The organism is Ottowia sp. VDI28, assembly GCF_049532675.1.
In the GTDB taxonomy this organism is placed as follows: Bacteria; Pseudomonadota; Gammaproteobacteria; order Burkholderiales; family Burkholderiaceae_C; genus Ottowia.
In genome coordinates, this window is sequence record NZ_CP149820.1 from 6,494,358 (window position 1) to 6,551,381 (window position 57,024).

Sequence of the window (57,024 nt, forward strand, 5' to 3'; positions counted from 1 at the left end):
GCCACACTCGCTCCTGGCGTGGCTTGCTGCAGTGAATGGCCGATTTGGCGCCCTGCACCAGCAGCATCCGCAAATACGTATCTCCCTGCTTGGTAATGCCGCCAAGGCGGCTCTTGCCACCGCTGGAGTGCTGCGAGGGTGTCAACCCCAGCCAGGCAGCAAACTGCGCAGCCGTTTTGAACTGACTGAAGTCGGCCACGCTGGCCACGAGCGCCGAAGCGCCTATAGGCCCAATACCCAGTAGCTGCTGAGCCTGCTGAGCTCGACTGTCTTGCTTGATGTGTTGTGCAATGCGCTGCTCGCACCAGCCAATGTCCTGATCAAGCTGGCGCCACTGCATTTGCAGTCGCTCAATGCTTAATCTCACCAGCGCGGGCATCTCGTTGCTGGCATCCTCGTTGAGCTGGGTCAGCTGCTCCTTGAGCTTGCCCACCCCTTCAGGACACACCAGACCAAACTCGGCCAGCAGTGCACGAATACGGTTGATGCACGCAGTTCTGTCTTTCTCCCAGCCTTGACGCAGGGTGTGTACACCCAGGATCGCTTGCTGCTCGGTCGTCTTGATCGGCACAAAGTGCATTTGCGGGCGGCTGGCAGCCTCGCACACCGCCGCAGCATCATTGGCGTCATTCTTGCCTTTCTTGCCCTGCAAACGGTATGGCGCCACTAGATGAGGCGCGATCAGGCGCACCTGCAAACCAAGCTGGCTGAGCCGGCGTGCCCAGTGATGCGCTCCAGTACACGCCTCCATCACCACCAAACAACCGGCAGGCAACTTCGCGCACCAGGGCAGGAAACCTCGCCGCGCTAGCGCTCGGCGCACCAACACACCTGCCTGAGCATCCACCGCATGCACTTGAATCAAGTTCTTGGCCAGATCCACTCCAACTCGTGTAATCTCACTCATGGGACTTCTCCTTACTCTTTAGATTGACGTTCGCACCTCAATCTTGGCGCTTCGACGCCGTTCCTGGTAAGTGGGAAGTCCCCTCGTATTCGCCTGCGCGGGAATGACGAAACCTTCGTGCATACAGTCCTCTTGATTTAACGTATCTTCGAGAAAAACCATGAACATCGCACGCGACACCGCTGTCACCCTGAACTACCGCATCACCGACCTGAAGGGCAAGCCCCTCGATGCCGGCACCACCTCCTATCTGCATGGGGGCTATGAAAACCTGTTTCCCAAGGCCGAAGAAGCGCTGGAAGGCAAAGGCGCCGGGGCGAGCATCACGGTGGATCTGCAACCCGCCGATGCTTTCGGCGACCGCGATGAAGCGCTGGTGCGCATCATCGCCAAATCGGAATTTCCTCCCGGCGTGAAAGTGGGCGGCCAATTGCAAGGTCCGGGCCCGGATGGACAGCCGCGCCTGTTCCACGTGGTCAAGATCAAGGGGCCCGAAGTGCATCTGGATGCCAACCACCCGCTCGCCGGCCAGGCGATCCGCTTTGCCGCCACCGTGAAGGAAGTGCGTGCGGCCACCGCCGAGGAGATCACGCACCGTCACGTGCATGGCGACCACGGGCACCATCACTAAGAACGCACAAGAAGCCAGATGCCTGACCACAACGCCGCCGCGCCAAGCCCAGCCCTGAATTCGCGCGTGGCCTGGGCCATGCTGCTGGCGCTGGCGGGCGCGTTCACGCTCAGCCAGGCGTTTCGCACGGTCGCCTCGATCATGGGGCCGCCGCTGGCGCGTGAGCTGAGCCTCTCTCCGCAGCAGCTCGGCATGTGGGCAGCCGCCTTTCATTTCACGTTTGGCGCCATGCAACTGGTGATGGGCGTCTCGATCGATCTGTTCGGGGTGCGGCGCACCATCATGACGGCGTTCCCCATGGCCATCGCGGGGGCGGCGATTTCAGCCAACGCCCAGAGCTATGGCCCCCTGCTGCTTGGCCAAATCCTGATCGGTACGGGCTGCGCACCGGCCTTTCTCGTGTGCACGGTGTTCATCTCGCGCCATTTCCAGGCCGATCGCTTTACCTCGATCTCGGGCTTGATCATGAGCGTCAGCAGCGTTGGCGTGCTGGCGACGTCCACACCGATGGCCTGGCTGATCGAGATCAGCTCATGGCGCTGGAGTTTTGCCGCGCTAGGCATCCTGGCGGTCACGGCCTGGGGCTTCATCTGGTGGCTGGTGCGCGAGCCTGTCTCGCAGAACACGCTCCGGGCTCAGGAGCGGCCAAACCCTCTGACGGCCCTGCGGGAGATGCTGGCGCTTTTCAAGCTGCCTCACACCCCCGGGCTGATCGCCTTCGCGGCGGTCGCCTATGCCGGCTTCATTACCTTGCGCGGGCTCTGGCTGGGGCCGCTGCTGATCGAGCGCCATGATTTTTCGCTGGTGCAGACCGGCAACGTCGCCCTGGTCATGACGCTCGCCAGCATGCTGAGCCCCGCCGTTTTCGGCCGTATCGACCCAGGCGGCATCAAGCGGGTGCGCTGGATGCTGGTGCTCTCCGTGGTGTCGGCCATCCTGCTGGCCACCATGGGCCTGCTGCCCCTGCCCTGGGTGGATGTAGGGTTCGCGATCGGCTATGGCCTGCTGTCGGGCTACGGCGTTCTGCAGTACGGGTATGTGCACAACGCCTACCCGGCCAACATCCGCGGCAGAGCGCTTTCGCTCTTCACCATGGCCATGTTCCTGGGCATTTCGCTGATGCAGTGGGTCACCGGTATCGCCGCCTCGCTGGCGCAGGCAGCAGGGGTCGAGCCGTTCACCGTTGTGCTGTTGACGATGAGCGGCATGCTGCTGGCAGGGACGCTGGCTTTCTGGAAGCTGCCGCAGCAGGTGAATGCGTCCTGAGCACGCTCTGAGCATTTGCTTACCTCGATACTCATCAAAAGGGCATACTGGAAAGCAAGGAGTGCCGCTATGAAACTGAAACGACTAAGCCTTCTGATCGGCGCCGTGCTGCTCGGCGCATTCGCCATGGGTGGCTGTGTGACCACGGGCAGCAGCGGATCGGCGTCTTCCGGCAGTGGCGTGACGGTGTATGGCACCGTGGACGCGGGCATCACCAGATAAGCCCGCCCTGGGACCGCCGAGCTCCAGCTCGGCAAAAAACGCCTCCTGGACACGCGGTATGCCGAGCTGGAGCTCGGCGGTCCCAGGAACGGCGCACAATATTTTCCATATGCGCCGCCTTACTCGTGCCCCCAATGCCGCCATCGCCCAGATCTGGGCCGATCTGCTCTGCGAAGGCGGCTACCCTGCCACGGTGCAGCGGAAATTTCTCTCCAGCGCAGCCGGCGAGTTACCGCCGGACCAATGCCTGCCGGAAATCTGGCTGCTGCACGATGAGCATGAAGCCGCGGCCCAAGCCCTCCTGTCCGAACTGGCACGGGTTCCCCAGCGCCAATGGCATTGCCTTGCCTGCGGCGAGCACATCGAAGGCGGCTTCGAGCAATGCTGGAATTGCGGCGCACCTATGCCAACCATCACCTAGCGCCCTGAATTACGTATGATATTCGTTGACACATCGGATATTTATCGCGTAACCTCCGCTTCCTCACTGATGCAAATGCCATGCAGGAAGCTTCTGTCATCACCAACCGCACCACGGACGTCGCCCAGGCGCTGCGCCTGGAGATACTGACCGGCCGCCGCCTGCCGGGTGAGCGCGTACAGCTGGAAGGTTTGCGGCAGGAGTACGGCGTCTCGCTCAGTCCAATCCGCGAAGGCCTTTCGCGCCTGGTCGCCGAGGGGCTGCTGATTCCGTCAGGCCAGCGCGGCTACCGAGTGGCGCCCGTGAGCATCGAGGAATTCCTGGACATCAAGACGCAGCGCATCGACCTGGAACAAAAAGCGCTGCGCGAATCGATCCGCCTGGGCGGTGAGGATTGGGAGATTGCGCTGATGACCGCCTTCCAGCGCCTGAAGAATTTCGAGGCCAAGCGCTGGCAGGCCGACGAGCTCCCTGCTTGGGAGGAACGCCATCATGTCTTCCACCACACCCTCATCCATGCTTGCGGCTCGCCCATTCTGATGCGCTTTTGCGAGTTGCTGCACAGCATGAGCGACCGCTACCGCCGCGTGCTGATGAAGACCAGCGAACCCGACCGCGACGTGACTCAGGAACACCAGGCCCTGTTCGATGCCGCGCTGGGGCGCAACGCCCAGTTGGCCGAGGAGGTGCTGCGCGCGCACATCGAACGCACCGGCGCCACCGTGCTACGGATGATGCGCGAACGCCTTGCCAGCTAAGAGCGTGTATTGACGCTCTTAGAACACGTTCTGAGGAAACTTCATGATCGACGCCCTGAGTTACGTATTGATCGGCACGCCCGATATACCCGGCTGGCTTCAGATGGCCACGGCCATCGCCGGCCTTCAAGCCGACGTGGTGGAGCCCGGACACACGGTGCGCCTGCGCATGGATGGCAAGGTGCAGCGGCTGCTGCTCCAGAGCACCACCGGCAAGCCCACGCTCGGCATGGGCTATACGGTGGCGGGCCCCGAGGTGCTGGAAGCCGTCATCAGAAAAGTGGAAGACGCAGGCTTTGCCGTGACCCCCTCCATGCCCGAAGAACGGGCGCTGCGCGGCGTGGCGGCCATGGCGCATTTCCGTGACCCTGACGGCTACCGGGTGGAGCTGGCCTATGGCTTGCAGGATGCCGCCACCCCCTTCGTGCCCGGCCGGCCGATCGGCGGCTTTCGCACACAGGCAGGCGGCACCGACATGGGCATCGGCCACACGGCCCTGATGGCGGGTGACTTCGCCGCCATGAAGCACCTCTACCACGAGGTGTTGGGCTTCCAACTGAGCGACCGGGGCAGCAAGCCCTTCGTGGCCGAGTTCTTTCACACCAACCCGCGCCACCACACCATCGGTCTGGCCGACACGGGCACCGGGCCCGGGGTCTACCACTTCATGCTCGAATACAAGGAATGGGACGACGTGGGCCGCGCCTATGACATGGCCCTCGAAAAACCCGAATCCATCGGCGTTTCACTGGGCCGGCATCTGAACGACCACGTGACCTCGTTCTACCTGCGCACGCCTGATGGCTGGATGCTGGAGCTCGGCTGGGCTGGGCGCCTCATCGGCGAGGATTGGCAAGTCAGCGAGCTGCCCGGCATGAGCCTGTGGGGCCACGACCGCACCTGGCTGCCGGATGCCAAGCGAGAGGAGGCCCGGCAGATCCTGAAGAAGCTCTCCGCCGAAGGCCTGCGCGCGCCCATCGCGCCTACCGAGTAATTGAAAAACGTCATGACCACCTCCGCCGCTTCACCTGAAATCGCACGGGCCCTCACGCTGGGCGAATGCACCATCAACGTCCACGATGCCGGCCAGGGCGAACCGATCCTGCTTATCCACGGCTCCGGCCCCGGCGTCACGGCCTGGGCCAACTGGCGCGGGGTGATTCCCGTGCTCGCGCAGCGCGCGCGCGTGGTAGCGCCCGACATGCTGGGCTTCGGCTACACCAGTTGCCCGCCCGGCATGCCGCTGAACGTCGATGCCTGGGTGAAGCAGCTGACCGACCTGCTCGACGCCCTCGATCTACCCAAGGTGTCGGTGGTGGGCAACTCCTTCGGCGGCGCCATCGCGCTGGCGCTCGCGCACCGGCATCCCGAACGCGTGAAGCGCCTGGTGCTGATGGGCGCGGTGGGTGTGTCGTTTCCGATCAGCGAAGGGCTTGAGAAGGTATGGGGCTATCAACCCTCGCTTGAAGCCATGCGGGAGCTGATCGGCGTCTTCGCGTTCGATCACCGCATCATCACCGACGATCTGGTGAAGATGCGCTACGAAGCCAGCACGCGCGCTGATGTGCAACAGCGCTTCGCCGCGCTGTTCCCGCCGCCGCGCCAGCGGGGTGTCGAGATGCTGGCCTTGCCCGAAGCCGCACTGCGCGGCATCACGCAGCAAACCCTCATCATCCACGGCCGCGACGACCGCGTGATTCCGCTCGAAGTATCCGAACGCCTGCTGCGGCTGATCCCGCATGCCGATCTGCATGTGTTCGGCGAGTGCGGCCACTGGGTGCAAATTGAGAAGGCGGGGGCCTTCACCCGGTTGATCTCCGAATTTCTACTCGAGGAAAAGAAGTGAAGAAGGAAGATATTCTTGGCCGTTGGCGCATCGTGGACTGGCGGCAGGACTATGACGACGGACGCGTGAGCTACCCGCTCGGCCAGGCGCTGAGGGGTTTCATCGAGTATGGCCCGCGCGGCATGTTCTGCGTGATCGAAAAAGCCGAGCGCCCTGCTCTATCAGCCAGCCAATGGACCGCCAGCGAGCCGGACAAGGTGGCCGCGTACAGCAGCTACTTCAGCTATGCGGGAGGCTGGGACGTCGAGGGCGAAAGCGATCACGGCACCATCATCGCCCATCACGTGGAACACAGCCTCTACCCGAACTGGGAAGGCGGCATCCAGCGCCGCACCGCGCAGATGCGCGAGGGCCTGCTCTACCTCAGCGCCCGCTTCGAAGACGGCACGCCAGAGGCGCGTTCCGCGCACCTGATCTGGCGGCGGGAAGCTTGACCCAGGGAAACCCCCGATCGCCATCTTGCCTTCAGTGCGTTGACATACGCACCTGAGAGCGTGTTCAAAGTCTCCTCGCGGGTCCGTTGCGCCCGAGAAACCGCGTCTGCGGCGTTGAAAAGCCTCGCGATACCACGAGGTATCCCTGCGTTCTTCGCCTAGCATCCACGATTTCTCGAACACAACAGCCCTCGCGCTGAGACTTTGAACACGCTCTGAGGTTTATTCCAAACCACTAAAACCATCCAAGGAGACCTGTTGATGAAAAAAGCGCTTCTCGCCCTGACCCTGCTGGCCGGCACGGCCGCCAGCCCATTCGCCCTCGCGCAATCCGCTTATCCCACCAAGCCAATCCGCTGGGTGGTGCCTTACCCGGCAGGCGGCGGCTCTGATTTCATGGCGCGTACCGCGGCCGCGCAGATGACGATCGAGCTCGGCCAGAACATTCTGGTCGACAACAAGCCGGGCGGCAACGGCGCCATCGCCGTGCAGGACATTTTGCGCGGCGGCCCTGACGGCTATGCGGTGATGAACGCCGACAACGGCCACATGGTCTTCAACCCCGTGCTGTACAAAAGCCTCACCTACAAGGTGAGCGATCTGACCCCGGTTTCATTGATCGGCCGCGTGCCCATGATGCTCATCACCACGCCGGGCAGCGAATTCAAGAGCGCGAAAGAAGTGCTCGCCAAAGCCAAGGCCAACCCCGGCAAGTACAGCGTGGCCTCGGCCGGTTCGGGCAGCCCGCATCACCTGGCGCTGGAACTCCTGAAGCAGACGGCCGGCCTGCACCTGGTGCACATCCCCTATCGGGGCGCGGCACCGTCTCTGGCTGATGTGGCTGGCGGCCAGGTCCCGCTGGCGATCAGCGATTTCGCTGCGGCGGCCGGCTTCATCAAGGGCGGCAAAGTCACACCGCTGGCCGTCTTCACCGCCAAGCGTGTGCCTCAGTTGCCCGATGTGCCCACCTTTGCCGAACTCGGCCTGAAAGACATGGAGGCCTACGCCCTGGTCGGCCTGGTGGCCCCCACGGGCACGCCAGCCGATGTGATCGCCAAACTGCAGCAAGCCACGGCCAAGGCCATGCATAACCCGACCGTGAGCAAGAAGTTCGTCGACTTCGGCGTTGAACCGGTCGGCAGCACCACGGCCGAATACACCAGCCTGCTGCAAAGCGAAACCACGCGCTGGCACAAGCTGATCCGCGATCTGAAGATCCAGCTCGACTGAGCCCCTGTGCGCGCATGTCCCGCGCATGTCCGAATGCGCGCACTAATCGTCGGATCTGACACGGGTCAACACACGGAAAAATCCTTCTAATTCCTGGGAAGGATCAAACCGTATGCCCCCACTGCAGCTCACCACGCCGGACCCGCTTTCCGACTTCATCAAAGAGTCCTTCGCCGCTGAGGACATGACCAAGGATGTCTACGTCAGCGGCCATGGCCCCGCGGTCGTCGTCATGACGGAGATGCCTGGCATCAGCCCGCATGTGGCCCGTTTCGCGCGATGGGTTCGCGACACCGGGTTCACGGTCTACATGCCCTCGCTGTTCGGGCACGATGGCGCGGTGCCTTCGGCGGAACAAGGCATTGAAGTCTTCAAGCGAGCGTGCGTCAGCGCGGAATTCCGCGCGCTGGAAAACGGCGCATCAGCGCCCATCACCGCATGGCTGCGTGCGCTTGCAAAAACCGCGCATGCGCGTTGCGGCGGCCCCGGCGTGGGCACCATCGGCATGTGTTTCACGGGCAATTTCGCGCTCAGCATGATGCTCGAGCCGCCCACGATGGCCCCCGTGGTCTGCCAACCCTCTCTGCCGCTGGAGAATCCCGCCGCCATCGATATGTCTCCCGCCGAACTCGCCACTGTCCGCGGCCGTCTGGAGAAGGAAAACCTTGAAGTCCTCGCCTTTCGCTTCAAGGGGGATCGCTGGTGCCGTGCGGAACGGTTTGAAGCCTATGCGCGCGCGCTGGGTCCGAGATTCGTAGCGTCGGAGTTGCCCGACGAAGCCGCAAACCCTGACCCGCCCCCGTTTTTCAAGCACGTGGTGGCATCGCCTCACAGCGTGGTCACGGCCCACCTGATAGACGCCGAGGGCGAGCCCACCATTCGCGCCCGGGACGACATCCTGGCGTTCTTCAAGAGGCGCCTGCAGGTCTGAAAGCCCCGGAACCAGAACCCCTTTCACAGCCCGGTCTCGTCATTCCCGGATGGCCGGCCCCCGCGCAGGCGGGAATGACGGAGAGGAAGCTGAAACGTCACTTGCCATAAAACCTCTTCAAACTCAGAATAGTCGAATTACGCCTGATTCAGGCTAAAAACGACATGACTGATTTCACCATCCTGGCGTTCAACGGGGGCTACGGAACGGGGATCTCCGCCACGCTGGACATCCTGAGCGCGGCGAGCCGCATCGCCCCTGCGCTGGCCGCGCCCGCGCCGACGTGGCGCATCGTCTCCACCTCCGGCGGCATAGTCGAACTGGAGTCGGGCCTGCTGGTCAAGACACAGCGCCTGCCCATTCGCCAACGCCGCGATGCTTCTGTCTGGATCATCCCCGGCCTCGCGCTCAATACCGAAGCAGACGTGCTCGCCAGCGCGGAGCGCGAAGACATGCAAGCCGCCGCACGGTCGATCGCGAACCATCTTGACCAGGGCGGGCGCGCCGCTGCCTGCTGCTCCGCCGTTTTCCTGCTGCAGCAGGCACAGGCTCTAGACCACCGGCGCGTGACCACTACATGGTGGCTCGCCCCGCTCCTGCAGCGCCTCAATCCCACCGCCAAGGTCGACGCACAGCGCATGGTCTGCACCGATGGCCCCATTACCACCGCTGGCGCCGCTTTCGCCCAGACGGATCTCATGCTCCACCTGCTGCGCGGGCAGTGCGGAAGCCGGGCCGCCGATGCCGTCGCGCGCATGCTGCTGATCGACGGCCGCGAGGCACAGGGAAAATACATCGTCCCGGAGGTGCTGGCCAATGGAGATGAACTGATTTCCCGGCTCGTGTCGCGGATCGAGCACAGCTTGCCGGAGCCGCCCGGCATCGTGGCGCTGGCGCGCGAATTCTGCGTCTCTGAACGCACCTTGGCGCGCCGCGTCCGGCTGGCCACCGGGAAAAGCACGCTCGCGTTGATCCAGAGTGTCAAACTGCGCAAGGCGCGCGCGCTTCTGGAGCAAAGCCGCTTCACCGTCGAGCAAATCTCGGAAGCGGTCGGCTACAGCGATTCAACCGCGCTGCGCAGGCTCATGAAAAAGGCGACCGGCGCCAGCCCGAGCCATTACCGCGCCAGGGGTGCTTAGAGCCATGCCTTTCAAGGTCTTTGGATAGCCCCCTGCGCCACTGGGTGTGAATGCCGGCGGTCCGGTATTTCTGGATGGTTGTCGGGCACTGTGCTGAGGAGATTGGGGAAGACACAGCCGGGTGGAAGTGGCGCTGTGAAAGCCCCCACCGGACGGCCGGCCCCCCAACCTTCCCCCAGTGGGGGAAGGAGTAAGACAGCGGAGCGCAGCGAAGCCTGTTGATGCCAGGGCCGAGCGCAGCGATGGCCCGAGCCGCGGGTCCCCTCTGGCCGTACCGAGGAGCGCAGAGCGAGGGATGGGCAAGGGCACTGCAAGATGCTCCTGCTTCGTGCTCTAGCTTGCTGCAGCTGTTTGAGCGGCGTGAACGAAGTGAACAAAGCGAGTTCTGCAGCACCACCCCTCGATCGAGCACCGCAGGTTGCCCGCAGCGCAGCGCAGGGACACGGCAAGTGGGGTCGCCTTTTCTTGGGTTACCTTCTTTTGGCGACGCAAAAGAAGGTGACTGCACTGCCGGGGGCAATCCCGGCCTCCGACCTCGGATGACTAACAGAAAGCCATTCAGATCAAACGCCGTGAAAGCCCCCACCCCAGCCCTCCCCCAGCGGGGGAGGGAGCAAGAGATGACGAACACGTTCTTAGGCGTGCGGCTGGGGGTATATTGTCTGGAACGTTCCCAGATCGTTTCGCAAAGAGTGCACCCATGGCCGAGACCAATACCCCACAGCACCCAAGCGGCTGCCCTTACGCTCACCCGCCGCTGTCGGCGCAGACGACGCCCACCGGTTGCCCCGTGAGCCAAAGGGCCGCTGACTTCGACCCCTTCAGCGATGGCTACCAGCAAGACCCGCCCGACTACGTCCGCTGGGCGCGCGAACGCGAGCCGATCTTCTACAACCCGGCGCTGGGCTACTGGGTGATCACGCGCTTCGACGACATCAAGGCCGTCTTCCGCGACAACATCACCTTCAGCCCTTCGATCGCGCTGGAAAAGATCACCCCCACCGGCGACGAAGCGAACGCCGTGCTGGCCTCCTACGACTACGGCATGAGCCGCACGCTGGTGAACGAGGACGAACCGGCGCACATGCCCCGCCGCCGGCTGCTGATGGAGCCTTTCACGCCCCCGGCGCTCGCCCACCACGAACCGATGGTGCGGCGCCTGGCGCGTGAGTATGTCGATCGCTTCGTCAATGATGGCCGCGCCGACCTCGTGGACCAGATGCTGTGGGAAGTGCCGCTCACGGTCGCCCTGCACTTCCTGGGCGTGCCCGAGGAGGACATGGACACGCTGCGCAAGTATTCGATCGCGCACACCGTCAATACCTGGGGCCGCCCCAAGCCGGAGGAACAGGTGGCGGTGGCGCATGCGGTCGGCAATTTCTGGCAATTTGCCGGCAAGGTGCTGGCAAAAATGCGCGAGAACCCCGAGGCCGGCGGCTGGATGCCCTATGGCATCCGCAAGCAGATGGAACAGCCTGATGTGGTGCCGGACTCCTACCTGCACTCGATGATGATGGCCGGCATCGTCGCCGCCCATGAAACCACGGCCAACGCCACGGCCAACGCGCTCAAGCTCCTGCTGCAACACCCCGATACCTGGCGCGAGATCTGCGAGGATCCCAGCCTGATCCCCGGCGCCGTGGAGGAATGCCTGCGGCACAACGGTTCGGTGGCCGCGTGGCGGCGCCTCGTCACGCAGGATACGCAAGTGGGCGGTGTCGATCTGCCCGCGGGCTCCAAGCTCTTGATCGTCACGTCCTCGGCCAACCACGACGAGCGGCATTTTGCGGATGCCGATCTGTTCGACATCCGGCGCGAGAACTCCAGCGATCACCTCACGTTCGGCTTCGGCTCGCACCAGTGCATGGGCAAGAACCTCGCGCGCATGGAGATGCAGATTTTCATCGAGGAACTCACGCGCCGCCTGCCCCACATGCGCCTGGCCGAGCAGCGCTTCACCTATGTGCCCAACACCTCGTTCCGAGGGCCGGAGCATCTGTGGGTCGAATGGGATCCCGCGCAGAATCCAGAGCGGGCACAGCCTGAGCTCCTCCACAAGGCGCCTGCGCCGGTACGCATTGGCGAGCCTTCGCGCCATACGCTGCACCGCACGCTGCAGGTCTCGGAAGCCAAGCCCGCAGCCGCGGGCATCACCCGGCTGCGCTTGTCGGCGCCGGATGGCCGCGAGCTGCCGCGCTGGACACCTGGCTCGCACATTGATGTGGAGTGCGGCGACACCGGCATCAGCCGGCAGTACTCGCTGTGCGGCGATCCGGGCGACACCAGGCACTATGAAATCGCGGTGCTGCGCGAACAGGAAGGCCGTGGCGGCAGTGAGTGGATGCATCAGCATGCCCAGGCCGGCACCACCCTGAAGATACGCGGCCCGCGCAACCACTTCGCTTTCGACGAAACCGCTTCGCGCGCCATCTTCGTGGCCGGCGGCATCGGCATCACCCCCGTCAGCGCCATGGCGCGGCGTGCGAAGGCCCTGGGCATCGATTACGAGCTGCACTACAGCGGCGCCTCGCGGCGCACCATGGCTTTGCTGGAGGAATTGCAGGCCCTGCATGGCGATCGCCTCAAGGTCTATGCCAAGGACGAAGGCCAGCGCAACGATCTGGCCGCTTTGCTGGCCACCCCGCAGCCCGGTGCGCAGATCTATGCCTGCGGCCCCGCGCGCATGATCGAGGCGCTGGAAAAAGCCAGTGCACACTGGCCCCAGGATGCCCTGCGCGTGGAGCATTTCGTCTCGAATGTCGGCACGCTGGACCCCTCGAAGGAACACGCTTTCGAGGTCGAGCTGAAGGCCTCGGGCATGGTGCTGCCCGTGCGCGCCGATCAGACCTTGCTCTCCGCCTTGCGCGCCGCCAACATCGACATGGAAAGCGATTGCGAGGAAGGCCTGTGCGGCTCGTGCGAAGTGCGCGTGCTAGGGGGCGAGATCGATCATCGCGATCTCGTGCTGACCCGTGCTGAACGCGAGGCGGGCGGGAAAATGATGAGCTGCTGCTCGCGCGCGAAAGCGGGCCGGCTGGTGGTCGATCTTTAGCGCTCGATTCGCGCTCGATTAGCTCTTGGCGAAGTGCAGCGGCGCTGAAAACCCGCGCCCGTCGGCCAGATCGGTCACGGCCAGCTGCAGCGTGTACGCACCAGGCGCCAGGGATGAAGCGCGCAGAGCCGACTGCGCGGTCAGCGTCACGGGGGGCCCGAACTCGATGGCGATGTCGCCACTCGGCTCCTGCGCCGGCACCTTTTTCTCGATATCGTAGAGGATGTGCACCGGCTCCACGATATCGCCCACGTTGATATCGGCATCCACCCGGTCCGGGGGTGCGTCAGCGTCGTCGAAATCAATATCCCGCGCTCCCACGATCTGGCCCGAAATCCGCTGCGTCGAAGGATCCCATGTGCAATTGAACAGCATCAGCACGATTCTCGGATCGCTACCCGTAGCGCTTTTCAGGCGCACCGGCGTGCCCAGCAGCACGGCCGTGAGCTCGCCCTCATCTGCCGTCCAGTGAGCCAGGGTAAACAGAAGCAAGGGTTGACCATCAAGCTGGAGCCACCACCGCGTGTCGTAGCGCACCACACCGCCCAGCAGATAGTTGTCAGTGTTGAAACCAAGCTGGCCAGAAACGAGAGGGGTCGTGCCAGTGATCTTGACCACGGTCTGGTTCACCGGCTGGATCAGCATCAGATCGGCCAGCCGCACGCCGTACACGGAGCTAATCTCGCTTTGCACGGCATCGGGGGCATCCGCCGGGGAAGTCAACGGCGGCACATGAATAACCGACGGCGCCGTCTTGGCCTGTTCGGCATGGCGCTCTATCAGGCGCATGTATTGAGCGGGCATGTCCAGCGCCTGATAAACGCCGCGCTGCAAGTCACTCCGCGCCAACATGGGAAAGTAGACGCTCAGGCCGTTGGCTTCAGGCGCTTTCGGCCCGGTGATATTGAAGACGATCGCGTCCTGCAGGGCCTGACTCAAAGCCGGCTGCGAGGTGCTGGCGATATCCGCGCTGGCAAGCAAGGCGGAAAACTGATGCAGATCCACCAAGTCAAGTTGCGCCTTCGCATCGGGTTGGTATCCGAATTCGGTCGTGCGCAGGCGCGACATCGCCACTTGCTTCCACCGCTCTATGGAGGGGTCGACGGTGCTGCCCTCGGCGCCGGGCAGCGCTTTGGCTTGCAGCGCAAGCGCCGGGGCTCCAAACGTGGGCGGCCAAAACACCGTTGAAGCAGACAGCGCGGGCCCTCCGGCCGCCTTGGCGGCCTGATCGTAATAGGCGAGCACGGCGCCGGCCCATTGATCCAGTTGCTCCAGCAAGGCAGGGATGCGGGAGAGATCGATGATGCTGAAAGTGACATAGTCCGACAGCGGAGGCACCAGGCTGCCGTTGGGGCGCTCCCGCATCTGCTTGTCATGGAAAGCCTGCGCTGCCACCTTGCCGAACTCCGGTGCCGGCAGGGCGGGTTGACGCGCCAGCGTATCGACAATGACTTTCCAATCCCAGCCCGAGCCGGGCTCGAGCTCCTGCGAGGCACCCAAATAGCGGGCGTAGGGCTGGAGCATCTTGGCCACTTCCACCGTCGCCATCAAGCAGGCGTCAAAACCGATGTAATCCAAGGTGATGCCCGTCGCGCTCTTGAACCCCTGCAAGGCGGCCGCCATGGCCGGCAGGCTCATCTTTTTGCCTGATGCCGGAAAGTTCTCGTCTTTTCCGTAGCCGTAGTAACCAGAGCCGTGATCCCACAGCATCAGCATCGTTCGCTCAGCAGGATAAGCGCCTGTGGCCCACAGCAGGAACTCCTGCAGCGTGCCGCCCGAATCCATATCCTTGCGGCCCAGATCGGCCAACTCGTTCAGCTTGCCGCCTGTGAGTTCGAAGCGCTTGACCGTCTTCCAGCTGGAAACCAGGCTGGTCGGGTCGTCCTTGGCGGCGCCGCCGGTGGTGATGACCACCTTGGTATAGCTCGAGCCTTGCGCGGCCAGCATTTCAAGCAGGTTCTTCGTGCCCGCGTTGCCACGGCTTTCCAGGTCGGAGCCCAGCAGATAGACGAGCAGCGTCGTGCTGGCCTGGCTGCCATTCCCCCCGCCGCAGGCGGCGAGCCCTCCGGCGACCAGAGCAGCGGCAGTACCGAGAAGCTGACGACGTGAAATGGGAGGCATGAACGATCCTGAAGTGAGGTGAGCAGGCGCCAAAAGCAGCGGAGGGTCGGCTTGAGTAAGTTCAAGGCGATACTGTTTTGGTAACAGTGCGCGGCTTATCGTTCCAGCAAGGACTTCGCGCCTCAACCTGATGCTTTTCCCCGTCATTCCCGGATGGCCGGCCCCCGCTCAGGCGAGAGTACTGGGCCCTCATCACAGTAGCCGGTTTAAGAAGCCTCTCCCGGAACGTGGGCTGGAACGACGAAAGGGCGCCGTCTACCGCCTACTTCCACCGCTGCGGCTCAAGGCTCACACTACCGCCGCCCGCGTCCGTCAACGTCAGTTGGTTCTCTTGCACGGTCGCCGAGAGCTGCATGCTGCGCGCCGCCAGCGCCGTAAGCGCCTGCGCCTGATCCGCGGGCACACGCCATACGCTCAGGCGGTCCAGCCGCGTCAGCTTGCTTTCAATGCCGCGCCACCACACCTCGGCTGCGGGGCCGTAGGTATAGACGATGACGTGATCGGCCTTTGAGCACGCCTTGGCCAGGGGCTTGTCATCCGGCTGCCCGACTTCGATCCATAGCCGGGTGCGGCCGGTGAAATCCACCAGTTGCACATCAGGCTCATCGGGGCTGGAAAGACCCGCGCCAAAGCCGATCTTGGCGTCGCCGCCACACAGATCCTGCACCTGATGGGCATTGAGCGCCAGCGCCGCCAGACGCATCATCATGCGCTCGTCGGTTTCGCTCGGGTGGCGCGCCAGGGTCAGCGCCAGATCGGTGTAGCAGCCGTGGTCGATGTCGGCTAAAGCCAGATCGGCTTTGAAGATGGTGGATTTGAGCGCCATGAAAAGAGAGGCAGCGCCTCAATCGCCCTTCACTCGCTTGGCCAGCTCCGCGGCCTTGCCCACGTAGGTACCCGGTGTGAGCGCCAGCAAGCGGTCTTTTTCGGCTTGAGGGATCTCGAGAGAATTGATCAGCCCATGCAGCGCCTCGCGCGTCACGGTCTGTCCGCGCGTGACTTCCTTGAGCTTTTCATAGGCACCGGCCACGCCAAAGCGCCGCATCACGGTCTGGATCGGCTCGGCCAGCACTTCCCAGGAAGCATCCAGATCGGCTGCGAGCGCAGCTTCGTTCAGCTCCAGCTTGTTCAGGCCGGTCAAGAGGGATTGGTAGGCCAGCACCGCATAGCCCAGTGCCACGCCCATGTTGCGCAGCACCGTGGAATCGGTCAGGTCGCGCTGCCAGCGGCTGATGGGCAGCTTTTCGCTCAAATGGCGCAGCACCGCGTTGGCCAGGCCGAAATTGCCTTCCGCGTTCTCGAAATCGATCGGGTTGACCTTGTGCGGCATCGTGGAAGAGCCGATCTCGCCTGCCTTCAGCTTCTGCTTGAAATAGCCCAGCGAGATGTAGCCCCAGATGTCGCGCGACAGATCGATGCTGATGGTGTTGGCGCGTGCCATGGCGTCAAACAGCTCGGCCATGTAATCATGCGGTTCGATCTGGATGCTATAGGGCTGGAAAGTCAGGCCCAGGCCAAAGGTATCGGCCGTGCTGGTGCCTTGCTCGCCCAACTCGGGGGCTTCCACCACCCGGCGCGCAAAGGCTTCCCAATCGAAATCAGGCCACGCGGACAGGTGGGCGTTGTAGTTGCCCACGGCGCCATTCATCTTGGCGCGCAAAGGCACCTCGGCGATCTTCCCCCGTGCGGCCTGCAGGCGCACCACCACGTTGGCCAACTCTTTGCCCACCGTGGTGGGGCTGGCGGTCTGGCCATGGGTACGGCTCAGCATGGGCACTTCAGCGTAAGCAAGCGCCAACTCGCGCAACCGGCCCACCACGGTATCGATCATCGGCAGCAATACCTGATCGCGTCCGCCCTTGAGTTGCAGCGCATGGCTGGTGTTGTTGATGTCTTCGCTCGTGCAGGCAAAGTGAACGAATTCGCTGGCAGCCTCGAGTTCGGAGCGCCCTTCGAACTTGGCCTTGATCCAGTATTCGACCGCCTTCACGTCGTGATTGGTGGTCTTTTCGATCGCCTTGATCGCCTCGGCGTCGGCTTCGCTGAAGTTGTGTACCAAGCCGGCCAGATAGGCGCGCGCACCGGCGGAGAGCGGCTTGAATTCGGCAAAACCGGCATCGGAAAGCGCGACGAACCAGGTCAACTCGACCTGCACGCGGCGGCGCATGTAGCCCAGCTCGCTCATCAGCGGGCGCAATGCGGCCAGCTTGGCCGCGTAGCGGCCGTCCAGTGGCGAAAGAGCGGAAAGAGGGGTGAGGTCCATGCCTAAATTGTAGGAGACGAGCAAGCCGCGCCAGATCAGGCAGGCTCGGTCGTTCCCGGATGGCCGGCCCCGCTCTGGCGGGAATCCGGTGCGGCCCCGCAACACCCCCCGGAATTACTGCCGCAGCCGGGCCGGCCGCCCGGGAATGACGGGGAAGGAAAACCCTACAATGGCAGGCGGCCCGGTTGCCGTGAATTCGATATACATTGTTCTCACCATGTCCATGCGATTAATCGGCGCCCTGACCAGTCCCTACGTACGCAAAGTGCGCGTCGTCATGGCGGAAAAGAAGCTGGATTACAAATTCGTCCCCGAAAATGTCTGGGCCGAAGACACCGCCATTGCCACGGCCAACCCGCTGGGCAAGGTTCCCTGCCTGGTGATGGACGGTGCTGATGCGGTGTTCGACTCCCGCGTGATCGTCGAATACCTGGACACGCTCTCTCCCGTCGGCAAGCTGATCCCGCCGCCGAGCCGGCAACGCGTGGAGGTCAAGACCTGGGAGGCCCTGGCCGACGGCCTGCTCGACGCCGCCATCCTGGCCCGCCTCGAAGCCACCTGGCCCGGCCGCACCGAAGGCGAGCGCAGCCAGGCCTGGATCGCACGGCAGATGAAGAAGGTGGACGACGCGCTCGCCGCTATGAGCCGCGGCCTGGGCGAGAAGCCCTGGTGCTCCGAGGGCATCCACCTCTCCCTGGCCGATATCGCCGTCGGATGCGCCCTGGGCTACCTGGATTTCCGGTTCCCCGAACTCGACTGGCGGTCGCGCCACGCCAATCTGGCCCAGTTGCTCGATGTCAAGCTGATGCAGCGGCCGAGCTTCCTTGATACGAAACCAGAGTAAAACGCCAAACCCCAAACAAAACGCCGCCCGGATGCGGAATCCGGGCGGCGTCTTTGTATAAAAAAGCTGTTAAGCGACCTGAAGCGAAGGAGGAGGAGGGAGGGAGGAGGAAGTGCGCTTCAGGTTTTGCAATTGGCACGAAGCCGGGGGCTTAACAGCGATGAAATGGGAGAGATGTTTTCCAACTCATGCGGTGTATGAGGGCCCCTGCGCGGCTTAAGTTCCGTGAAAACCCGCACCGCTGCGTAAAGAACTGTTAACGCCCTGTTCGTGCTGTTTTCGCTGTTTTGGAGGAACGGAAAGCCTTCGACATACCACTGTCATGTCGTGGTCATTAAAATAGAGCGTTTGGGCGGCACTTTTGCGGCCCGATCAGGGAGAAATTCAAACCGTGCTGTACCCCGAACTGTTCAAACAACTCGAGGCCGTGCGCTGGGACATGGGCAAGGATATTCCTTGGGATCAGTTCGAGCCGGCCAAGCTCAGCGATGAGCAGGCCGAAACCATCAAGATGAACGCCATCACCGAGTGGGCGGCGCTGCCGGCCACGGAGATGTTCCTGCGTGACAACCAGCACGATTCGGATTTTTCCGCCTTCATGTCGATCTGGTTCTTCGAGGAGCAGAAGCACTCGCTGGTATTGATGGAATACCTCAAGCGCTTCCGCCCCGAATTGGTGCCTACCGAGGAAGAACTCCACGCCGTGCGCTTCGAGTTCGATCCGGCCCCTTCGCTGGAAACGCTGATGCTGCACTTCTGCGGCGAGATCCGGCTCAACCACTGGTACCGCTGCGCCGCCGACTGGCACAGCGAGCCGGTCATCAAGCACATCTACACCACGCTGAGCCAGGACGAAGCACGCCATGGCGGTGCCTACCTGCGCTATATGCGGCGTGCCATCACCAAGTTCGGCAACGAGGCACGCCAAGCCTTCGCCAAGGTCGGCGTACTGATGGCCAGCGCCCGCCGCACCGCGCAAGCCCTGCACCCCACCAACCTGCACGTGAGCAAGGCCCACTTCCCGCGCGACACCGTGCAAAGCCGCCTGCCGGATCCCGAGTGGCTGGAAGAATGGCTCGACAAGCAGATCAAATTCGATGCCGGTTGGGAAAGCAAGGTGGTCGAGCGCATTCTGCACAACCTCAGCCTGCTGCTGGGCGGCGGCTTCAAGACCGTGCAGGAATTGAACCGCTACCGCAAGTCGCTGGGCGCGGAAACGCCGAACCAAGCCGCGCCCGTCTGATACCCGGTGCCTGGCGCAATCAGAGCGCCAGCCAGGTCTTCAGCTCCTCGGCGTGTTCCAACTCCTGGCCCAGGATCTCTTCCATCAGGCGCTTGGTCATGGGATCCTTGTCGCGAACCAGATCCACGATCTGGCTGTAAGCCTCGATCGCCACCCGCTCGGCGACGAGGTTGGCGCGAATCATGTCCTTCAAATCCTTTGATTCGTCGTAGTCGGCATGGCTGCGCGTGTGCAGCGTGACGGGATTGAAATCCGGCGCGCCGCCCAGCTGCACGATGCGCTCGGCGATGCGGTCGGCGTGCGCCTGCTCCTCCTGCGCGTGAACGAGAAACTCTTCCGCGATCGCAGGTGAGGCCAAGCCATCGGCCATGTAGTGGTGGCGCTTGTAACGCAACACGCACACCAGTTCCGTGGCCAGCGAGTCGTTCAGCAACGCAATGATGTCTTTCACCCAGGGGCCGTTGTTGTGGGGAGTGACGGCACCATCATCCAGGCTGGTTTTGGCAGCCAGGATCGCCGCCTGATTCAATGCCAAGTGCTTCGTATCCTTGCGGGCCGGCTTGCCCGCCTCTTTCTTGCGTGTGTCCATCGTGAAATTCCTTCTGGCGCCGTTTGGCGGCACCCATGGAAACCTTAAGCCTGTTACTTCCGCCTTGCGGTCCGAGGATGAACCACTGTCGCCGTAGGACAAGGTCTATAGACACCTTTACCCCGGCTCGTCCAGCGAGTCGTGGAGTGGGTGTGAGCAACCCGGGGCCGAGAAAATGCGCCTACGCGGGCACGAAGCGCCCCAGCTTGGGCCGCAGGGCAGGATCCCGGAACGTCGAGAACACCACCACGTCCAGGCGGCCCTGCTCGCCCTGGCATTCCTGGCGCAGCACTCCCTCGAACAGGAAGGTGTAGTTATGTGGCAGGCTGAGCAGCATCCGCCGGTTCGACACCAGCACGCTCCCAGTGATCTTGTCGATGGCAAAGCGCTCGAAGTAGCTGTCGGTCAGCGGCGTGATGGTGTCGACCATGATCCGCGACGCCGAGGTCTCGCTCGGGTAGATGCACAGCGCGAGATGGGCGTGCCTGGCAGACTCGTTGACCAGAACGGTATAAAAACCGATGAGTTCGCCGCTGGACCGATGGAACACCCCAATGAATTGATTGAAGTTGCGGTCGAAGCCCGCCAGCAGCGCCCGCAGGCTGGGCAAGCTGAAGGTAAACCGGGGCAGGTTCATGCTGCCCATCAGTTGCGGAGAGTTCAGCCAATGCACCAGGGTCTCATCGGCGTCCTTGGCCGTGAGGGTGCGCAGGTGGTAGGCCGGGGTATCGATATGAGTGCTGCCGCGAACCAGCGCGCTGGGGAGCCTCGCGGGCGTGCTGTCTTGCTCATTCACCGCCGCGCGGGGCCAGCTCCGGAAGAAGCGGTGGCTGGCGGATGCCACGCTCTTGTTCAGCCAGAGACTACCCGGCGGAGGTTGCAGGCCCGCCTGTGCCAAGGCCGACACAATGAACACATCGTCCTGACACCCCAGCGCGGGCAACCACTCCTGCCTCAACCGGCCTTCCAGGAAAAAATGACGGTTCAGGCGCAGCAGAGGCCATATTTTCCGGATCGAGGTGGCCAGCAGGTGGCAGGAAATCTTCTGCACGCCGTTGGCAAACTGCATCTCCATCAAGCGTGGCAGGCTGTCCTTCAGCAAGGCCAATCCTGACGCATTGGGCGCAGACCCAAAGGCCAGGCGCATCACCTGGTGCTGCAGGTGCAGGCTGCATACGTACACAGCCTGAACACGGTCGTCCTCGCAGACGCCCCATACCTGCACCTCGGCACGCGAAAACAAGGCGCCCAACTGATCGGGCGCCGTCAATGGCAAGGCCGTGCCCAGGCTGGCCAGCACCTCGGGGGCGCCCATCCACTGTTGCAGCGCAGGCGTCAAGTCCTGGGCTTGCAAGCGCCGGAGCTGCGCCACATTCTCCTTCGGCGCCAAAGGTGCGAGGTCAGTCATGTCCGATCAGTGCCTTCAGTGTCCATTGACGAGCGATCTTGCCTGATGAGGTTAGCTTCACCGTCCGAGGGGCCACCAACCGAACATCAGCGGCAGCGCCACTGGCTGCGAATGCCGCCTGCCGGGCCGTTTCCGACCACCGTGTGCGCTCCTTCGGATCCTGGGCGGGGCACTCCACCAGCACCACCAAGTCTGCCGGATCCGCCGGTGGAGGGGGTGCCTCCTGATAGGCCATCACCGTGCCGTGTGAAAGCCGCAGAGCTTCAGAAACGGCGGATTCCACGGCTTCCGCATGCACATTGCGCCCGCGAATGACCATTAGCGATTGCTGCCTTCCGGTGACCACCAAGTCGCCGTCCGCCGTGAGGTAGCCGACATCCTTGGTATGAAACCAGTCATCGCCGGCAGCGGGCAGCAGTTGCCCGTTCTGCCAATAACCTGTCATCAAAGAGGGGCCACGCAAATGAATCAGGCCGGTCTGCCTTGCGGGCAGTGGCTCGACCGCCTCGTTCACGATACGCACCTCCCACCCCGGCAGTGGCTTGCCGCTGGTGAGCGTGCCCGTGTCATCGGCGCGGGCCTGCCCCATGGACACCGCCAGCGTGGCTTCCGCCAGGCCATAGCAGGGATGGAAGCTCTCCCCGGTAAATCCGCTGGCCGCAAAACGCTGGGCAAAGCCATTCAAATCACCGGCACGAATGAAATCACCCCCCACGCCCGCAATGCGCAAGGCACTCAAGGACAGGTGCCGCGTTTCGTCCTCGGGGGTTCTTTCCGCGGCCAGGCGCCAAGCAAAACCCGGTGCGAAGCAGACCGTGCTCCGCAGGTTCGACATGAGCCGCGGCCACAGTTGCGGCCGCCGCGCAAAGGCCTGCGGGGGCAGCAAATCCAGTGGAACAGCACCGGCAATGGGCGAGAGCAGGAAACCCACCAAACCCATGTCATGGTAGAGCGGCAACCACGAAAAAGCCCGGTCAGAGGGCATGATGCGAAGGCCCGCATGCAAGATGCCGTGCATATTGCGGCAGATGGCCCGCTGAGAAATCTGGATACCCTTGGGCGCATTCGTGGTGCCCGACGAGAATTGGATGTAGGCCGGATCGGTGTCCTGCAAAGGCGTCAGCAGTGCGGAATGCGGTGGATCCCCCGGTGGCAAGGTGGCCGTCTGCACAACGGGCACCGCCGCATCCTGGCGCGCAAAATGCGCCTGAAGCGGCGCATGCACCTCATCGATCAACAGTGCGCGGGCTTGCACGTTGCACAACATGCTGTCTATGCGCTGCACGTAGTTCTGCAGCCCCAGGCCCACCTGCGGCGGCGGCACGGGGCAGGGAATCAAACCGGCATGTTGGCAGGCAAAGAAGTTGACGATGAAAGACAGGCTGGTGTCGGCCAGCAAGCCGACGGCGGTATGGCGTTGCCATGAGTGGCAGCTTGCCCACGCCTGTAGCTGCCCTGCTCGTGCCAGAGCGTGCTGATGGAGGTCGCGGTAGCTGATTTGGGCGGCCAACTCGCCTCGGCTGTCGAACAGGCGCAGGCCCGCCTCGCTGGTGGCGGCCTGCGCCAGAGCTTGGGCCAGGCTTTGAGCGGTATGCGGGCCGGGGGGGCTTTCATGGTGGGTGTGCTCTTGGCGGGCTTTGGCTTCTTTTTTTGCTTCTTAATTGCCTTCTGCTGTTTGATTTGAGGTCGGGAGCCGGGATTGCCCCCGGCGGTGCACCTACCTTTCTTTGCGTCGCCAAAGAAACGTAGGCCAAAGAAAGGCGACCCCACTTGCCGTGTCCCTGCGCTGCGCTACGGGCAACCTGTGGTGCTCGATCGAGGGGTGGTGCTGCAGAACTCGCTTTGTTCACTGCGTTCACGCCGCTCAAACAGCTGCAGCAAGCTAGAGCACGAAGCAAGGGCATCTTGCAGTGCCCTTGCCCACCCCCGCTCTGCGCTCCTCGGCACGGCTGTATGGACCGGGGACATGGTGGACACCTGTTCGGGGACATGGTGAACGGTTTTTTGGATATTAAACAATGACTCTGCCGGCCTGTATAGACTGATCGCGCAGATCAATGCGAGCAATTCGAAGGGTGCTCCAGAACACGTCATAGCATCCATCTTCAGTGGGATCAGCTCGTACGGCTACCTGCTGGCCTTTGAAGGCCTTGCCGACCTTCCAGAGGCGGTTTTTCCAAGAGATGGCGCCTTGCTTTTGCACCTGGCGCACCTGCTCGGCGCTGGCGTATTCAGGCTCTGCGGGCCGCTCGCAGTACGGCCTGGGACTGGCCCGGTATCGCACGATCGGCACTTGCATGCCCAGCGCCTGGTGAGGGCGCTGCTGGTTGTACATCTGGCGCCAACGATCAAAGGCTTGCTGGGCTTCGCTCAGGTTGGCAAGAGGCAACCCCTGCAGCAGCTCCGCCTTGAGTGTGCGGTGAAAGCGCTCATCTTTGCCTTGCGTTTGAGGATGGTAGGGCCGTGAGTGGCCCACTCGAATCCCCTGACGCATCAGCCACAGATCCAGGCTGGTGTAGTGACAGCCATCGTAGCCACCCCATGGGCTGCCGTTGTCCATGGTCATTCGAGCGGGCACACCATAGCGACGCATCACCATCTCAAGACGCTGCACCACGGTGGCTTCCTGCTCATCGCCGCACGCCTGCAGACACACGGCATACCGGGAGTGGTCATCAAGAATCGTCAGTGGGTGGCAGCGTCCGCGCAGCATGGCTACGTGGCCTTTGAAATCCATCTGCCACAGATCGTTGGGCTCAGGGTGCTCAAAGCGCCTCCAGGGCGTGGCTGCCTCACTGGCCTGACCCAAAATCAAACCATGGCGACACAAGATCGCATGCACGGTGCTCACTGCAGGCACTTTGACTCCTAAGTTCATCAATCTGTGCGTGAGCTTGCGTGCGCCCCAGGCGGGGTGCTCCTGGCGTAACTGACAGACTTGCTGCTCGAACTCAAGCGGGCATTGATTGGGTGAATGCTTAGGCCTGCGGCTTCGATCGCTCAAGGGCTGAAGCTGGCGAGCACGCTCAAGCCATTTGTAGCCTGTAGTGGGGCTAATGCCAAAGCGCAAGCACAGTGCTCGGATATTGGATTGTTCGTGCTGGGCGAGCGCTACAAATTCTTCGCGTAGGGACATGGCTGAGCTTTCCTGCCAAGGCATCGGTGACCTCCTATAAGGCTGTTCGATACCTAAGCTTGATCTGTTCACCATGTCCCCGAACAGGTGTCCACCATGTCTCCGGTCCATACACACGGCCAGAGGGGTGGGGAGCCACACTCGGGCCATTGCTTCGCTCGGCCTGCGAATCAATAGACCTTACTGCGTTCGGTGATCTTGCTTCTTCCCCCTCTGGGGAGACCGGCCATCCGGCAAGATTGGGATGGGGGATTTCACTGCGCGATCTGCACAGCAGAAAACCATTTAGATCAACCGCTGTGAAAGTCCTCACACGATGGCCTGTCCTCCCGGATCGCCCATTCGCGGCTAAAGCCGCTCCTACAGGGGGCAAGCCCCGGGGATCTGGGCATACGATCGCCCAGGGGGAGAGCGGAAAAGACCACCGAGCGTAGCGCGGTCTGACTATTCGCAGGCCGAGCAAAGCAATGGCCCGAGCCACGGGTCCCCTCTGGCCGTGCCGAGGAGCGCAGAGCGAGGGGTGGGCAAGGGCACTGCAAGATGCCCTTGCTTCAAGATCTGACTTGCCGGCGTTGTTTGAGCGGCGTGAACGCAGTGAACATAGCGAGTTCGACGGCACCACCCCTCGATCGAGCACCACAGGTTGCCCGCAGCGAAGCGTAGGGACACGGCAAGTGGGGTCGCCTTTTCTTGGGTTACTTTCTTTTGGCGACGCAAAAGAAAGTGACTGCACCGCCGGGGGCAATCCCGGCCTCCGACCGTAGATCAACAACAGGAGGCCATTAGGAAGCAGAAGACCACTAAGGTCAACCGCCGTGAAAGCCCTCACCCCTGCCCTCTCCCAGAGGGAGAGGGGGAAAGAAAGGGAGAGAGAGTCCATTCCGAGGAGCCCAGCGAAACCCGTCAACTCAGGCCTCGCCATGCGGCATCACCACCCCCGCCTGCCGCCGCTCAAACAAAAGCGTCCACCGCCGAAGACTGGCCAAATGAAGCGCCACGGCATCCGTCCACCCCTGGCGAAACCAGGCGCTCAGTTCCGGCTCCTTCAATTGGCGGAACGCCGACGCATTCACACATCGGAAGCTGCGGGTCTGGTGCGTGGCACCATCGGGCAGCTGAATGTCAGCGCGCACGTCCGCAAGCAGTTGCGCCTGGCTCAAGGCGTGTATGAAGGCACCCGTTTCCTTCAGGGAAGCGGCGTGCGTGCCCAGCTTCTGAATCAGAGGCGCCAGCGTGGGAGAAGGCTTGCCATCGAAAGTGAACAAAGGCTGCGCCGCGTCGTCGTCTTCCAGCGGCACCACGCGCGGGCTGCTGACATCCAGCATCACGATAGCCTGGTTGGCAGGCGCAGGGCCCACCCCCATGGAGAAGGGGTGGAACTTCAAGATCGCGGGCACGTACTGGTGCGCAGGCCACTGCTGATCGGCATCCAGAAAATCATTCTTCCCTTGCGCCAAGCCCAGCACAGCCAGCGCCTGGGGCACCGGACCCACCGAAAAGATGATGGGGTAGCTGGTCACCACATCCGCAAATTCAGAGAGCGCGATGGGCACCACGTCCAGCGGCTGGCAAAAAGCCCAATCGGGCACCGGGCGCAGGCCCAGACCGATGTGTTGTTCGGACGAAAGGAGCTGCAAATGAGGTGTCATGCGACGGCTAAAGGTTGCAGGCGGACACGGTGGCCGCCGCGCCGTACCAGAAGGGAGCACCATTGCAGATCGATCGGCTGGTCCAGCGGTTCCTGAGCCGTGGGCAAAACCTGCGCATGCAACACGAGTTCGCGCACCAGCGTACGCATTTCCGTCAGGGCAAACAAGCGCCCGCCGCATACACGCTCGCCGACACCAAATGCCGTGCCAAAACCGCTGCCCTCGCGGTTATGGTGCGCTCTGGCGGCGGATAAGTCCAACTGCCACGGGTGGTCACGCCACTGGCTATGCATCTGCAGGCCGACCAGCGACACCAGCGCCACGTCACCAGCCTCAACCGAACCCGTTGCGAAAGCATCAGCCTCGAGGGCGTATCGGCTCAGTATGGGGTTGGCGGGAAACAGGCGCATGGTCTCGCTGAGAAAGTCGTCCAGCAAAGGAGCCGGTGATCCTATCGGATCAGAACAGGCCCGCGCCTCTTCCCGCAATTGACCTTGCACCGCGGGATGTTGGGCCAGCAGATGGCAAGCCCAGCCGAACATGCTGGCACTGGTTTCCGAGCCCGCGGCGAACAGGGTGATCAGCTCCTGCTCCAGGACAAACCGGTCAGGCTGATGGCGGGTGGCGGCCTCGGCTTGCAGCATATCGCGGATGATGGGCTTGCCGGCAAACTCCGCCTGCCGGAACAAGGCCATATCCTGCATGACCCGCGCCTTAGCCGCATTAAGCCGGATCAAGTGCTGCCGCCGTATGTCGCCCGCGAAGCCGCCAGGAGGTACGAACGCGTATTGCGCCCCCAGTTCCAGCAGTTGGAAAAGGCTTTGCGGATCGATGCCCGTAGCCTGAAAATCGATGTCGAGCATGACCTCGGCCAGCACCTGGATGGTCATCCCCCGGAGCCTCTCGTCTGACAACGGGGCGGCCTGGGTTTGCTCTATCAATTCTGGCAGCGCCTGGTGAAAAGCCGCCCGGGTGGCCTGAACCGTTTTCTCCACGTCGTAGTGGTTGAAATGAGGTTGCGTCAGCTGCCTGCGGAAGGCCCAGGCTTCATGGTTCTCGGACATGCGCGAGGGCCCGAGTGTCTGGCGCATCCAGGCCATGTGCTTGGGCCAATTGGCCACATTGGCCTTGAGAATCCGATGCGCATCCCGCGGGTCCTGCACCAGCCAGACCCGCCGCCCGCTGTAGCGGTGAAGATGCGATTCACCCGGTTGGGTGCGGGCGAGGCGATAGAGCTCGTTGCAGATGTCGGACGGATCCATCAGCGCGGAAACCAGCGTCAGTCTGGAATGCTCAGCGGCTGTCCGTCCAGCAGTTTGGCCACATCGCGGACGGTCCTGAGCTGCAGCAGGTCCATCACGTCGGCTTCCGCCCCAGTGGCGTTCTCGATCTCGATCACGATGCCTTCGAACATCAGGCTGTCGACCTCTCGCAAATCCCCGACGTTGGCATCATCGTCAATATGGTCCTCGGGGATCAGCAGGCACTTGGACAGCAGTGCCTTGGCGCGCGACAGGCTGGTGGTCATGGACCTGATGATAGATCAGGAGCGGCTCGCGAAAGACCGCCTGCGCAGGGCCGCGAAACCAGCGATCAATGCGCCCAGCAGCCCCAGGCTCCATTCACCCAGGGTAGGAACAGCCTGGGGCGTGGTAGGCGGTATCACGGTGGGCACATCAAGGGTGACCTTGAAGTCGATCACGTTGGTGGGAACAGTTTCAGTGAAGGGGCCGGGCTCGCCGGGAGTGGCCACCACATTGGTCAGTGGAATCGGCGTCTGCGACAAAGTGGCCACGGGCAACGGGGAGGTCTTCACCAAGACAGGGGTGCCCACCACGGAGCCGGGGTGGCTGACGGGCGTGATGGCCACCTCCGAGCCAGGCAGAATGCCCGGGATCGTTACGCTAACGGTGGTAGACCCCGCAGGAATGGTCACCGTCACGGTGGTCGGTGTGCTGTAGGTCGGCTCATAGCCCAAGGCGACAGGATCGTAGTTGCCGTTTGAGCCGGGATATGTCTTCGGTACAGCCTCCACGGTGAAAGTGATGATGCTGTCGGTAGGCTGCGGGCTCGTCAGCTCGAACGCCACCGTGGCCGCCGTGGTCTTGGCGTTCACGAACACGTTGGAGGATACGGTTCCGCTGGCGGCAATGCTGGCTTGAGCCGCACCAGCCGTGCCAGGCATGGCCGTGGTGTAGTCGAAAAAGTTGGGATCGGCCTGAAAGAAATCCGAGGTGAAAGAACCTGAGCTCGCCGGCAGCGCACTATTCACGCTGTACCCTGTGGCCGGATCGTAGGCAACGTCAATCAGGCGTACATAGCCCTCGTGGAGGGTGCTCGAAAAGCTCTGAGTGGCACTGCCTGCATCGACATCGGCAGCGTTATAGGTGTAGACCGTCGGCAAAGCATCCAACGCACAAACAGCGTCAGCACTTCCGCTAGGCGTCACGGTCACGGCCACACTCGAGGGGCTGGCATAGATGTTTTCGAATGCGACGAAGGCCTGACTCGCATCACTGAATGGCAACTGAAAAACACCGTTCGCCGGGTCAAACGTGATGTCACCGCCAGTGCAACGGACAACGCTGCCAAAGCGGGCACCACTCGGAGGTGCGAAGCTGAACACCGGCACAGGCGGGGTGTCAAGCGTCTGTTGCGGGGTGAAAGTGATGTTCCACGTGCCGGCCCACACGCAGTTGGCGCTCAGCAGGCCGCCTAGCAGCAGGGAACGCACCAACGGGCGGGTTGTACGGAGCAGGAGCGGCGGTGAAGACTTCGGTGGAGCGCTCGTAACCATGCCAGTTGGTTTGTAATAGTTAATAGGACTTAAAAGTCTATTGTTTTTGCATCATTAATGCAAATTATTAAAACCAAATGAAACATGAAAAATCCAAATAATCAATCAAGGTTCCAGGCAAAAATTTTCCGTGAAAGCCGCGCCACCACCCGGAAGCGCCCGGGTTGTATTGAACACGTCCTAGAATCCCAAACCCTCTCATCCCTTTCGTAGGCGCGCAACGCCAGGAGCTCTGTCCATGTCCGATCCCATCCATGTCTCCAGCGAAGAAAGGCGTGCCGAGCACCGCAAGGCTGCATTGGACTATCACGAGCATCCCGTGCCGGGCAAGATCGCCGTGACGGCCACCAAGCAGTTGGTGAACCAGCACGAGCTTTCGCTGGCCTATTCGCCTGGCGTGGCCGCGCCCTGCGAGGAGATCGTCAAGGACCCCTTGGCAGCCTTCAAGTACACCGCGCGCGGCAACCTCATCGGTGTGGTGACCAACGGCACCGCCGTGCTCGGCCTGGGCGACATCGGGCCCCTGGCGGGCAAGCCCGTGATGGAAGGCAAGGCGGTCCTGTTCAAGAAGTTCTCGGGCATCGACGTGTTCGACATCGAGATCAACGAGAAAGACCCCGACAAGCTGGTCGAGATCATCGCCGCCCTGGAGCCCACTTTCGGCGGCATCAACCTCGAAGACATCAAGGCGCCGGAATGCTTCATCGTCGAGCGCAAGCTGCGCGAGCGCATGAAAATTCCCGTCTTCCACGACGACCAGCATGGCACGGCCATCGTGGTCGGCGCAGCGGTAGTCAACGGGTTGAAAGTGGTGGGCAAGCGCATCGAGGACGTCAAGCTCGTCGTCTCCGGTGCGGGCGCGGCCGCCCTGGCCTGCACAGGCCTGCTGGTCAAGCTGGGCGTGCGCCGCGAAAACGTCTGGGTCACCGACATCAAGGGCCTGGTCTACGAAGGGCGCACCGAACTGATGGACCCCGACAAAGCCATCTATGCGCAAAAGACCGACAAACGCACGCTGGCCGAAGTCATCGACGGCGCCGACATCTTCCTGGGTCTCTCCGCCGGCGGCGTGCTCAAGGGCGACATGGTGGCCCGCATGGCGGCGCATCCGCTGATCCTGGCCCTGGCCAATCCCTATCCCGAGATCACGCCGGAAGACGTGAAGGCGGTGCGCGACGACGCCATCATGGCCACCGGCCGCACCGACTACCCGAACCAGGTCAACAACGTCCTGTGTTTCCCCTATATCTTCCGCGGCGCGCTCGATTGCGGCGCCACCACCATCACCGACGAGATGGAGATTGCTGCCGTCCACGCCATCGCCGATCTGGCCCAGGCCGAGCAGAGCGAAGTGGTGGCACGCGCCTACGTGGGCGAAAAACTGGCATTCGGGCCTGAATACCTGATTCCCAAGCCTTTCGACCCACGCCTGATGATCAAGATCGCGCCCGCCGTGGCCCAAGCCGCGGCGGCCAGCGGTGTAGCCACCCGCCCTATCGCCGATCTCGAAGCCTACCGGGACAAGCTGCAGACGTTCGTCTATGCCTCCGGCACCACGATGAAACCCATCATCGATGCCGCCCGCTCCGCCACCAAAAAGCGCATTGCCTACGCCGAAGGCGAGGAAGAGCGTGTGCTGCGCGCAGCCCAGATCGTGGTCGACGACGGCATTGCCCGGCCCACGCTCATCGGCCGCCCCGCCATCATCGCCCAGCGCATCGAGAAATTCGGCCTGCGCCTGGTGGAGGGCCGCGATTACGATGTGGTGAACGTCGAGCATGACGACCGCTACCGGGGCTTCTGGCAGACCTACCATGAGCTGACCAAACGCAAGGGCATCACCGTACCCATCGCCAAGATCGAGATGCGCCGCCGCCTGTCTCTCATCGGCACCATGCTGCTGCGCGCGGGCGACGTCGACGGCATGATCTGCGGCACCTGGGGCACCAACGCCATGCACCTGGTCTATATCGATCAGGTTATCGGCAAAAAACCCGGCGCGCGCACCTTCGCGGCCATGAACGGCCTCATGCTCCCTGGCCGCCAGATCTTCCTGGTCGACACCCACATCAACGTCGACCCCACCGCTGAACAGTTGGCCGAGATCACCGTGATGGCGGCCGAGGAAATGATGCGTTTTGGCCACAAGCCCAGGGCCGCCTTGCTATCACACTCCAACTTCGGCTCATCCAACCAGCCGAGCGCCCAGAAAATGCGCCAGGTACTAGAAATCCTCCAGGCGCAGGCACCCTGGCTGGAAGTGGATGGCGAAATGCACGGCGATGTCGCGCTCCACGCAGCCCAGCGCCGGGAAGTCATGCCCGACAGTCCCCTGACGGGTGATGCCAACCTGCTGGTCCTGCCCAACCTGGACGCCGCCAATATTGCCTACAACTTGCTCAAAGTGGCCGCCGGAGGCAACATCGCCATCGGCCCGATGCTGCTCGGCGCGGCCAAACCGGTTCACATTCTCACGCCGAGCACCACTGTGCGGCGTATCGTGAACATGACCGCACTGGCTGTCGCTGACGCAAATGCCGATGCAGCGGGGGCTCACTGAAGAGTGAATACTCACTAAACGAGCCAGATCAACCACAAGGGCTGCCTGTTATTTAGGCAGCCCTCTTGCTTTTTCGTTGCGGCTGAGTCACACTAGCGCCTTGGAATTCTCGGGTTAACCCGGAGGTTTCCGAAAGGTGTTTTTCATGTTGCGAACAGTGGCATCGTATGCTGCGCGGTCGCTTTTGGCGGTGTCGCTGCTGGCCGGCTCTGGAATGGGCGCGGTTCAGGCACGCGGGTTCTTTCAGGAATCGGCGGCTACCACCATGGCGGCAACGGAGCTCCCTAAAGAAGGACGGCTGACGTATCAGCGCATCCTGCAGGGTGGTCCGTTCGCTCACGAGAAGGACGGTACCGTCTTCGGCAATCGCGAGCGTCTGCTGCCCAGGCAGCGGCGTGGCTATTACCGGGAATACACCGTCGAAACCCCCGGCGCGCGTAATCGCGGCGCTCGGCGCATCGTATGCGGCGGCCCACAGCGCACCGCACCTGATGCATGTTACTACACGAGCGATCACTACTCGAGTTTCAGAAGGATCATTGAATGAAGGCGCTTGAACAATTTCAGGCGGCACCCTCGCAGTCGCAGATGCCGCCTCCGGCAGACCGGTTACTTACTAAAGAGAAAGCAGCGGAGATGGACGCACCACTTCGTCAATCACAAGAGGTCCCCTTGAAAGGGGTTCGCTCGAACATCGTGCAATCGATCCGCGCATTCCGCGTGACGGATCTCCAAGACGCGGCAGTGCAACTCAACCAGCACTTCCTGTATGCCAATCTTGCTAACGCACAGACCAAGCAAGACGTGCTGGACATGATTGCCGACCAGTTCACCTTCCCGGCGCACTTCGGCAAGAATTTCGACGCCCTGTACGACTGCATGACCGACCCGCTGCACAAGTCGGGCCCGCAACCGGGCTTCATCGTGGTGCTGGAGCAGATTCCCGCCACGGCCAAGTTCGACAAGGAAGCCCGCGAGCAGTTGCTCGATATCTTCCGCGATGCCGCCGATTACTGGGGCGATCGCAAGATCCCTTTCCGGTGCTTCTATTCTTTTCTGTAGCCCGTTCTGCGCAAACCAGCCAAGCAGAACGGGCGAACGAGGCTCCACAAGGCGAAGCATCCCGCACGGTTGCAGCCGATCCGGCCGCCGAACCAGGTGAAAAGATGCCCACCGACAAGCTTGTCGACATCTCTCCCCTGGCACTGCGCATGAGCAGCCCCTTCAACGCGGGCTACTGGCTCTCCGCCGCCTGACCGTCGCCGCGTAGCGCCGATGGCCGCAAAGCCCGTCCTTGAGGCGGGCTTTTTCGTGCCTGACACGGCACCCTTGTAGGAGCGGCTTTAGCCACGAACGGCGTCCACTGTGAGAAAACAGGGGTCAGATTCCAATTTCTCGAACCCACAGCTTCGTTGGACAATGGGCGCCACCGGTCCAATCACTCCACCGAACTTTTTCGCTTACCCGGCATCCATCCATCTCCATGAAGCGACTCCACATCATCACGGGCCTGGTGCTCCTCGCCCTGCTCGCGGCCGGCTGCGCCGTACTGGATGAGAAGCAACGCGAATGGATCTTCCAGCCGAGTGACCGGAGCTGGGGGAATGCGGCCACCCTGGCGGCCGGCATGCAGGATGTGTGGATCGACTATGACTCGCGCATCACCAAAGCGCCCGTACGCCTGCACGGGCTCTGGCATCCGGCCCAGCCGCCGAAAAAAACGGGCGATGCCGCCTGCAGCCCCGTCTTGCTTTACTTGCACGGTGCCCGCTACAACGTGACCGGTTCGGCACCGCGCATTCAACGCATGCAGGAGCTGGGCTTCTCGGTGCTCGCCATCGATTACCGGGGGTTCGGCAAGACCTCCCGGGAGCTGCCCTCAGAAGATATGGCCTACGAGGACGCGCGTGCCGCCTGGAACTGGCTGGCGCGCCAGCATCCGCAAGCGCCCCGCTACATTTTTGGCCACTCCCTGGGCGGCGCAGTAGCCGTGGAGCTGGCCGAGCAAGTCACCGACGAACGCGGGCTGATTCTCGAAGGCACGTTCACCTCCATTCCCGACGTGGCCAGCTCCATGAAGTGGGGCTGGCTCCCGGTAGGCCCGCTGATCACACAGCGCTTCGAATCAGCTTCACGCATAGGACGCGTCGGCTCGCCCGTACTCGTGGTGCACGGGGCGCAGGACCGGCTCATCCAGCCCGAGCTGGGACGCCGCCTGTTCGAGGCCGCACATGAGCCCAAACGGTTCCTGCTGGTCGAGGGCGGTTCGCACCACAACACCAACGCCGTAGGCCAGGACGAGTACCGCGCCGCGCTGCCACAGGTCTTCGGCGGCGGGTGCTTCAAAGCGCCGGAGTTGCGCACCAGTATCGGCTGATCAGGCCTTCTGGAGCAGTTGCAAGGCGCCGGAGCCCACCGGCGGATGCCGCGGCAACGCGTCCAGCGGGGGAAAGTCCGGCAACGGCTTGCGCGCCACCGTGGCAGCGTGATCGGTCTCCATACCCAGCCCACGCAGCAGCAGCGCGGCAGTGTCCATGTCGTGATCCGCGGACGCCTTGCCCTGCGCCGCCGTCAGCATGGCCTGTGAGCCCAGGCCCATGACCAGATCCAGCGCCGCCGCCTCGCTGGACAAATGGAACGCCTTCTGCTCAACACCCAGCCGCAAGTCAGCCAGTGCGAACTGCGCGATGTACTGGGCCGTCGCGGGGACCGAGGCGGAAATCTCCAGCAGCAGCAGCGCCCAACGCGGACTCTCGCGGGCCAGCCACACATGGCGCCGGTGGCCGATGACCGTGCGCTGGGCTCCCTCCGCGACGCCGTCCAGGCTTTGCAGGATGCGGGCGTTGAGCGCCTCCGTCATCCACAGCGCCAGCGCCGCGACGATGGCCTCTTTCGTGTCGAAGTGGTTGTAGACGGTGCCCGTCGTCATGCCGGCCACGGCGGCGATCTCCTGAATCGTGGCGCCGGGCACGCCCTGCGCGCCAAATACCTGCACGGCTGCCAGCAGCAGTTGCCGGCGCGTGCGTTCGCGCTTGCCTTGCCCGGACGGCTGCCAGGCCAGTGCCTCGGCCAAAGGCGCAGGCAGGTCGGCTATTGACAGGCCCTTAAAATTTGACATAACATTCAATTTTCAATACTGTGATTAAAAATGATCACTAGATACATTTTAAAGGAGACATTGTGACTGCATCCCCTCTGAGCCTCGGCTATCTGGTATTTGAAGCCTCACGCCTGCCGGACTGGCAGCGCTTTTGCCAGCAGGTGCTGGGGCTGGGAGCGCCATTGGTCAACATTGACGGCAGCCAGGGTTGGCAGATCGACGGCGCCAGCCAGCGCCTGATCGTGCAGCCCGGGCCAGCCGACGACATCGCTGCCATTGGTTTCGAATGCGCGGACGATGCGGCACTCGACGCCGTTCTTGCGCGCCTGGAGTCGGCCGGTTCGCCAGCACGGCCGGCGGATATCCCGCTGCGCAAGGCCCGCCGGGTGCAACGCCTGTACACGCTGCGCGATCCAGAAGGCAATGCGGTGGAACTGTTTACAGGCCTGGCACCCGCGGCGCAACCGTTCGCGTCGCCATTTTTCCCGTCGGGGTTCTGCACGGGCGAGGGGCTTGGCCTGGGCCATGCCGTGCTGGTCGCGCGCGATCTGGAGCGGCTGGAGGCCTTCTACATGGCGCTGCCCGGCTTTGCCGTGACCGAACGTCTGGCCGCCCGCACCGGGCCGATCGAGGTGCGAGGCACTTTCCTGCACTGCAACCGCCGCCATCATTCGCTGGCGTTGCTGGCGCTGCCGCTGGGTAAGCGGCTGCACCACTTCATGCTGCAGGCACGCGAGCTGCCCAGCGTGGGTACGGCCTACGAGCGCGCGCGGCAGCTGAAGGTGCCGATCAGCCTGGGCCTTGGGCAGCATCCGGCACCGGACGGCACCTTCTCCTTCTATGGCGCTACGCCCTCGGGCTTCGATTTCGAGATCGGTGCGCTGACACGGGAGATCAATCCCGGTGGCTGGCAAGAGCAGCATACGGGGGAAACCAGCGCCTGGGGCCACCAGCCCACCTGGCGGCTGCGCATGCGCATGGCGGCCGGCTTGCTGCGCCACCGCACGGGCCTGCTGCGCCGCCGGCGCGCCAAGGTCTGAAACTTAAAGCCTGAAACCGCGCCGGCTGCAGGCGGCTCAGGCTATCTGCACGCGCAACTCGGGCAAGCCCGTCACTTGCCCCACCACGGTATCGCCAGCGACGACAGCGGCCACGCCTTCCGGCGTACCCGTGTAGATCAAGTCGCCGGGTTGGAGCTCCCAAGCACTGGAGAGATGTTCGATGGTTTCTGCGATGTTCCAGATCAGCTTGTGGATATGGCTGCGCTGGCGCTCACCGCCATTGACGGTCAGGCTGATGGCGGCATTGGTGATGTCCCCTGCCGCCTGTGCCGGCACGATGGGACCGATCGGCGCGCTGAAGTCGAACCCCTTGCCGATGCACCATGGCCGCCCCTGCTTCTTCATGTCGTTCTGCAAGTCGCGGCGGGTCATGTCCAGTCCCACGGCGTAGCCATAGATGTGCGAAAGCGCATCCGCGGCCTTGATGTTCACGCCGCCTTTGCCAATGGCCACCACGAGTTCGATTTCATGGTGCAGGTTCTTGGTTAGTGAGGGATACGGCATGCGGCCGGTTTCTCCCTCGGGGACCACCAGCACGGCGTCGGCCGGCTTGAGAAAGAAAAAGGGCGGCTCACGGCCAGTGAACCCCATCTCCTTGGCATGGTCCTCGTAGTTGCGGCCGACACAGTACACGCGGTGAACCGGAAACAGATCGGGGCTGCCGGCAATGGGAACGCCCGTCAAGGGGGTGGGGGAAAAGAGGTAGCTCATGGTGTCAACGTGGTTGGAAAAACGATCAGCTTATCTAGCTTATCTGCTCCCCGGCCAAGGCGGGTAAATAAGCACTCACGAGCTCAGCGGGCAGCCGTGAAAGAAAGCGCTGGCGCACCGCGGCAGTGGCCCGCTGCAGGCCAGCCATGTCAAGGCTGGCCTGGTCCGCGATGTGGACGCCAAGCGAGCGCAAGCGGATCATGGCGGCCGTGTCCTGCCTGGCGGCGCTGATGCGTTGCAGTTCGGTGGCATCGGCCACGGCGTCGCGCAGCTCCTGGCGCTGCGCGGGTTCAAGCTGCTCGAACCAGGCGCGCGGGCATACCAGAAGCAACACGCCAAAAAAATGGCCCGTCAGGCTCACATAGGGGTGATGCCGCCACAGCTCGAAAGTCAGCAGGTTGGTCAGCGGATTCTCCTGTGCATCAACCTCGCCACTTTGGACTACACGCACCAGATCCTTCACATCCGTCGTAACGGCGCTGAAGCCGAGCGATTCGAGCGCCTGGCGGTAGAGGCCGCTGTCGAGCGTGCGGATCACCAGGTGACGGCAGTCCTCCGGCGACAAAATGGGGCGCACCGCGTTGGATACATGGCGAAAGCCATTGTCCCAGAAGGCCAGCACCTGAAACCCGCTTTGGCGCGCGACCGCCTCGCGCAGCAGCGCTCCCGCATACCCATCCAGCGCTTGCAGCGCCGCTTGCCGGTCTTGCACGGAAAACGGCAGATCGAGCACCGCCAACTCGGGCACGCGCGCGGACAGATAGCCCGAAGCCATGTAGCCGATATGGCGTTCGCCCGCTTCGATCGAGCGAAACAACGAGGCTGCGCTTTCGCCGCACGAGGTGACGTCCGGCAGCAGGTGCGGCGTGCCCACGGCGCCCTCATTGAGCCGGCGCGCCAGGGCTGTGAGCGCCACGGTGAGGATGGAAGCCCCGCCTTGGTAGCCGGCCAGATTCAGTGCCTTGTGGGAACGCTTGAGCATGCCGCGCCGCTCCGGCATCAGGTGGTGGTGATGTTGGCTTCGCGGATGATCTTCTCCCAACGCGCGTAGTCATCCGCCACGATCTGGCTCAATTGCTTCTCGTCCCTGGCCCAGGGTTCGAGCCCCGAGCGGACCAGCTGCGCCTGAAACTCGCGATCGCTGGCCACCGCCTGGGCTTGCCGGCGCAGCTCCGACAAGGCATCCCGCGGGACCTCCTTGGGCAGGAAGAACGCAATCCACGACGAATAATCGTAGTTCTTCACGCCCTCTTCCTGCAGCGTGGGCAGATCGCGAAACTGCGCATGGCGTTCACTGCCGCAGTAACCGATCAACCGCACGCGCTGATCGGCCAGAAATGGCTGCGCCAGCGACAGCGCCATCGACATCACATGGACCTCGCCGGTGGCCACCGCCAGCGCCGCCTGGCTCGCACCGCGGTACGGCACATGCTCCAGCTTGGTGCCGGTGTAGGCATTGAACATTTCAGTGGCCAGGTGCTGGGGGCTGCCCACCCCGCCAGAGGAATACGTGATCCGCTGCGTCTTGGCGGCCTTGATCAGATCGTCGATGGTCTTGATCGGAGAGCTCCCCTGCACGGCAAAGAAGGTGGGAATGTTGGCGATACCGGCCACGGGCACCAGCTCGCTTCGCGGGTCGCCTTTCATGTTCTTGCCCTGCAGATGCGGCAGCACGGTCAGGATGCTGTTGTTGAGCGCGGCTACGGTGCGGCCGTCGGCACGCGCGCGGCCAATGCGTTCCAGCCCCACCAGACCTGCCGCCGCGGCCACGTTCTCGACCACGAAACTGTTGCCGTTCATGCGCTGGCCCAGCCGGTCAGCCATGTGGCGGACGGCCACATCCGATGCGGTTCCCGCCTGCAGGGGCAGCACCACGGTCACGGAACCGCTGGGATAAGCCTGGGCCCTGGCGGACAAGGGCGCGAGGAAACCAAGGCCCGTGGCGCTGCCACAGGCCAGAAGTCGGCGTCGGTTGAGCATGGGTGTCTCCAGTCTCTGGTGTGTGAATCGTTTCTGGCCGCTGTGACCGCGATGCCTGAACAGGCACGGATGCCTAGAATGCCGTCGCTTTGGCGGGCGCTTCTTTCGCTGTGACCTCCTGCGCAGGCCGTTCGTTGCGGCCTTCGTCCGTCCATGCGGGCACGCGGCCGATCCGGGCGGCTTCGTCCCATGCAAAGTTGAGCTCCACTTTCAAGCCATTGATGGGCTCACGCATGAAGAGTTGGTAGAGGTTGGAGTTGTGGGCCTTGCGCTCGCTGAACTCGACGCCGTTCCGGGTCAGCCGGTCGATGAACTCCTCGATGCCTTCGCAATTCAGGCAAATATGATCAATGCGGCCCGAGCCGAGCGCGCCGGCCGCCGAGAAATCGCGGTCGCCATCGGTAGGCGTTTTCAGGTAAGTGTCCTGGTGTTCGGAATGCCTGGCCTTGCCGATGTGAATCACATCCTGCTCGCCGATGTAGAGCCAATACACCGGAAAACCGAATTCGGGGTGATAGCCGTTGCGGAAGCCGAGGTTCTCGACGAACCAGTCTCGTGTCGCCTCAGGATCGTGCGTGAGGATGAGCACGTGTTCAAGAAAACGAAGTCCCATGCCGATGTCTCCTGATGGTGTTGTTCCTGCGCCTGCGCCAAGACCCAAAGGCCAAAAAGCCCAAAGCCTTCTACCCGGCGTGCTCCGCGGCCACCGGCCGCGTCTCGCCCGTTTCCATCGAGGTGCGCGTGGCATGGACCGACGCATAGATCCAGAGGATCTTCATGGGCTCCGTCTGCGACATATTCCGGAAACGGTGCGGCAGGTTGGGAGGAATGAAGGTCGTGTCCAGGGGCTTGAGTTCCTGCACATCCCCATCGATGTCAAGATAGGCATGCCCGCTGAGCAGCATGACGCTTTCCTCGCAATTGTGGCTGTGGAAGGCGATGGCGGCTCCGGGGCCGAACTCCGTGATGCCGTTGATGAACGTCGTGGCGCCGACCGAGGGCAGCACCAAGGGCGTGGTGCGGGCACCGCCTCCGCGGTCGTGGCTTTTGATCTGATCGGGGCGCAGCACGGCATACTTGGCAGTGGTGGTCATGGGGTCTCCTTGAGGGGGCGTATCGGGGGGAGATGGCTCATGCGAATGCGGTTTCCTGCAGCGCGGGAATGTCCAACTGGGCGGCGAGCGTGTGCAGCTCGCTCATCAGCCCCGCCGCGATGGGAACGCCCTCTTGCCGGTAGCGTGCCCGCTTCTCGTGGCTTTGCTCGCCCGGCAGCCAGATGCGCTCCACGCCAGGAAGGCGCGCGCTGCCTCGGATGTCTCGCACCAGATGATCGACGCTCTGCTTGAACACCTGCGGATCACCGAACGCCGAAAGGTCGATCACGAGAATGGCCTGGCCGGTGTTGGTGACTGTCTTGAAATCCGCATTGAAATCGATCACATCCCTGCCCATGGCCGCACCGCCCAGCGTGCCGGCGAGCAGCCCCACGATGAGCGCGAGCCCGTAACCCTTGTGCGCACCGATGGGCAGCAGAAAGCCCTCGCCCGAGCGGTTCGGATCGAGCAAGGGCTTGCCTTCCCTGTCGATCATCCAGCCCTCGGGCATGAGTTCGCCGCGCTTGGCCTTGGCCTTGACCTTGCCGTAGGCCGCCACCGTGGTTGCCATGTCCAGCACCACAGGCGGCTCTTCGCCAGCGGGGATGCCCGCGGCAATCGGGTTGGTGGACAGCAGCATGTCCATCCCGCCCCAGGGCGGCAGGTGGTTGGCATTGCCCACGGCAAAGTAAAGGCCCAGCATGTCATGCTGCAGCGGCTTGCGGGCGTAGAGCGATGCCGGCCCCGCATGGTTGCTGAAACGCGTGCTGACCCAAGCCACACCACAGGTGCGGGCCTTGGCGATCGCGATGTCCACCGCCTGGCTGACCACCAGGTGGCCCATGCCGTTGTCGCCATCGACGATCGCCGTGCCGGGCCGCTCTTCAACGACGCGAATATCGGGATGCGTATTGATGCCCCCGGCCTGGATGCGTTTGATGTATTGCGGCAGGCGAATCACGCCATGGCCATCGGAGCCCTGCAGGTCGGCCTCGGTCATGAGCCGGGCGATCTCTGCCGCATCCGCATGCGGCAAGCCTTGCCTGGCAAAGGCGGAATGAATGAATTGCTGCAGCGCTGGCGCCTGGACGATGGAAGTCATGTGAGCGGGTAGAGGAAAGATGAGAGCGCGGCCCTGGCGTTGAACGGAGCCTTGGAACGTGTTCTTAATTGGCGGTGATGCCTTTGGCCTGGATCAACTTGCGGTAGAGCTCGTATTGGTTCTTGGTGGCCTCGCCAAATTCCGCCGCGCTGGTGCCTCGCGGTGTCACGCCGATCGCCAGCAGCTTGTCGCGGGTGGCGGGATCGTCCACGGCCTCGCGGGCTGCCTTGCTGAGCTGCGCGATGATGGCCGGCGGCGTGCCCGCGGGCGCCACCATCGCAAACCACGAGTTGAACGTGAAGTTGGGCATGCCCGCTTCCTGGAAAGTCGGCACGTCCGGGTATTGCGGCAGGCGCTGCGGCGTGGAAACCGCCAGCAGCCGCAGCTTGCCGCCCTGGATCAGAGAGGTCACGGTGCCCAGGCCTTGCATGGACGCCTCCACTTCCCCGGCGGCCACCGCGACCGCCGCCGGCGTGGCCCCTTTGTAAGGGACATGCACCACGTTGATGTTGGCGCGGTCCAGGACCAGCGCCATGCCGATGTGCTGGGGACTGCCGTTTCCGCCGCTGCCGTAATTCAGCTTGCCGGGAGCGGCTTTGGCCGCCGCCGTGAAATCTGCGAGGCTGCGGTAGGGCGAATCGGCCTTGACCACCAGACCCCATTCGACCGTACCGACCAACGATACCGGCGCGAAATCCGTCAGCGCATTCCATGGCATCTTCGCAGTCAGGTGCGGCACCATGGTCAGGATGCTGTCATTGAAGCCCCCAACCGTGTAGCCGTCTGGCGCCGCACGCGCCAGGCGCTCGGCCCCGATCACGCCCGCGGAGCCCGTGATGTTCTCGATGGCGAAACCCTGCCCCATGGACTCCCCCATCTTCCGCGTGACCAGCCGCGCCGCGTTATCCACTGCGCTGCCGGCCGCCAGGGGAATGATCATCCGGATCGGCTTGTCCGGGTAATGCTGCGCCTTGGCGGCTATGGGCAAGGCGAGCAAGGCCGCCAGTGCGAGCAAACCAATCGGTCTCATGTGATGTCTCTGTATTGTTGTGAGGCGCCCGCCCCATGCGAAGCTGGAGCAGAGCCTGCAGGTTAGAGAGGCAAGCCCTGCTTGTCTAATGCTTAATTTGCGCCCTGCCATATCATCTTGATATCGCAGGCCGGCATGCACTTTTTCATGAACCTCAGAACTCTTCGCTATTTCGTCGTCGTGGCCGACAGCGGCAGCCTGACCGCCGCGGCCGCCGCCATACCGATTGCGCAACCCGCGCTCACCCGGCAGATGCGCGAACTGGAGAATGAGACCGGTGTTCAACTGCTGCAGCGCCTGCCGCGCGGCGTGCGGCTGACCCAGGCGGGCGTCACGTTGTATGAATCCGCTCAGCGCATTCTGTCGGAGGCCACGCGTTTGAACCGGCGCCTGGCCCACAGCCAGGAACGCGATGCCGTGCCGGTGGTGGTCGGTGTATCGCCCACTTTGGCCCGCCTGGTGCTGCCCGGCCTGTTCGAAAAGACCATCGCCGCGGTCTCCAATCTGGAGTTGCGCGCCCGAGAGGCCTTCACGCCGGAACTGATCGATTGGCTGGAGCGGGGCATGATCGACATGGCCGTGCTGACCAATCCTCCGCCGGGGCACGCGCTGTCATTCCATCCCCTGCTCGGGGAGCCGTTCGCCCTGGTCTCGCACGCCCGGATGGGTATCGGCCCCATGGTGTCAGTCAACCAGCTCATTCGCATACCGCTTCTAATGACCAGCCTGCACCGGGGCCTGGTGGACCGCCAGTTGGCCAGCTTGGGAAAGTCCCTGCGTGTCCAGGCGGAGATCGATTCCGTGGATTCGATCCGGGAGCTGGTCTTGCGCGGACGGTGGGCCACCGTCATGCCTGTCTCGGTGTTTCACGAGCATCTGCGCCAGGAACCCGTGGTGATGTCCGAGATATCAGGCATCCAGCTCAATCGCCTGCTGGTGCTGGCCACGCGCATAGACCCTCGCCCGAACCCTTCCCTCTCAGTGGTTCATGACCTGGTCATAGGCGAGTTTGCGCGCATGGAGCGCCAAGGCATCTTCAGCTTCGTCGGCACGAGGTAAATCGGCAAAAGCCGGAATCTGACCCCCATTAAACTCCCCATTAAACTCAAATGGGGGTCAGATTCCGGTTTTTTCGGACATGCGCCGCTCACCCAGCCGCGGCGCCTCCCGCGACATCCAGCGCCAGGCACAAGTCGTCCCAGGCCTTGGCTTTCTCTGGCAGGGCCCGCAGCAGGTAGGCCGGGTGATAGGTCACGATCACGGGCACACCTTCGTAGTGGTGCACACGGCCGCGCAGCCGGCCGATGGGCTCGCTGGTCTGCAGCAGCGACTGCACGGCGAAGCGGCCCATGGCGAGGATGATTTTCGGGCGGATCAAGGCCACCTGGCGGCGCAGGTAGGGCTCGCACTGGGCAATCTCCTCAGGCTGCGGGTTGCGGTTGCCCGGGGGGCGGCATTTCAGCACATTGGCGATATAGACGCCTTTACGGGCTTTTCCTTGTTTCGGCGCGAGCGGTTCGGTCAGGGCATCGGCAGGATCCCCGGCTTGGCGCGAGAGGTTGATGGCCGCCAGCATGTTGTCGAGCAGCTTGCCCGCCTGGCCGACGAAAGGCCGGCCCTGGCGGTCTTCGTTTTCGCCGGGCGCCTCGCCCACCACCATCCATTCGGCTTGATGGCTGCCGACGCCAAACACCGTGTTCGTGCGGCCGGCACAAAGGCCGCAGGCCTGGCAGCCAGCAACAGCCGCCTCCAGCTGCGGCCAGTCCATGAGTTCGATACCCTGGGGGCGCAGCATGCGCTCACCGGGCACGGCAGTGGGGGCCGATGAAGCCTCTGGTGCCGCTGGAACGATGTGAGGCGTTGAAGGGGGTGAGGAGATTGGCTGTGAGGGTGGTGGAGGCACAGGAGCCTCCACTTCGTGCGAGGCGGCTCTCACCAGCGGCGCCTCCTCCACCTGAGCAGGCCGGGGCACGGCTTTAGGCGCCCAAACGCGCACCCCCATCTCGGCGAGCATGGCACGCTGGCGGTCGTCGAGGAAGGTCATATCAGTCATTCAAAGCTCAGCGCGCCCTGCGGCTCGGCAACAAAAATAGGCCCTCAAAGGCCGCGGAGCAAGCCATTCCGGGGCACCCGCGGAGCTGGCTCCGCCAGGCCGCCGGGTGCGTCCCCCCGCAGGGGGGAAGGCGCGTAAGCGACTCAGGGGGAGGCTCATGTCAGCACAAGACTCATCACCACGGCATCCTCGCGCTGGCCGTTGCCGGCAGGATAGTAAGCTTTGCGCAGGCCGGCACGGACGAACCCGCAGCGCTGATAAACGTGTTGCGCCCGCGTGTTGCTGACGCGCACCTCCAGCCACAGCCAATGCGCGCCCTGGCTCCGTGCCCACAAGACGAGGGCATCGAGCATGACCAAGGCCCAGCCCTGGTGCTGAGACGCCGGCGCGACGGTGATGTTGAGCAGGTGCACTTCATCGACCCCCTTCATGGCCACGAAGTAACCCAGCAGTTCATCACCGGCCAACAGGCATTGGGCCTGATAGCCGGCGTTCAGCGTGTCGAGAAAATTGCCGCGCGTCCAGGGATGGGTATAGGCCACCTGCTCGATGGCCAGCACGGCCGGCAAACGCTCGGGCGTGAGCGGCTCGAAGCCAGCTTCCTTCCCCGCTTGGGCAGGGCTGGCGGAAAGATCAGGGACTGCGCTCATTGGCGTGGGTGCGAGGGTACTAGGATGTGTTCTCAATTTTCAGCGGCGGCAGCCCGCTCTGCTGTCGTTTGCGCCACTTTATCGCGAATATAGAGCGGCAGCGCCTGATCAGCCGGCACAGCCTGGCCGGCCGCCAGCAACGCGGGCGCCAGGCTGAGTAGCGCGCTTGCCGTGGGCAGCGCGCTGATGCGCGGAAGGCTGCTCAGTAGCGCCGGGAGACGTTCCCCATAAGCTGCCCAGGCATTGCCTGCCAGTATCCATTTTCCGTCTTCTGCATCCTCCCCCGTGGGGAGCGCCCATTGCTCCGGCTTGCCCACACTGATCCCGTGGACGGCCGTCCAGCCGCCGGCCTCCCAGACATAGGCGGCACCATAGATTTCGCTCATGCGCGCATCCAGCAGGGCCAGCACCTTCATGGCGGCCCCGTTTTGCAAACGTGCCTCTTCCGCCACGGCCATCAGGGTGTCGACTGGCAGCACCGGGACGCCACCCGCCCGGCGCGCGCCGAAAGCCAAGCCTTGCGCCACGGAACACGCCGTGCGCAAACCAGTGAAGGAGCCTGGCCCCCGGCCGAACACAATGGCGTCCAGCTCGGCTGGCGCAAGCCCTGCCTGTGCCAGCAGTTCCAGCACAGCGGGAATCAGCGTGGCGGAGGCCTGCGCGCCTCCCGCGCCAGTGTGCGTCCAAGTGCGGCCGCCATGCTGCACGGCGATGGACAGCTGGTCGGTGCTCGTGTCAAAGGCAAGAAGGTTCATGGTGTCACGCTCCTGACCGCAGGCATCATTGCCTTGTCGGTCTCCCGGGCGCGAGCCACGCGCACGCCGAACAGAATGCCGATCGTCACCAGGGCCAGCCCCGCCAACAGGTTAAGACCCAGGGGCTCGCCCAGAAAGATCACAGCCCCCAGCGCCGAAAGACCGGGCACCAGGGCGGTGATCATGGTCGAGCGCACCGGCCCGAAATGACGAACCATGTAGGTGAAGCTGATGCCGGAGATCACTACGGAGCCCCACCCCTGGAACATCATCTGGAAAGCGATCTCGCTCCAGGGAGCGCTGGCCAACCGGCTAGGCAGCAGCCCCAGGAAAGCCAGCACCGCGTAGGCCGGCACATACGTACAAAAGCCGAATGCGGTGACGGCGATGGTGGCGCGCACCGCATCCAGCTTGAAGTGCCGCGCCAATACGCCATACACCGCCCAGCAGAGCGCGGCCGACATGAAGATCAGGTCGCCCTTCCAGACCTCGCCGCCGCCAAGGCCGCGCAGCAGGCTCATGCCGCCCACCACGGCATCGCCAGCCAGAATGCAGACCAGGCCCAGCAAGCGCGCCTTCGTAAGCCGTTCGCCGAGAAACAGAAGAGCCAACAGCGCCGTCCACAATGGCAGGCTGCCTGGCATCAGCACTGAAGCATGCGCCGCCGGGGCGTAGAAAAATCCCGCGTAGCACAGCACCGCGTACAAAAGGCCGCCAAAGAACCCGGCGATCACCGTCTGGCGCAAAGGCAAGGGCGAAAGGCCCAGCAGGGAAGAAGAAGTCCTGCTGCCCGGATCACGGCGCGTGAGATAAAGCCCCCAGGGCAGCAGCACCAGGGAGGCGCCGAGGATGCGGCACAGCCCGATGTCGAAGGGGGTCAGGGTGTGGCCGGCTGACGCGCGGGCAATGACGATGAAACCAGTCCAGATGGCCACCGTGACCACCGCCGCGAGCAGACCGGATGCACGGGGAGAAAAACGCATGGGGTGAATTATCCTGGAAGCGGCAGTTGAACGCCCTCGCCAGTGCCGTGATCGGCGTGCCAGGCAAGGCGCGAGGACGCGGCAGGCTAACGCCTGCAAGGACGAGCAACGCCGCATGGTACGTCGAGCGCGGTGCTGGCGAGGGCGTAGCGCTCTCACCCAATAGCTGAAGCTGAACGAAGCGGCCATATTCAGCATTCACGAGGTCGTTATGAAGATCTCAAGCGATCGACTGCCGCTCCCAGGATATAACGCCGTTAGACTTTTGGTCGTGGAACTCAGAATTGCCCTTTCTATTCGGCCAGCTGTCAGCCTGCTCATCTGGTCTTTCCTGCTGCCTTTTCAGGCTCTTGCACAAGACACCCTGCCCTCCCTTCCGCCGGAAATCAGCCAGGCGCTGGCGCAAGCCGAGGTTCCGGCCAGTGCGGTCTCCATGGTGGTAGCCCCCCTGCCGCCACCGCCCGGCTCTGTCAGCCGCCAGCCCGCGCCGGCCGCCGCCAGCGGCGAAGGCAACCCGGTGCCTGCGCCCTCGACATTGCCGCCGCCTCGCCTGAACTGGCAGGCCGACATGCCCATGAGCCCGGCCTCGGTGATGAAGCTGGTTACCACGTACGCCGGCCTCGATCTGCTCGGACCCAGCCATTTCTGGAAAACGCGCGTCTTCACCCAGGGCTACATCAAGAACGGCGTGCTGAATGGCGATCTCCTGATCAAGGGCAGCGGCGACCCCAAGCTGGTGCTGGAACGCCTGCAGGACCTGATGCGTGCCATCCAGGACAAGGGTGTGCGCACGGTCAATGGCGACATCCTGCTGGACAACAGCGTGTTCCATCTGCCCCCGCACGATGCCGCCGCGTTCGACGATGACCCGCTGCGACCCTATAACGCGGGGCCGGACGGCCTGCTGGTGAACTTCAAGGCGCTGATCTTCAAGTTCATTCCGGAGCCGGGCAAACGCCAGGTGCGTGTGGAGAGCGAACCGCCGATCGCCGGCGTCAAGATCCCTGCCACGGTGCCCGCAGCCCCCGGCCGCTGCGGCGATTGGCGCACTACTCTGGACGCCCATTTCGAGGACCCGAACCACATCAGCTTTGACGGCCGTTACCCCCGCAACTGCGGTGAGCAAAGCTGGTCGATCGCCTACGTAGACCCGTCCAGCTATGCGCCCAGAGTGATCGATGCCATGTGGCGGGCCTCGGGCGGCAAACTGACCGGCCAGGTGAAGATGCTCGGGCGCCCTGCCACCGGGCAACCGCTGGTCACCGGCTTGTCGTTGCCTCTGGTCGACATCATTGCCGACATCAACAAGTTCTCCAACAACGTAATGGCCCAGCAATTGTTCCTCACGTTGTCGGCCAGCGGCGATGGGCGCGGCAGCTTCGCCGAATCGCGCAACGTTCTCAAGCGCTGGTGGCGCGAGCGCTTCGGCATCCGCGCCACGCCCGTGATTGAAAATGGCTCCGGCCTCTCCCGCACGGAGCGCATCACGGCAGCTTCTCTCACCGCCATGCTGCAGCGCGCCGCGGGCGGCCCTGAAGGCGCCGCGTTTGAGCAATCGCTCAGCATCGCCGGGGTAGACGGCACCACCCGCGCCATGGCCAGCCGCAACCCCGCTTCCGAAGCCATCGGCAATGCCCGTCTGAAAACCGGGACCTTGCGTGATGTTGCCGCCGTGGCCGGCTATGCCACAGGCCGGTCCGGCCAGCGCTACAGCGTGGTCGGCATGATCAACCATCCCAACGCCGCCGCGGCGCGGCCAGCGCTGGATCAATTGGTGGAGTGGGCGGTGCGGGATACGGGAAACTGAACTTGTGGGATTAAGTCCCCTCCGGCGCCCGCCACACATGCGGAGGCCAGAGACCTCTCTTCCTTCTTCGATTGGGCCAGTCGAATAACTTATCAAAATCATTTACACAAAATCAAAAATCACCTGCGGCACATTTGGAATCCTTCCGTGACATTTCCCACGACTCCCCAAAATTGGAGAGAAGTTAGTTAATTTCTCGTGCTTGAATAACTCTTGGTAACACTTTAAAGCCGAACCGGCAGGCTCATCTTCCAGGAGCAGAGCATGAAATTGCATCGATGCGCGCAAGCGGCCGCCCTATTTCTTCTGGGGTCAGCAGGTCATGCCATGGCCGCCGATTGCGTGAACGGCATCAATGCCGCGGGCAGCTGTACCGTGCCCGCGGGCGTGACCAGCATGACGATCGAGGCCTGGGGCGCTGGCGGCGGCGGCGGCTCAAATGACAAGGGCTGGGACGGCGTTCCTGGCGGCGGCAGTGGCGGAGGCGGCGGTTCCTATTGCAAGGCTACCGTGTCCGTCGTTGCCGGCAACGTGTTGTCCGTTCAGGTCGGCGCAGGCGGCACCGCGGGTGCGGCCAATACAGTGGATTGGACTCGTTCCGGCACCTCCGGCATGGGTGGCGGCTTGTCAGCGGTCACGGGTTCCGGTGTCGCTGGAGTCACAGCCAACGGCGGCGGCGGTGGCGGCAGCAGCACGGTCTGGTTGAACTATCTCGATGCCGCCAAGGGAACTCCGGGCGGCGGGGGGACGGCCAGCACCGGGGGGCAGGCGGCAAAGGCGGCGACGGTGGCGGCGAGACGTCAGGCGCGAATGGCGGAGGCGGCGGGGCAGGCGCTGTCGGCGGTCATGGCGGTGCCGGAGGCAAAGGGGGCGATGGAGGCAATGGTGCGAGTGGAGACCCTTGGGACGGCGAGACGATTGGAGACGGTGTCGCCGGCGGGGACGGCGGCAATGGCGGCAACGGAGGCAATGGCGGCCCAGGGGGCGACGGCACCGTGGCAGGTGTGGGCGGTGGCGGAGGGGCTGCAGGTTTCGGCGGCCACGGAGGAGTAGGAGGCGGAGGAGGGCCTCAGCCTGAATATCACGACGGTCCGTCTGGCAACAACGGCGTTGACGGCACCCCTGGAAACCCAGGGGCCAATGGCCAGACGCTGGCCGGCCCTCTCGCCGTCGCGGCTTGCTCGGGCGAGGCTATTGCCGGGGCGGACGGCGCCGGCAGCAGTGGCGGTAGCGCGGGCGGTCCAGCGGTGGGGGCGGGCAGCGGCGGCATCGGAGGTGAACCAGGCCAGGCCGGCATGGTGCGCATCAGCTTCACCATAGCGCCCCCCACGCCCAGGCAACCCACCCCTGTGCCCACGCTGGCGGAATGGGCCCTTCTGCTGATGTCGGCTGCGCTGGCAGGATTGGCTGGACTGCGTCTGCGCCGTGCGGGTTTGAAATGACGCTGGAATGAAGATCAGTTGAAATCGACTCTGTAGATCGCGTAGCCTGATTTCAGATACAGCTCATTGGCAGGGCCGATGGCCATGGCTTGCAAATTCTGCACGTGGGTGGCCACCGTCTCGAATGCCTGCGAGTTCGCGGCCCGCCGATAGACCGTGGACCATGACGATTTCATATCGATGGGCTCGGGCGAGGCGGAATAGATGTTTCCGTTCGAATCCACCGCCACCAGGCGTGCATTGGGAACGTCATTGGCCACCACTTGCTGCGAGCGCACATCGACCAGTGTGGTGCTTGCATCCAGTCTGGTACATGCCCCGGTGGCATAGATTTCACCCGAAAAACTGGACACCAGATTGAGGTAGAACGAAGCACTAACCTCCGGTGGCGTTTGAGCTTCTCCTTGCGCATTGAATACGCTGAGTGATTGGCCCAAACCGTAGCTCACGTAGAGCAAGCCATCGCCCGCAAACCCCAATGGCCCGGGGTTGCGCAGGCCCGTTACGAATGCTGAAAGCTGGCCTTCCGGCGATACCTTCCACACATTGGAATCGAACACAGGCAGGCCGACACCCCATTCACCATTTGAGCAAATTCGATCCGTGAGCGTGGTGCCATAGTTCTCCAGATAATCCGAGACGTAGATATTGTTCTGGCCATCCACAGCGATACTGCTGGGGAACGAGAAATTCCCGGGCAGTATGGAGCCTCGCGGATTGCTTTTGGCGACGGTGGTCACCGCGCCCGCCGCCTCTATTTTTCTGATGGCATAGGTTGCATCGCTTGCGCCACACGGCGCATCCGTCAGATACAAAGCGCCATCGGCCCCCGCTACCATGGAGTTGGTCATCAACCCAAACTTGCTTTGCAGCCGCTGGGAAGAATCCACTCTGCCGCATGCCACGGCGGCATCGCGATCGGTTGAGCCGGCATAGTGGGTCAGAAGACCGCTGCGCACCACAGGCGCGGTGCCCTCGGGATCGGGCTCAAAGGATATCTTGAGAATGGCGTAGCCTGATTTGACGTACAGATCGCCATTCGCACCCACAGTCATCGCCCGAAGATCGCGCACTCCATAAACAGCGGACTCATACTGGTCGCTGTTCTTTCTCTTGCGAACAATGGTGGTGACGGCTTCACCCTGAGTCCTCGTGGCCGAATAGGCGTTGCCGAGATGATCAACGGCCAACAAGGCCGACGCGGCCAAGGCACTGTTCGCTTTCTCGCCCGTTGTGAGATTGACCAGAGGGAACGGCCTGCTGTTGCCGGTAGGAAAGCAGTCGCCAACGGCATACACCGAGCCATTCGGCGCAGAGGTCAGCGTGGGGTAATAGCCATAGTCAGTTACCGAAGTCACCGCGCCGTCTGGCGTGATTTTTCTCAAGCGCTGAACGCTTCCGTCATCCAGGGCAAAAAGCGTCCCATCCGCTGAGAAGGCCAGCGAACCGGGCCATGTGAACGCGGCGCCCTGGCCTTGACCATCGGCGGGGCCGGGCGTGCCGAGGGCCACGCCCGCGAAAACCGAGCGCGTGCCGTCGGGCGAGATTTTCCAGATACCTGGCCCTTGGCCGCTCTGGAAGGTGAGCGGCACCAGTCCCATCCCCGAGGCATGGCAGATGGTTCGGTCTTGCAGGGAATTGTGCACGCCCCGAGCGTCGCTCACGAACACATTGTGGTTCTGATCAACCGCAAGACCGTTGGCGACCACAAAGCTAGTCAGCGGCGCCGCATAGTTCTGTTGAATGGGCGCCATCCCCGAGGCCACCGTGCTCACGCGCCCTGACGGCTCGATCTTTCTGACGGCATATGCGCCCGTGGAAAGATCGCATGGCTCGTCGGTCAGGTAAATGGACCCGTCGGGCCCCGTGACCATGGCGTTGGTGCGGTAGCCGAAGCGGCCTTGGTCGCCCTGGGAGGCATCGACCCGCCCGCAGGCCACTGCCGGATCCGTGGAAAGGGTCCCGGCCAGCAAGGTTACGTAGCCGTTGCTTGCGAAAGGCAGCCCCTTCGTGGGCGCTGGCGTTGGGGCGGGAGCAGGCGCCGGGGTGGGTGCAGGAGCAGGTGTAGGAGCCGGTGCGGGCGCAGGCGTTGAATCATCCCCGCCGCCGCCACAAGCCACCAAGCTTGCCAACATGGCGGAGATCAAGACGAACCTGGCTGAATCGAGCTTACCTGGTACCTGCATCTGCGTGTCTCCCTGCCCCGTGGATACTAGTTAATGCACAGGATGCACGGCGTTGAAAGCCACCGGCAAGAGTTGCCCGATGGGTCGCTATAGATGGACTCCGGCTTTCGTAGGTAGGACGGCGGTAGAGGCCAGCCCCTGTAGGGACAGCTTCAGAGGAGCTTGCAAGAGCTCCCTCCGTCATTCCCGCGCAGGCGGGAATCCAGTGTCACCTCTTCGCCGCCGCCTGGATTCCCGCCTGCGCGGGAATGACGAGAGTTATGTTCAAGGCCTTTGCGAAACCCTCTGAAGCCGGCCCTACAAATCGGGAGATACCGTTACAGCAGACGGTTAAATCAACGTAGCCACTGCCTCGCCGATTTCCGTCGTCGAGGCCTTGCCGCCAAGATCAGGGGTGCGCGGCCCGTGAGCCAGCACTTGTTCGATGGCCTTCAGGATGGCATCGTGCGCCGCGCGCTCGCCCAGGAAATCCAGCATCATCGCGCCCGACCAGATCATGGCGATCGGGTTGGCGATGTTTTTTCCGTAGATATCGGGTGCCGAGCCGTGCACCGGTTCGAACAACGAAGGGAACGTGCGCTCGGGGTTGAGGTTACCTGAAGGCGCGAGACCAATGGTGCCGGTGCACGCCGGCCCCAGATCGCTCAGGATGTCGCCGAACAGGTTGCTCGCCACCACCACATCGAAGCGCTGCGGCTGCAGCACGAAACGCGCGCATAGGATGTCGATGTGGTGCTTTTCAACCGCCACCTGGGGATAGTTCGCGTGCATGGCGTCCGCGCGGCCGTCCCACCAGGGCATGCTGATGGCAATGCCATTGCTCTTGGTGGCCACCGCCAGCTGCTTGCGGGGCCGGGCAGCGGCATGCTCGAAGGCGAACTTCAGGACGCGGTCGGTGCCATGGCGGCTCATGACGGTTTCCTGCACGACGATCTCACGATCCGTGCCGGGGTACATCACGCCACCCAGGTTGGTGTACTCCCCCTCAGTGTTCTCGCGCACCACCAGAAAATCAATCTCGCCCGGACGACGGCCCGCCAGGGGACATGGCACGCCCTCGAACAGGCGCACCGGGCGCAGGTTGATGTATTGATCGAACTCGCGCCGGAACTTCAGCAGGCTGCCCCACAAAGAGACATGGTCGGGCACGGTGTCAGGCCAGCCTACGGCCCCGAAATACAAGGCATCCATGCCCTGCAGCTGCGCCTTCCAGTCGTCCGGCATCATCTGGCCGGTCTTGGCGTAGTAATCGCAACTGGCCCAGTCGATGGACGTGAGCTCCAGCTTGAAGCCGAATTTCTTCGAAGCCGCTTCGAGGGCCCTCAGGCCCTCAGGCATCACTTCCTTGCCGATGCCATCACCCGCAATAACCGCCACACGATACGTCTGCATAGTCATCTCCGTTTATCCAAAACAGAAGGCCGCGGAGCAGGCCATACGTAGGCAGCCGCGGAGCTGGCTTTGCCAGGCCGCTGGCTGCGTCCCCCTGGGGGGAAGGCGCGCCAGCGCCTCAGGGGGAGCCTATATATCGGGGGGTTATGTCACCAGCGCTGCTTGAGGCGCGTGTAGGCGTTTTCCAGGTAGCTCTCGTTGACGAACAGACGCTGAGCCGCCGGCGTGAAGTACAGGTTGTCGGCAAACAGGTAGCGCGTGTAGTCCGCCCCGCTGACGATAGTGCTGCTCGTGCAAGTGGAGGAGTCTGCCGTGGTGCAGGCAGGTGAGTCGACCACATCGAACGGATAGTTCGAGGGCTTGTTGGCGATCAGGTTGAAGAACAGCGCCGGATCCAGATAGAGCACCGTGGCGCCCAGATCGTTGATGCCGATGAGCAGTTGGTCGTTGAAGGCCACGCTCAGGTCTTCAAGGCCCTGGGTGATGTTCTGCTGGATTCCCCAGGGCGATATGCCCAGGTTGTAAACCCCCGCGACCACCACGTGCGTGGCGCCGGCGTCCACCAACCGCCGCACCTGGTCGGCCTGCGCCTTGCCGGCGGCCTTCACGGTGTCCGTGGTGGCAGAGGAAATGCCGGTGGCCGTCACGGCGCTCACGATATCGGCAATGCCGCCGGTGACGAAGACCAGGTCATCGGCCACCAGGGCGGTACGAGCCAGCACGGAAGTGATTTGATCCGCCACGCTGGGCGCATTGGTACCGCTGGTGGTGTCGGCACTCTTGATCATGGCATGGCCCTGAGCGTAGCTGAAACCGCCTGCAGAAGCGGCGGACAGCGTCAGGCCGTAGTAGGACGCCAATTGCTGCGTCCAAAGGAGCGTGCCGTCATTGACGGAGAACACGTGGCCGTCTTGGCCGATATCGGAAAAACCATCGCCCACGGACACAAAACGCGTCGGGGTAATAGCGGAAGCAACGGAGCTCGAACCGCAGGCGCTCAGCGCGGCTCCAGCGATGCCGGCACAGGCCGCCGTCAGAACGGCGCGGCGTGACCAGAGGGAAGTCATGTGATGCTCTCCAAAAGTATGCGATAGTTTAACGATGCCGGGCCGGGTTCCCGGTCAAGCCCTCGTAAAGGGAAGTAGCCGCCCTCATGCAGAGGCAGCTGCACGCGTGAGGCGGTCGCGCACGCCGTCCCACTCAGGCGTATCGGGCGGCGTTTCGATCCAGATCAGTTTTACACCCTCATCATCGAAGCCGCGCAGCACTGCAAACAATTGCTGCGCCACGGCGGCGGCGTCCCGGGGCATGCGGCGCAGGATCACCCGGGACGATGCGCTGCGGAGTTCCGTGCGCGACCAGATGGCGATACCCGCCGCGTCGGCGCCCAGCAGGTCCAGCGCGGCGCGCAGCTCCGTCGCCTCCATCATACGTACGCGGGCAGCAGGCGCATAGTGAGCCAGCAGGGTGCCGGGTGCCTGGGGGTCAGGTGCCGCCAGCTCTTCCTTGGTCACCACCTTGGTGCCCGCCGCGCGCTCGATATCCATGCGCGCCAACTGGCCGGGACGCAGCACCACGGGCGCGCCGCGTGTGCAATCGATGATGGCCGATTCGATGCCGATCGTGCAGGGGCCGCCGTCAAGCACCAGAAGATCGTCGCCAAACTCGCTGGACACATGCGCTGCCGTGGTCGGGCTGACGCGGCCAAACCGGTTGGCACTGGGTGCGGCCACCCCAAAATGCCCCGCTCAGCCCCCGCCCGCAGCAGCTCATGCGCCACTGGGTGCGAAGGGCAGCGCAGGCCGATGCTGGGATGGCCTCCGGCGGCGGCCTCTGCCACACCTTCGCGGCGCGGCAGGATGAGGGTCAAGGGGCCGGGCCAGAAGGCATCTATCAGGCGCTGTGCGAAAGCGGGTACTTCGGAGGCGAAGCGCGCTACCGCGTGGGCGTCGGGCACGTGCACGATCAAGGGGTGATCAGCAGGTCTTCCCTTGGTGCTGAAGATCTTGGCCACGGCGGAGGCGTTGCAGGCATCCGCTGCCAGGCCGTAGACGGTTTCGGTGGGGAGGCCGATCAGGTCGCCGGATGCGAGGGCATCTAGGGCGGCGGTGATGGCTGATGGTTGGGTGCCGTCTAGGATCACTTTGCGGCTTTCATGAGGTGGGGGGTCGTGTCCACGTGGGGTCTTGCTCCGGCCCCTTCTGGGGGAGGGTGGGGGTGGGGGCTTTCACTGCCGGTTGATCTGAGCGGCCTTCTGCTGCTTGATCTGATGTCGGAGGCCGGGATTGCCCCCGGCGGTGCAGTATCTTTCTTTTGCGTCGCCAAAAGAAAGACACCAAAGAAAAGGCGACCCCACTTGCCGTGTCCCTTCGCTGCGCTGCGGGCAACCTGTGGTGCTCGATCGAGGGGTGGTGCCGTCGAACTCGCTATGTTCACTTCGTTCACGTCGCTCGAACAACGCCGGCAAGCTAGAGCACGAAGCAAGGGCATCTTGCAGTGCCCTTGCCCACCCCTCGCTCTGCGCTCCTCAGCACGGCCAGAGGGGTGGGGAGCCCGACTCGAGCCATTGCTTCGCTTGGCCCTCGAATGATCAGGCTTCGCTGTATTTACTCCTTCCCCCGCTGGGGGAAGGCAGGGATGGGGGCTTTCACGGCGCCACCTGCACAGCAGAAGACCATTCAGATCAACCGCAGTGAAAGCCCCCACCCTAGCCCTCCCCCAGCGGGGGAGGGAATTAATACCGTGGAGCGCTGTGGGGCTTGTTGAATGGGCAGCGAATGAACAACCGCCGCTGCCCCTCACCGGATGGCCGGCCCCCCCAACCCTCTCCCGCTGGCGGGAGGGGGAGCAAGACCACCGAGCAGTGCGAGGTCTATTGATTCGCGGGCCGAGCGAAGCGATGGCCCGAACCGCGGGTCCCCTCTGGACGTGCCGAGGAGCACAGAGCGAGGGGTGGGCAAGGGCACTGCAAGATGCCCTTGCTTCGTGCTCTGACTTGCTGCAGCTGTTTGAGCGTAGTGAACGAAGTGAACGCAGCGAGTTCTGCAGCACCACCCCTCGATCGAGCACCACAGGTTGCCCGCAGCGCAGCGTAGGGACACGTCCAGTGGGGTCGCCTTTTCTTTGGTGTCTTTCTTTTGACGACGCAAAAGAAAGATACTGCACCGCCGGGGGCAATCCCGGCCTCCGACCTTGGATGACTAACAGAAGGCCATTCAGATCGACCGCCGTGAAAGCCCCCACCCCAACCCTCCCCCAAAGGGGGAGGGAGCAAGACCGCCGGGTGCAGCACAGTCTGGCAGCACTGACCCGAGCCTTTTCCATCAAAACGCCTCTAACCCCAAGAACGCCGCCGCCCGCAACGCACTGGCACGCACGTCTTCCGTGTTGGCGCCAGTCATCGTCAGGTGGCCCATCTTGCGGCCCTTGCGCGCCTCAACCTTGCCGTAAAGATGCAGATGAGCCCCCGGCAGCGCCAGCACCTCGCTCCACGGCAGCGCGCGAGCCTGACCCTCGGCATCAAACCAGAGGTCCCCGAGCAGGTTGAGCATGATGGCGGCGCTGTGCTGGCGGGGTGCGGGCAGCGGCAAGCCGGCCAGCGTGCGCACCTGCAGGTCAAACTGCGAGCAATCACAGGCATCCACGGTGTAGTGGCCACTGTTGTGCGGGCGCGGGGCCATTTCATTGACCACCAGCGTGCCGTCTTCCAGCACAAAGAATTCCACGCACAGCACGCCCACATACTGCAGATCATTCGCGATCTGCCGTGTGGCTGCCAGCGCTTTCTGAATCAGGGCTTCGGGCAGATTGCCCTCATACACCTCGGTCACGGCCAGAATGCCGCCACGGTGCAGGTTGCGCTGCACCGGCAGGCTGGCCAACTCGCCGTCGCGCCCGCGCGCCACGATCACGGAGCACTCCAGCGCCAGGGGGAGCATTTTTTCCAGCACACAGGACACACCGCCCGTAGCGCGCCACGCGGCCGCCAGTTCGTCGCGGGTAGCCACACGGGCCTGGCCCTTGCCGTCGTAGCCCAGGCGCGCGGTTTTCAGGATACCGGGCAGCAAATCAGCCGGGATGCGGGCCAGATCCGCTTCACTTTCGATCACCGCATGCGGTGCCGGGGCCACGCCACTGCTTTGAGCGCTGCGCACGAAATGCGCTTTCTCCCGCACGCGGTCCTGGGCAATGGCCACGGCCTCGGCCGCGGGTGCCACCGGGCGCTGGCCCG

Annotated in this window: 52 protein-coding genes and 1 pseudogene (2 of these 53 running past the window's edge); 24 read left to right on the plus strand and 29 right to left on the minus strand. The window is 63.4% G+C overall.

Going from position 1 to position 57,024, the window contains the following annotated elements; genetic code table 11:
• Window positions 1–907: the 5' portion of an IS110 family transposase gene (locus WJU18_RS30840; RefSeq protein ID WP_423454084.1), read on the minus strand. It extends 143 nt beyond the left edge of the window; the window shows 907 of its 1,050 coding nt (coding positions 1–907); the start codon lies at window positions 905–907; its stop codon lies beyond the left edge, outside the window.
• Between the two features lie 160 nt (window positions 908–1,067).
• On the opposite strand from WJU18_RS30840, the gene WJU18_RS30845 reads away from it, so the two are divergent.
• From WJU18_RS30845 to WJU18_RS30900, 12 genes are all read left to right on the plus strand, one after another.
• Window positions 1,068–1,538 carry an FKBP-type peptidyl-prolyl cis-trans isomerase gene (locus WJU18_RS30845; protein ID WP_423458089.1) on the plus strand — a complete coding sequence of 157 codons (471 nt, stop codon included), beginning with the start codon at window positions 1,068–1,070 and terminating at the stop codon, window positions 1,536–1,538.
• An 18-nt stretch (window positions 1,539–1,556) separates the two neighbouring features.
• Window positions 1,557–2,804: an MFS transporter gene (locus WJU18_RS30850; RefSeq protein WP_423458090.1), complete on the plus strand. Its 1,248-nt coding sequence runs from the start codon at window positions 1,557–1,559 to the stop codon at window positions 2,802–2,804.
• 69 nt (window positions 2,805–2,873) lie between these two features.
• Window positions 2,874–3,026, plus strand: a complete 153-nt coding sequence (locus WJU18_RS30855) for a hypothetical protein (RefSeq protein WP_423458091.1) — start codon at window positions 2,874–2,876, stop codon at window positions 3,024–3,026.
• Window positions 3,027–3,135: 109 nt separating this feature from the next.
• The gene (locus WJU18_RS30860) at window positions 3,136–3,447 is read left to right on the plus strand and encodes a putative signal transducing protein (protein WP_423458092.1); all 312 of its coding nucleotides are present in this window, start codon (window positions 3,136–3,138) and stop codon (window positions 3,445–3,447) included.
• A gap of 80 nt (window positions 3,448–3,527) precedes the next feature.
• Window positions 3,528–4,205, plus strand: a complete 678-nt coding sequence (locus WJU18_RS30865) for a GntR family transcriptional regulator (RefSeq protein WP_423458093.1) — start codon at window positions 3,528–3,530, stop codon at window positions 4,203–4,205.
• A 43-nt stretch (window positions 4,206–4,248) separates the two neighbouring features.
• On the plus strand, window positions 4,249–5,199 hold the full coding sequence (locus WJU18_RS30870) for a VOC family protein (protein ID WP_423458094.1): 951 nt from the start codon (window positions 4,249–4,251) through the stop codon (window positions 5,197–5,199).
• A gap of 12 nt (window positions 5,200–5,211) precedes the next feature.
• Window positions 5,212–6,051 (plus strand): alpha/beta fold hydrolase, encoded by an 840-nt coding sequence (locus WJU18_RS30875; protein ID WP_423458095.1) that lies wholly within the window; start codon window positions 5,212–5,214, stop codon window positions 6,049–6,051.
• Window positions 6,048–6,485: a lipocalin-like domain-containing protein gene (locus WJU18_RS30880; protein ID WP_423458096.1), complete on the plus strand. Its 438-nt coding sequence runs from the start codon at window positions 6,048–6,050 to the stop codon at window positions 6,483–6,485. Before WJU18_RS30875 ends, WJU18_RS30880 begins: the two co-directional genes overlap by 4 nt.
• Before the next feature lie 261 nt (window positions 6,486–6,746).
• Window positions 6,747–7,715 carry a Bug family tripartite tricarboxylate transporter substrate binding protein gene (locus WJU18_RS30885; protein WP_423458097.1) on the plus strand — a complete coding sequence of 323 codons (969 nt, stop codon included), beginning with the start codon at window positions 6,747–6,749 and terminating at the stop codon, window positions 7,713–7,715.
• Between the two features lie 112 nt (window positions 7,716–7,827).
• Entirely contained in the window at window positions 7,828–8,646 is an 819-nt protein-coding gene (locus tag WJU18_RS30890; RefSeq protein WP_423458098.1) for a dienelactone hydrolase family protein, read from the plus strand.
• A gap of 164 nt (window positions 8,647–8,810) precedes the next feature.
• Window positions 8,811–9,785 (plus strand): GlxA family transcriptional regulator, encoded by a 975-nt coding sequence (locus WJU18_RS30895; RefSeq protein ID WP_423458099.1) that lies wholly within the window; start codon window positions 8,811–8,813, stop codon window positions 9,783–9,785.
• A gap of 700 nt (window positions 9,786–10,485) precedes the next feature.
• Window positions 10,486–12,837: a cytochrome P450/oxidoreductase gene (locus WJU18_RS30900; RefSeq protein WP_423458100.1), complete on the plus strand. Its 2,352-nt coding sequence runs from the start codon at window positions 10,486–10,488 to the stop codon at window positions 12,835–12,837.
• Window positions 12,838–12,855: 18 nt separating this feature from the next.
• On the opposite strand, the gene WJU18_RS30905 is transcribed toward WJU18_RS30900, so the two are convergent.
• The 3 genes from WJU18_RS30905 to purB form a co-directional block, all read right to left on the minus strand.
• Entirely contained in the window at window positions 12,856–14,958 is a 2,103-nt protein-coding gene (locus WJU18_RS30905; RefSeq protein WP_423458101.1) for a clostripain-related cysteine peptidase, read from the minus strand.
• Between the two features lie 262 nt (window positions 14,959–15,220).
• Complete coding sequence (locus WJU18_RS30910; protein WP_423458102.1) at window positions 15,221–15,784, minus strand: YaeQ family protein; 564 nt, start codon at window positions 15,782–15,784, stop codon at window positions 15,221–15,223.
• 18 nt (window positions 15,785–15,802) lie between these two features.
• Window positions 15,803–17,221, minus strand: a complete 1,419-nt coding sequence (gene purB, locus WJU18_RS30915; RefSeq protein WP_423458103.1) for an adenylosuccinate lyase — start codon at window positions 17,219–17,221, stop codon at window positions 15,803–15,805.
• 223 nt (window positions 17,222–17,444) lie between these two features.
• On the opposite strand from purB, the gene WJU18_RS30920 reads away from it, so the two are divergent.
• Together WJU18_RS30920 and WJU18_RS30925 are read left to right on the plus strand one after the other, a co-directional pair.
• The gene (locus WJU18_RS30920; protein WP_423461136.1) at window positions 17,445–18,065 is read left to right on the plus strand and encodes a glutathione S-transferase N-terminal domain-containing protein; all 621 of its coding nucleotides are present in this window, start codon (window positions 17,445–17,447) and stop codon (window positions 18,063–18,065) included.
• Between the two features lie 382 nt (window positions 18,066–18,447).
• The gene (locus tag WJU18_RS30925; RefSeq protein WP_423461137.1) at window positions 18,448–19,308 is read left to right on the plus strand and encodes a ferritin-like domain-containing protein; all 861 of its coding nucleotides are present in this window, start codon (window positions 18,448–18,450) and stop codon (window positions 19,306–19,308) included.
• 19 nt (window positions 19,309–19,327) lie between these two features.
• Here WJU18_RS30925 and WJU18_RS30930 read toward each other — a convergent pair whose 3' ends face one another.
• The 8 genes from WJU18_RS30930 to WJU18_RS30965 all read right to left on the minus strand — a co-directional run bounded on the left by WJU18_RS30930 (window position 19,328) and on the right by WJU18_RS30965 (window position 28,824).
• The gene (locus WJU18_RS30930; protein WP_423458104.1) at window positions 19,328–19,897 is read right to left on the minus strand and encodes a ferritin-like domain-containing protein; all 570 of its coding nucleotides are present in this window, start codon (window positions 19,895–19,897) and stop codon (window positions 19,328–19,330) included.
• 181 nt (window positions 19,898–20,078) lie between these two features.
• Entirely contained in the window at window positions 20,079–21,305 is a 1,227-nt protein-coding gene (locus WJU18_RS30935) for a GNAT family N-acetyltransferase (protein WP_423458105.1), read from the minus strand.
• Window positions 21,298–22,815, minus strand: a complete 1,518-nt coding sequence (locus WJU18_RS30940; protein ID WP_423458106.1) for an AMP-binding protein — start codon at window positions 22,813–22,815, stop codon at window positions 21,298–21,300. Before WJU18_RS30940 ends, WJU18_RS30935 begins: the two co-directional genes overlap by 8 nt.
• Before the next feature lie 501 nt (window positions 22,816–23,316).
• Window positions 23,317–24,465, minus strand: a complete 1,149-nt coding sequence (locus WJU18_RS30945) for an IS481 family transposase (RefSeq protein ID WP_423456874.1) — start codon at window positions 24,463–24,465, stop codon at window positions 23,317–23,319.
• 884 nt (window positions 24,466–25,349) lie between these two features.
• The gene (locus tag WJU18_RS30950) at window positions 25,350–26,090 is read right to left on the minus strand and encodes a SapC family protein (protein ID WP_423458107.1); all 741 of its coding nucleotides are present in this window, start codon (window positions 26,088–26,090) and stop codon (window positions 25,350–25,352) included.
• A complete protein-coding gene (locus WJU18_RS30955) occupies window positions 26,087–27,352 on the minus strand; it encodes a cytochrome P450 (protein WP_423458108.1) in 1,266 nt (421 codons plus the stop codon). The genes WJU18_RS30950 and WJU18_RS30955 overlap by 4 nt, the downstream gene beginning before the upstream one ends.
• A 17-nt stretch (window positions 27,353–27,369) precedes the next feature.
• The gene (locus WJU18_RS30960) at window positions 27,370–27,618 is read right to left on the minus strand and encodes an acyl carrier protein (protein WP_423458109.1); all 249 of its coding nucleotides are present in this window, start codon (window positions 27,616–27,618) and stop codon (window positions 27,370–27,372) included.
• 15 nt (window positions 27,619–27,633) lie between these two features.
• A complete protein-coding gene (locus WJU18_RS30965; protein ID WP_423461138.1) occupies window positions 27,634–28,824 on the minus strand; it encodes an IPTL-CTERM sorting domain-containing protein in 1,191 nt (396 codons plus the stop codon).
• A 301-nt stretch (window positions 28,825–29,125) separates the two neighbouring features.
• On the opposite strand from WJU18_RS30965, the gene WJU18_RS30970 reads away from it, so the two are divergent.
• The 4 genes from WJU18_RS30970 (at window position 29,126) to WJU18_RS30985 (ending at window position 33,824) form a co-directional block, all read left to right on the plus strand.
• Window positions 29,126–31,447, plus strand: a complete 2,322-nt coding sequence (locus WJU18_RS30970; RefSeq protein WP_423458110.1) for an NADP-dependent malic enzyme — start codon at window positions 29,126–29,128, stop codon at window positions 31,445–31,447.
• 145 nt (window positions 31,448–31,592) lie between these two features.
• Window positions 31,593–31,994 carry a ribonuclease domain-containing protein gene (locus WJU18_RS30975; protein WP_423458111.1) on the plus strand — a complete coding sequence of 134 codons (402 nt, stop codon included), beginning with the start codon at window positions 31,593–31,595 and terminating at the stop codon, window positions 31,992–31,994.
• An 89-nt stretch (window positions 31,995–32,083) separates the two neighbouring features.
• A complete protein-coding gene (locus WJU18_RS30980; protein WP_423461139.1) occupies window positions 32,084–32,509 on the plus strand; it encodes a barstar family protein in 426 nt (141 codons plus the stop codon).
• Between the two features lie 421 nt (window positions 32,510–32,930).
• The gene (locus WJU18_RS30985) at window positions 32,931–33,824 is read left to right on the plus strand and encodes an alpha/beta hydrolase (RefSeq protein ID WP_423458112.1); all 894 of its coding nucleotides are present in this window, start codon (window positions 32,931–32,933) and stop codon (window positions 33,822–33,824) included.
• Here WJU18_RS30985 and WJU18_RS30990 read toward each other — a convergent pair whose 3' ends face one another.
• Window positions 33,825–34,565 (minus strand): TetR/AcrR family transcriptional regulator, encoded by a 741-nt coding sequence (locus WJU18_RS30990; protein ID WP_423458113.1) that lies wholly within the window; start codon window positions 34,563–34,565, stop codon window positions 33,825–33,827.
• Window positions 34,566–34,627: 62 nt separating this feature from the next.
• Here WJU18_RS30990 and WJU18_RS30995 point away from each other — a divergent pair, with 62 nt between their 5' ends.
• Window positions 34,628–35,587 carry a VOC family protein gene (locus tag WJU18_RS30995; protein WP_423458114.1) on the plus strand — a complete coding sequence of 320 codons (960 nt, stop codon included), beginning with the start codon at window positions 34,628–34,630 and terminating at the stop codon, window positions 35,585–35,587.
• 36 nt (window positions 35,588–35,623) lie between these two features.
• On the opposite strand, the gene WJU18_RS31000 is transcribed toward WJU18_RS30995, so the two are convergent.
• From WJU18_RS31000 to WJU18_RS31030, 7 genes are all read right to left on the minus strand, one after another.
• Window positions 35,624–36,319: a fumarylacetoacetate hydrolase family protein gene (locus tag WJU18_RS31000; RefSeq protein ID WP_423458115.1), complete on the minus strand. Its 696-nt coding sequence runs from the start codon at window positions 36,317–36,319 to the stop codon at window positions 35,624–35,626.
• Window positions 36,320–36,353: 34 nt separating this feature from the next.
• The gene (locus tag WJU18_RS31005; RefSeq protein WP_423458116.1) at window positions 36,354–37,301 is read right to left on the minus strand and encodes a TRAP transporter substrate-binding protein; all 948 of its coding nucleotides are present in this window, start codon (window positions 37,299–37,301) and stop codon (window positions 36,354–36,356) included.
• A 17-nt stretch (window positions 37,302–37,318) separates the two neighbouring features.
• Window positions 37,319–38,299, minus strand: coding sequence for a Bug family tripartite tricarboxylate transporter substrate binding protein (locus WJU18_RS31010; RefSeq protein WP_423458117.1), 981 nt, complete (start codon window positions 38,297–38,299; stop codon window positions 37,319–37,321).
• 73 nt (window positions 38,300–38,372) lie between these two features.
• The gene (locus tag WJU18_RS31015) at window positions 38,373–38,912 is read right to left on the minus strand and encodes a VOC family protein (protein WP_423458118.1); all 540 of its coding nucleotides are present in this window, start codon (window positions 38,910–38,912) and stop codon (window positions 38,373–38,375) included.
• A gap of 70 nt (window positions 38,913–38,982) precedes the next feature.
• A complete protein-coding gene (locus WJU18_RS31020) occupies window positions 38,983–39,393 on the minus strand; it encodes a cupin domain-containing protein (RefSeq protein WP_423458119.1) in 411 nt (136 codons plus the stop codon).
• Window positions 39,394–39,430: 37 nt separating this feature from the next.
• Window positions 39,431–40,495, minus strand: coding sequence for an Ldh family oxidoreductase (locus WJU18_RS31025; protein ID WP_423458120.1), 1,065 nt, complete (start codon window positions 40,493–40,495; stop codon window positions 39,431–39,433).
• A gap of 64 nt (window positions 40,496–40,559) precedes the next feature.
• Window positions 40,560–41,525: a Bug family tripartite tricarboxylate transporter substrate binding protein gene (locus WJU18_RS31030; RefSeq protein WP_423458121.1), complete on the minus strand. Its 966-nt coding sequence runs from the start codon at window positions 41,523–41,525 to the stop codon at window positions 40,560–40,562.
• 147 nt (window positions 41,526–41,672) lie between these two features.
• On the opposite strand from WJU18_RS31030, the gene WJU18_RS31035 reads away from it, so the two are divergent.
• Window positions 41,673–42,584 (plus strand): LysR family transcriptional regulator, encoded by a 912-nt coding sequence (locus WJU18_RS31035; protein ID WP_423458122.1) that lies wholly within the window; start codon window positions 41,673–41,675, stop codon window positions 42,582–42,584.
• 88 nt (window positions 42,585–42,672) lie between these two features.
• On the opposite strand, the gene WJU18_RS31040 is transcribed toward WJU18_RS31035, so the two are convergent.
• From WJU18_RS31040 to WJU18_RS31055, 4 genes are all read right to left on the minus strand, one after another.
• The gene (locus WJU18_RS31040) at window positions 42,673–43,569 is read right to left on the minus strand and encodes a uracil-DNA glycosylase (RefSeq protein WP_423461140.1); all 897 of its coding nucleotides are present in this window, start codon (window positions 43,567–43,569) and stop codon (window positions 42,673–42,675) included.
• A gap of 164 nt (window positions 43,570–43,733) precedes the next feature.
• The gene (rimI, locus tag WJU18_RS31045) at window positions 43,734–44,228 is read right to left on the minus strand and encodes a ribosomal protein S18-alanine N-acetyltransferase (protein ID WP_423458123.1); all 495 of its coding nucleotides are present in this window, start codon (window positions 44,226–44,228) and stop codon (window positions 43,734–43,736) included.
• 32 nt (window positions 44,229–44,260) lie between these two features.
• Window positions 44,261–44,983 carry a tRNA (adenosine(37)-N6)-threonylcarbamoyltransferase complex dimerization subunit type 1 TsaB gene (tsaB, locus tag WJU18_RS31050; RefSeq protein ID WP_423458124.1) on the minus strand — a complete coding sequence of 241 codons (723 nt, stop codon included), beginning with the start codon at window positions 44,981–44,983 and terminating at the stop codon, window positions 44,261–44,263.
• Complete coding sequence (locus WJU18_RS31055; RefSeq protein ID WP_423458125.1) at window positions 44,980–45,966, minus strand: DMT family transporter; 987 nt, start codon at window positions 45,964–45,966, stop codon at window positions 44,980–44,982. Before WJU18_RS31055 ends, tsaB begins: the two co-directional genes overlap by 4 nt.
• A gap of 26 nt (window positions 45,967–45,992) precedes the next feature.
• Between WJU18_RS31055 and WJU18_RS31060 the strand changes: the two genes are divergently transcribed.
• The 4 genes from WJU18_RS31060 to WJU18_RS31075 all read left to right on the plus strand — a co-directional run bounded on the left by WJU18_RS31060 (window position 45,993) and on the right by WJU18_RS31075 (window position 49,215).
• Complete coding sequence (locus WJU18_RS31060; protein ID WP_423458126.1) at window positions 45,993–46,136, plus strand: hypothetical protein; 144 nt, start codon at window positions 45,993–45,995, stop codon at window positions 46,134–46,136.
• Between the two features lie 101 nt (window positions 46,137–46,237).
• Window positions 46,238–47,773, plus strand: coding sequence for a D-alanyl-D-alanine carboxypeptidase/D-alanyl-D-alanine endopeptidase (dacB, locus tag WJU18_RS31065; protein WP_423458127.1), 1,536 nt, complete (start codon window positions 46,238–46,240; stop codon window positions 47,771–47,773).
• Window positions 47,774–48,037: 264 nt separating this feature from the next.
• Entirely contained in the window at window positions 48,038–48,826 is a 789-nt protein-coding gene (locus tag WJU18_RS31070; protein ID WP_423458128.1) for a glycine-rich domain-containing protein, read from the plus strand.
• Entirely contained in the window at window positions 48,769–49,215 is a 447-nt protein-coding gene (locus tag WJU18_RS31075) for an IPTL-CTERM sorting domain-containing protein (RefSeq protein ID WP_423458129.1), read from the plus strand. The genes WJU18_RS31070 and WJU18_RS31075 overlap by 58 nt, the downstream gene beginning before the upstream one ends.
• A 14-nt stretch (window positions 49,216–49,229) precedes the next feature.
• On the opposite strand, the gene WJU18_RS31080 is transcribed toward WJU18_RS31075, so the two are convergent.
• From WJU18_RS31080 to WJU18_RS31100, 5 genes and pseudogenes are all read right to left on the minus strand, one after another.
• The gene (locus WJU18_RS31080) at window positions 49,230–51,401 is read right to left on the minus strand and encodes a hypothetical protein (RefSeq protein ID WP_423458130.1); all 2,172 of its coding nucleotides are present in this window, start codon (window positions 51,399–51,401) and stop codon (window positions 49,230–49,232) included.
• A 330-nt stretch (window positions 51,402–51,731) separates the two neighbouring features.
• Entirely contained in the window at window positions 51,732–52,799 is a 1,068-nt protein-coding gene (locus WJU18_RS31085) for a tartrate dehydrogenase (RefSeq protein WP_423458131.1), read from the minus strand.
• 143 nt (window positions 52,800–52,942) lie between these two features.
• Window positions 52,943–53,860 carry a GDSL family lipase gene (locus WJU18_RS31090; protein ID WP_423458132.1) on the minus strand — a complete coding sequence of 306 codons (918 nt, stop codon included), beginning with the start codon at window positions 53,858–53,860 and terminating at the stop codon, window positions 52,943–52,945.
• An 84-nt stretch (window positions 53,861–53,944) separates the two neighbouring features.
• A pseudogene (locus WJU18_RS31095) lies at window positions 53,945–54,936 on the minus strand (L-threonylcarbamoyladenylate synthase).
• Window positions 54,937–56,116: 1,180 nt separating this feature from the next.
• Window positions 56,117–57,024 carry the 3' portion of a 5-(carboxyamino)imidazole ribonucleotide synthase gene (locus WJU18_RS31100; protein ID WP_423458133.1) on the minus strand. 292 nt of this gene lie beyond the right edge of the window, so 908 of the gene's 1,200 nt are visible here — the last part of the coding sequence; its start codon lies beyond the right edge, outside the window — the gene reads right to left on this strand; it ends in the stop codon at window positions 56,117–56,119.

Coding starts and splice junctions, on each gene's coding strand:
- WJU18_RS31040 (WP_423461140.1), bottom strand. CDS start 43,569: ATGACCTTCCTCGACGACCGCCAGCGTGCCATGCTCGCCGAGATGGGG.
- WJU18_RS31080 (WP_423458130.1), bottom strand. CDS start 51,401: ATGCAGGTACCAGGTAAGCTCGATTCAGCCAGGTTCGTCTTGATCTCC.
- WJU18_RS31025 (WP_423458120.1), bottom strand. CDS start 40,495: ATGACTTCCATCGTCCAGGCGCCAGCGCTGCAGCAATTCATTCATTCC.
- WJU18_RS30985 (WP_423458112.1), top strand. CDS start 32,931: ATGAAGCGACTCCACATCATCACGGGCCTGGTGCTCCTCGCCCTGCTC.
- purB (WP_423458103.1), bottom strand. CDS start 17,221: ATGGACCTCACCCCTCTTTCCGCTCTTTCGCCACTGGACGGCCGCTAC.
- WJU18_RS30875 (WP_423458095.1), top strand. CDS start 5,212: ATGACCACCTCCGCCGCTTCACCTGAAATCGCACGGGCCCTCACGCTG.
- WJU18_RS31030 (WP_423458121.1), bottom strand. CDS start 41,525: ATGAGACCGATTGGTTTGCTCGCACTGGCGGCCTTGCTCGCCTTGCCC.
- WJU18_RS31000 (WP_423458115.1), bottom strand. CDS start 36,319: ATGAGCTACCTCTTTTCCCCCACCCCCTTGACGGGCGTTCCCATTGCC.
- WJU18_RS30970 (WP_423458110.1), top strand. CDS start 29,126: ATGTCCGATCCCATCCATGTCTCCAGCGAAGAAAGGCGTGCCGAGCAC.
- tsaB (WP_423458124.1), bottom strand. CDS start 44,983: ATGAACCTTCTTGCCTTTGACACGAGCACCGACCAGCTGTCCATCGCC.
- rimI (WP_423458123.1), bottom strand. CDS start 44,228: ATGAGCGCAGTCCCTGATCTTTCCGCCAGCCCTGCCCAAGCGGGGAAG.
- WJU18_RS30930 (WP_423458104.1), bottom strand. CDS start 19,897: ATGGACACACGCAAGAAAGAGGCGGGCAAGCCGGCCCGCAAGGATACG.
- WJU18_RS31015 (WP_423458118.1), bottom strand. CDS start 38,912: ATGGGACTTCGTTTTCTTGAACACGTGCTCATCCTCACGCACGATCCT.
- WJU18_RS30955 (WP_423458108.1), bottom strand. CDS start 27,352: ATGGATCCGTCCGACATCTGCAACGAGCTCTATCGCCTCGCCCGCACC.
- WJU18_RS30845 (WP_423458089.1), top strand. CDS start 1,068: ATGAACATCGCACGCGACACCGCTGTCACCCTGAACTACCGCATCACC.
- WJU18_RS30870 (WP_423458094.1), top strand. CDS start 4,249: ATGATCGACGCCCTGAGTTACGTATTGATCGGCACGCCCGATATACCC.
- WJU18_RS30980 (WP_423461139.1), top strand. CDS start 32,084: ATGGACGCACCACTTCGTCAATCACAAGAGGTCCCCTTGAAAGGGGTT.
- WJU18_RS30865 (WP_423458093.1), top strand. CDS start 3,528: ATGCAGGAAGCTTCTGTCATCACCAACCGCACCACGGACGTCGCCCAG.
- WJU18_RS30900 (WP_423458100.1), top strand. CDS start 10,486: ATGGCCGAGACCAATACCCCACAGCACCCAAGCGGCTGCCCTTACGCT.
- WJU18_RS30850 (WP_423458090.1), top strand. CDS start 1,557: ATGCCTGACCACAACGCCGCCGCGCCAAGCCCAGCCCTGAATTCGCGC.
- WJU18_RS31020 (WP_423458119.1), bottom strand. CDS start 39,393: ATGACCACCACTGCCAAGTATGCCGTGCTGCGCCCCGATCAGATCAAA.
- WJU18_RS30885 (WP_423458097.1), top strand. CDS start 6,747: ATGAAAAAAGCGCTTCTCGCCCTGACCCTGCTGGCCGGCACGGCCGCC.
- WJU18_RS31055 (WP_423458125.1), bottom strand. CDS start 45,966: ATGCGTTTTTCTCCCCGTGCATCCGGTCTGCTCGCGGCGGTGGTCACG.
- WJU18_RS30975 (WP_423458111.1), top strand. CDS start 31,593: ATGTTGCGAACAGTGGCATCGTATGCTGCGCGGTCGCTTTTGGCGGTG.
- WJU18_RS30910 (WP_423458102.1), bottom strand. CDS start 15,784: ATGGCGCTCAAATCCACCATCTTCAAAGCCGATCTGGCTTTAGCCGAC.
- WJU18_RS30950 (WP_423458107.1), bottom strand. CDS start 26,090: ATGACACCTCATTTGCAGCTCCTTTCGTCCGAACAACACATCGGTCTG.
- WJU18_RS31070 (WP_423458128.1), top strand. CDS start 48,038: ATGAAATTGCATCGATGCGCGCAAGCGGCCGCCCTATTTCTTCTGGGG.
- WJU18_RS30990 (WP_423458113.1), bottom strand. CDS start 34,565: ATGTCAAATTTTAAGGGCCTGTCAATAGCCGACCTGCCTGCGCCTTTG.
- WJU18_RS31090 (WP_423458132.1), bottom strand. CDS start 53,860: ATGACTTCCCTCTGGTCACGCCGCGCCGTTCTGACGGCGGCCTGTGCC.
- WJU18_RS30960 (WP_423458109.1), bottom strand. CDS start 27,618: ATGACCACCAGCCTGTCGCGCGCCAAGGCACTGCTGTCCAAGTGCCTG.
- WJU18_RS31085 (WP_423458131.1), bottom strand. CDS start 52,799: ATGACTATGCAGACGTATCGTGTGGCGGTTATTGCGGGTGATGGCATC.
- WJU18_RS30890 (WP_423458098.1), top strand. CDS start 7,828: ATGCCCCCACTGCAGCTCACCACGCCGGACCCGCTTTCCGACTTCATC.
- WJU18_RS31005 (WP_423458116.1), bottom strand. CDS start 37,301: ATGCTCAAGCGTTCCCACAAGGCACTGAATCTGGCCGGCTACCAAGGC.
- WJU18_RS30935 (WP_423458105.1), bottom strand. CDS start 21,305: ATGACTGACCTCGCACCTTTGGCGCCGAAGGAGAATGTGGCGCAGCTC.
- WJU18_RS30860 (WP_423458092.1), top strand. CDS start 3,136: ATGCGCCGCCTTACTCGTGCCCCCAATGCCGCCATCGCCCAGATCTGG.
- WJU18_RS30945 (WP_423456874.1), bottom strand. CDS start 24,465: ATGCCTTGGCAGGAAAGCTCAGCCATGTCCCTACGCGAAGAATTTGTA.
- WJU18_RS31010 (WP_423458117.1), bottom strand. CDS start 38,299: ATGCTCAACCGACGCCGACTTCTGGCCTGTGGCAGCGCCACGGGCCTT.
- WJU18_RS30895 (WP_423458099.1), top strand. CDS start 8,811: ATGACTGATTTCACCATCCTGGCGTTCAACGGGGGCTACGGAACGGGG.
- WJU18_RS30920 (WP_423461136.1), top strand. CDS start 17,445: ATGCGATTAATCGGCGCCCTGACCAGTCCCTACGTACGCAAAGTGCGC.
- WJU18_RS31035 (WP_423458122.1), top strand. CDS start 41,673: ATGAACCTCAGAACTCTTCGCTATTTCGTCGTCGTGGCCGACAGCGGC.
- WJU18_RS30905 (WP_423458101.1), bottom strand. CDS start 14,958: ATGCCTCCCATTTCACGTCGTCAGCTTCTCGGTACTGCCGCTGCTCTG.
- WJU18_RS30855 (WP_423458091.1), top strand. CDS start 2,874: ATGAAACTGAAACGACTAAGCCTTCTGATCGGCGCCGTGCTGCTCGGC.